This is a genomic window from Rufibacter sp. JT3400010 (assembly GCF_054956755.1).
Genome location: NZ_JBUDXA010000001.1, coordinates 288,358 through 346,028, shown reverse-complemented (window position 1 = coordinate 346,028; position 57,671 = coordinate 288,358). Strand labels below are relative to the sequence as shown.

44 protein-coding genes (1 of these 44 running past the window's edge) are annotated in these 57,671 nt (G+C 48.3%); 14 read left to right on the top strand and 30 right to left on the bottom strand.

Translation table 11 applies throughout. From position 1 onward, the window contains the following. Positions 1-314: 314 nt before the first annotated feature. The 6 genes from ACY0JR_RS01375 to ACY0JR_RS01350 form a co-directional block, all read right to left on the bottom strand. Positions 315-1,076 (bottom strand): hypothetical protein, encoded by a 762-nt coding sequence (locus tag ACY0JR_RS01375; protein WP_462632008.1) that lies wholly within the window; start codon positions 1,074-1,076, stop codon positions 315-317. A 169-nt stretch (positions 1,077-1,245) separates the two neighbouring features. Next, positions 1,246-2,718 carry a glycoside hydrolase family 43 protein gene (locus ACY0JR_RS01370; RefSeq protein WP_462632007.1) on the bottom strand — a complete coding sequence of 491 codons (1,473 nt, stop codon included), beginning with the start codon at positions 2,716-2,718 and terminating at the stop codon, positions 1,246-1,248. A gap of 27 nt (positions 2,719-2,745) precedes the next feature. Beyond that, positions 2,746-3,807: an SDR family NAD(P)-dependent oxidoreductase gene (locus ACY0JR_RS01365; RefSeq protein ID WP_462632005.1), complete on the bottom strand. Its 1,062-nt coding sequence runs from the start codon at positions 3,805-3,807 to the stop codon at positions 2,746-2,748. A gap of 417 nt (positions 3,808-4,224) precedes the next feature. Further along, entirely contained in the window at positions 4,225-6,090 is a 1,866-nt protein-coding gene (locus ACY0JR_RS01360; RefSeq protein WP_462632004.1) for a cellulase family glycosylhydrolase, read from the bottom strand. Positions 6,091-6,332: 242 nt separating this feature from the next. Further along, positions 6,333-9,296, bottom strand: a complete 2,964-nt coding sequence (locus tag ACY0JR_RS01355) for a hybrid sensor histidine kinase/response regulator (RefSeq protein ID WP_462632002.1) — start codon at positions 9,294-9,296, stop codon at positions 6,333-6,335. A gap of 811 nt (positions 9,297-10,107) precedes the next feature. After that, positions 10,108-10,860: a class I SAM-dependent methyltransferase gene (locus tag ACY0JR_RS01350; protein WP_462632001.1), complete on the bottom strand. Its 753-nt coding sequence runs from the start codon at positions 10,858-10,860 to the stop codon at positions 10,108-10,110. Between the two features lie 260 nt (positions 10,861-11,120). Between ACY0JR_RS01350 and ACY0JR_RS01345 the strand changes: the two genes are divergently transcribed. Both ACY0JR_RS01345 and ACY0JR_RS01340 read left to right on the top strand, forming a co-directional pair. Continuing rightward, positions 11,121-11,822: a pseudouridine synthase gene (locus ACY0JR_RS01345; protein WP_462632000.1), complete on the top strand. Its 702-nt coding sequence runs from the start codon at positions 11,121-11,123 to the stop codon at positions 11,820-11,822. 107 nt (positions 11,823-11,929) lie between these two features. Next, on the top strand, positions 11,930-12,496 hold the full coding sequence (locus tag ACY0JR_RS01340; protein ID WP_462631999.1) for a transposase: 567 nt from the start codon (positions 11,930-11,932) through the stop codon (positions 12,494-12,496). A gap of 206 nt (positions 12,497-12,702) precedes the next feature. On the opposite strand, the gene ACY0JR_RS01335 is transcribed toward ACY0JR_RS01340, so the two are convergent. Together ACY0JR_RS01335 and ACY0JR_RS01330 are read right to left on the bottom strand one after the other, a co-directional pair. After that, on the bottom strand, positions 12,703-15,891 hold the full coding sequence (locus ACY0JR_RS01335) for a type I restriction endonuclease subunit R (protein ID WP_462631998.1): 3,189 nt from the start codon (positions 15,889-15,891) through the stop codon (positions 12,703-12,705). Further along, positions 15,872-17,128 (bottom strand): restriction endonuclease subunit S, encoded by a 1,257-nt coding sequence (locus ACY0JR_RS01330; RefSeq protein ID WP_462631997.1) that lies wholly within the window; start codon positions 17,126-17,128, stop codon positions 15,872-15,874. The genes ACY0JR_RS01335 and ACY0JR_RS01330 overlap by 20 nt, the downstream gene beginning before the upstream one ends. Positions 17,129-17,819: 691 nt before the next feature. Here ACY0JR_RS01330 and drt2 point away from each other — a divergent pair. Continuing rightward, positions 17,820-19,385, top strand: a complete 1,566-nt coding sequence (gene drt2, locus ACY0JR_RS01325; protein WP_462631995.1) for an antiviral reverse transcriptase Drt2 — start codon at positions 17,820-17,822, stop codon at positions 19,383-19,385. 36 nt (positions 19,386-19,421) lie between these two features. On the opposite strand, the gene ACY0JR_RS01320 is transcribed toward drt2, so the two are convergent. From ACY0JR_RS01320 to ACY0JR_RS01305, 4 genes are all read right to left on the bottom strand, one after another. Next, entirely contained in the window at positions 19,422-21,029 is a 1,608-nt protein-coding gene (locus ACY0JR_RS01320) for a type I restriction-modification system subunit M (RefSeq protein WP_462631994.1), read from the bottom strand. A 229-nt stretch (positions 21,030-21,258) separates the two neighbouring features. Next, complete coding sequence (locus ACY0JR_RS01315; RefSeq protein WP_462631993.1) at positions 21,259-21,450, bottom strand: cold-shock protein; 192 nt, start codon at positions 21,448-21,450, stop codon at positions 21,259-21,261. Between the two features lie 194 nt (positions 21,451-21,644). Then, entirely contained in the window at positions 21,645-22,757 is a 1,113-nt protein-coding gene (locus ACY0JR_RS01310; RefSeq protein ID WP_462631992.1) for a glycoside hydrolase family 43 protein, read from the bottom strand. Positions 22,758-23,612: 855 nt separating this feature from the next. Further along, positions 23,613-26,003, bottom strand: a complete 2,391-nt coding sequence (locus ACY0JR_RS01305) for a J domain-containing protein (RefSeq protein ID WP_462631991.1) — start codon at positions 26,001-26,003, stop codon at positions 23,613-23,615. 401 nt (positions 26,004-26,404) lie between these two features. Here ACY0JR_RS01305 and ACY0JR_RS01300 point away from each other — a divergent pair, with 401 nt between their 5' ends. From ACY0JR_RS01300 to ACY0JR_RS01290, 3 genes are all read left to right on the top strand, one after another. Further along, a complete protein-coding gene (locus tag ACY0JR_RS01300) occupies positions 26,405-27,514 on the top strand; it encodes a PAS domain-containing sensor histidine kinase (protein ID WP_462631990.1) in 1,110 nt (369 codons plus the stop codon). Positions 27,515-29,244: 1,730 nt separating this feature from the next. Continuing rightward, the gene (locus ACY0JR_RS01295; protein WP_462631989.1) at positions 29,245-30,243 is read left to right on the top strand and encodes an alcohol dehydrogenase catalytic domain-containing protein; all 999 of its coding nucleotides are present in this window, start codon (positions 29,245-29,247) and stop codon (positions 30,241-30,243) included. A 225-nt stretch (positions 30,244-30,468) separates the two neighbouring features. Further along, on the top strand, positions 30,469-31,620 hold the full coding sequence (locus tag ACY0JR_RS01290; protein WP_462631987.1) for a glycosyltransferase family 2 protein: 1,152 nt from the start codon (positions 30,469-30,471) through the stop codon (positions 31,618-31,620). A 255-nt stretch (positions 31,621-31,875) separates the two neighbouring features. Here the strand turns inward: ACY0JR_RS01290 and ACY0JR_RS01285 are convergent, their stop codons facing one another. After that, complete coding sequence (locus ACY0JR_RS01285; RefSeq protein WP_462631986.1) at positions 31,876-32,619, bottom strand: pseudouridine synthase; 744 nt, start codon at positions 32,617-32,619, stop codon at positions 31,876-31,878. Between the two features lie 141 nt (positions 32,620-32,760). Further along, complete coding sequence (locus ACY0JR_RS01280; protein WP_462631985.1) at positions 32,761-34,002, bottom strand: cysteine desulfurase-like protein; 1,242 nt, start codon at positions 34,000-34,002, stop codon at positions 32,761-32,763. Positions 34,003-34,384: 382 nt separating this feature from the next. Here ACY0JR_RS01280 and ACY0JR_RS01275 point away from each other — a divergent pair, with 382 nt between their 5' ends. Continuing rightward, on the top strand, positions 34,385-34,534 hold the full coding sequence (locus tag ACY0JR_RS01275) for a hypothetical protein (protein ID WP_462631984.1): 150 nt from the start codon (positions 34,385-34,387) through the stop codon (positions 34,532-34,534). A gap of 152 nt (positions 34,535-34,686) precedes the next feature. Here ACY0JR_RS01275 and mnmE read toward each other — a convergent pair whose 3' ends face one another. The 10 genes from mnmE to ACY0JR_RS01225 all read right to left on the bottom strand — a co-directional run bounded on the left by mnmE (position 34,687) and on the right by ACY0JR_RS01225 (position 46,644). Further along, positions 34,687-36,066, bottom strand: coding sequence for a tRNA uridine-5-carboxymethylaminomethyl(34) synthesis GTPase MnmE (gene mnmE, locus ACY0JR_RS01270; protein ID WP_462631983.1), 1,380 nt, complete (start codon positions 36,064-36,066; stop codon positions 34,687-34,689). A gap of 34 nt (positions 36,067-36,100) precedes the next feature. Next, entirely contained in the window at positions 36,101-36,604 is a 504-nt protein-coding gene (locus tag ACY0JR_RS01265) for a thioredoxin family protein (RefSeq protein ID WP_462631981.1), read from the bottom strand. A gap of 308 nt (positions 36,605-36,912) precedes the next feature. Next, positions 36,913-39,297: a hypothetical protein gene (locus tag ACY0JR_RS01260; protein WP_462631980.1), complete on the bottom strand. Its 2,385-nt coding sequence runs from the start codon at positions 39,295-39,297 to the stop codon at positions 36,913-36,915. 205 nt (positions 39,298-39,502) lie between these two features. Then, entirely contained in the window at positions 39,503-40,390 is an 888-nt protein-coding gene (locus ACY0JR_RS01255) for a metal ABC transporter permease (RefSeq protein WP_462631979.1), read from the bottom strand. Then, on the bottom strand, positions 40,387-41,679 hold the full coding sequence (locus tag ACY0JR_RS01250; protein WP_462631977.1) for a metal ABC transporter permease: 1,293 nt from the start codon (positions 41,677-41,679) through the stop codon (positions 40,387-40,389). Before ACY0JR_RS01250 ends, ACY0JR_RS01255 begins: the two co-directional genes overlap by 4 nt. Beyond that, positions 41,676-42,479 carry a metal ABC transporter ATP-binding protein gene (locus ACY0JR_RS01245; RefSeq protein ID WP_462631975.1) on the bottom strand — a complete coding sequence of 268 codons (804 nt, stop codon included), beginning with the start codon at positions 42,477-42,479 and terminating at the stop codon, positions 41,676-41,678. Before ACY0JR_RS01245 ends, ACY0JR_RS01250 begins: the two co-directional genes overlap by 4 nt. A gap of 311 nt (positions 42,480-42,790) precedes the next feature. Next, a complete protein-coding gene (locus ACY0JR_RS01240) occupies positions 42,791-43,735 on the bottom strand; it encodes a metal ABC transporter solute-binding protein, Zn/Mn family (RefSeq protein ID WP_462631974.1) in 945 nt (314 codons plus the stop codon). Positions 43,736-43,757: 22 nt separating this feature from the next. Beyond that, positions 43,758-44,417 (bottom strand): metal-dependent transcriptional regulator, encoded by a 660-nt coding sequence (locus ACY0JR_RS01235; protein WP_462631973.1) that lies wholly within the window; start codon positions 44,415-44,417, stop codon positions 43,758-43,760. Positions 44,418-44,423: 6 nt separating this feature from the next. Beyond that, positions 44,424-45,434 (bottom strand): 3-oxoacyl-ACP synthase III family protein, encoded by a 1,011-nt coding sequence (locus ACY0JR_RS01230; RefSeq protein WP_462631972.1) that lies wholly within the window; start codon positions 45,432-45,434, stop codon positions 44,424-44,426. 64 nt (positions 45,435-45,498) lie between these two features. Then, a complete protein-coding gene (locus tag ACY0JR_RS01225) occupies positions 45,499-46,644 on the bottom strand; it encodes a glycosyltransferase family protein (protein ID WP_462631971.1) in 1,146 nt (381 codons plus the stop codon). 47 nt (positions 46,645-46,691) lie between these two features. On the opposite strand from ACY0JR_RS01225, the gene ACY0JR_RS01220 reads away from it, so the two are divergent. Continuing rightward, positions 46,692-47,510 (top strand): 2,3,4,5-tetrahydropyridine-2,6-dicarboxylate N-succinyltransferase, encoded by an 819-nt coding sequence (locus tag ACY0JR_RS01220; protein ID WP_462631970.1) that lies wholly within the window; start codon positions 46,692-46,694, stop codon positions 47,508-47,510. A gap of 564 nt (positions 47,511-48,074) precedes the next feature. On the opposite strand, the gene ACY0JR_RS01215 is transcribed toward ACY0JR_RS01220, so the two are convergent. Beyond that, a complete protein-coding gene (locus ACY0JR_RS01215) occupies positions 48,075-48,965 on the bottom strand; it encodes a 3-hydroxyacyl-CoA dehydrogenase family protein (protein WP_462631969.1) in 891 nt (296 codons plus the stop codon). Between the two features lie 257 nt (positions 48,966-49,222). Here ACY0JR_RS01215 and ACY0JR_RS01210 point away from each other — a divergent pair, with 257 nt between their 5' ends. Both ACY0JR_RS01210 and ACY0JR_RS01205 read left to right on the top strand, forming a co-directional pair. Beyond that, positions 49,223-49,375: a lmo0937 family membrane protein gene (locus ACY0JR_RS01210; protein WP_123127185.1), complete on the top strand. Its 153-nt coding sequence runs from the start codon at positions 49,223-49,225 to the stop codon at positions 49,373-49,375. 50 nt (positions 49,376-49,425) lie between these two features. Further along, positions 49,426-49,575, top strand: a complete 150-nt coding sequence (locus tag ACY0JR_RS01205) for a lmo0937 family membrane protein (RefSeq protein ID WP_462631968.1) — start codon at positions 49,426-49,428, stop codon at positions 49,573-49,575. A 98-nt stretch (positions 49,576-49,673) separates the two neighbouring features. On the opposite strand, the gene ACY0JR_RS01200 is transcribed toward ACY0JR_RS01205, so the two are convergent. Continuing rightward, the gene (locus ACY0JR_RS01200; RefSeq protein WP_462631967.1) at positions 49,674-51,302 is read right to left on the bottom strand and encodes an ABC-F family ATP-binding cassette domain-containing protein; all 1,629 of its coding nucleotides are present in this window, start codon (positions 51,300-51,302) and stop codon (positions 49,674-49,676) included. Between the two features lie 314 nt (positions 51,303-51,616). Between ACY0JR_RS01200 and ACY0JR_RS01195 the strand changes: the two genes are divergently transcribed. Together ACY0JR_RS01195 and ACY0JR_RS01190 are read left to right on the top strand one after the other, a co-directional pair. Further along, positions 51,617-52,081, top strand: a complete 465-nt coding sequence (locus ACY0JR_RS01195) for a DUF4199 domain-containing protein (RefSeq protein ID WP_462631966.1) — start codon at positions 51,617-51,619, stop codon at positions 52,079-52,081. Positions 52,082-52,512: 431 nt separating this feature from the next. Further along, complete coding sequence (locus ACY0JR_RS01190; protein ID WP_462631965.1) at positions 52,513-53,205, top strand: hypothetical protein; 693 nt, start codon at positions 52,513-52,515, stop codon at positions 53,203-53,205. A 74-nt stretch (positions 53,206-53,279) separates the two neighbouring features. Here ACY0JR_RS01190 and ACY0JR_RS01185 read toward each other — a convergent pair whose 3' ends face one another. Continuing rightward, positions 53,280-53,630: a hypothetical protein gene (locus ACY0JR_RS01185; RefSeq protein WP_462631964.1), complete on the bottom strand. Its 351-nt coding sequence runs from the start codon at positions 53,628-53,630 to the stop codon at positions 53,280-53,282. Between the two features lie 195 nt (positions 53,631-53,825). Between ACY0JR_RS01185 and ACY0JR_RS01180 the strand changes: the two genes are divergently transcribed. Continuing rightward, positions 53,826-54,650 (top strand): murein L,D-transpeptidase catalytic domain family protein, encoded by an 825-nt coding sequence (locus ACY0JR_RS01180; RefSeq protein ID WP_462631963.1) that lies wholly within the window; start codon positions 53,826-53,828, stop codon positions 54,648-54,650. Between the two features lie 81 nt (positions 54,651-54,731). Here the strand turns inward: ACY0JR_RS01180 and ACY0JR_RS01175 are convergent, their stop codons facing one another. After that, positions 54,732-54,938 (bottom strand): hypothetical protein, encoded by a 207-nt coding sequence (locus tag ACY0JR_RS01175; protein WP_462631962.1) that lies wholly within the window; start codon positions 54,936-54,938, stop codon positions 54,732-54,734. Between the two features lie 361 nt (positions 54,939-55,299). Here ACY0JR_RS01175 and ACY0JR_RS01170 point away from each other — a divergent pair, with 361 nt between their 5' ends. Next, on the top strand, positions 55,300-56,187 hold the full coding sequence (locus ACY0JR_RS01170; protein ID WP_462631961.1) for a diacylglycerol/lipid kinase family protein: 888 nt from the start codon (positions 55,300-55,302) through the stop codon (positions 56,185-56,187). On the opposite strand, the gene ACY0JR_RS01165 is transcribed toward ACY0JR_RS01170, so the two are convergent. Next, positions 56,171-57,382 carry a metallophosphoesterase gene (locus tag ACY0JR_RS01165; protein ID WP_462631960.1) on the bottom strand — a complete coding sequence of 404 codons (1,212 nt, stop codon included), beginning with the start codon at positions 57,380-57,382 and terminating at the stop codon, positions 56,171-56,173. The two genes, ACY0JR_RS01170 and ACY0JR_RS01165, sit on opposite strands and share 17 nt — an antisense overlap. A 45-nt stretch (positions 57,383-57,427) precedes the next feature. Continuing rightward, positions 57,428-57,671 carry the 3' portion of an LON peptidase substrate-binding domain-containing protein gene (locus ACY0JR_RS01160; RefSeq protein WP_462631959.1) on the bottom strand. The gene runs 392 nt beyond the window's last position, so 244 of the gene's 636 nt are visible here — the last part of the coding sequence; its start codon lies off the right edge, out of view — the gene reads right to left on this strand; the stop codon is at positions 57,428-57,430.

The window sequence follows — 57,671 nt, the reverse complement described above, 5'->3', positions numbered from 1 at the left end:
AAGGGGGAAAGTAGCGGAATGTGATGGTAGCAATGCGTGAGAAGCCCTTTCTAAAACGGAAACTTCCCCTTTGAAGGGTAGGGCCATTAAGTTCTAAAAATTGATATGGTTCAAGTTTTCAACTTGGACCTAAAATGAGCTGAAGTTTGCAACTTCAGTGAGGCGTTAGCCTCAAACTCTGCAAGAAAGGCAATGGACTTTACCGCAGTTTAAGCCTCCAATGTAGAACTTAACGGCCCTGCCCTTCAAAGGAGGCGAAGTGGGGATGTTTACACAAGCAAATCATACGCAATGCTATCTTCTACAAAAGCGTATTAGGTGGGTTCCAGCGCTCCTCCATCTTCTTCCATCCCATCCGATTCTTCTGATCCAATCTCATCGTCGTCTTCCTCCGGCTCCTCAATTAGGTTTTCGGGTAATAGCTCCTCAATAAGAGGTTGGTGGATGGGATCGTAGAGCAGTTCGCCGCGTTGTAGAAACCGGTTGGTGTTCATCATGACCTCGTAGATAGGGGTGTGCACGTGTTTGGGGATTTTGAAGAGGCGCTCGTCCCGTTTGTCAAAGGGCGTGGGAATTTTGGAATCGTACAAATAGGGGAGTAGGGTTTTAGAACAACTCAACGCAATGCGGTGCACCGTATGGTGTTCGAAGTACTCCTGTAACCGTCCGTTGATATTTTCAAAGAATTCTGCAGTTTCGCCCAGGCGCACCCGGGAGCCCGCGCGGGACTTGCCTTTGGTTTTGAGGTACTTGATCTGGCTTTTGCCTTGCTTTTTGCGCACCATGTAAGACCTGAAAACTTTGTGGTTCAAATTCACGCCGTCCTCAAAATAGCCCATGGCACAGTTGCCCGCCTGTATCAACAAAATGACATAATGTACCGGCCGAGTCTCCGTTAAAGTATTGTTTTGCAGGGGAGGCGTGGTGAGCGGTAACCGGAACGCGACCTGTTCGTTTCCCTGCGCATCCAGCAGCAGGAGCCGGTGTTTCTCATGGTCATAGTGCAAAGGTAACTGCAGGTCCAGAATTTTCTGGAGAAGCTGTTCGGCAGTGGCACGCGAGATAGTCCGGTTCATACGGGCAGGTGGAGTAAGGTTTGCCAAAGATACGCAAAGCCACGAAGCAAAAGAGGCACTCAGTACGTTGCCTCTTTTGCGTTAGGGGTATTTGCTTTTAGGGAAGTTTCCAGAAAAACAGGCTGAAATCATCACCCTCCCTCAACCCAAAACGGAACTTACGCTACGTTTACTCAACGGTAACTTGATCTCCTTCAAAGGTAAGGGGCACCGCCAGAACGGCCCTGAACTCCTTATACCCGGCTTTCCCCGGAAAGTAGGCATGAAGCACCAGGAGGGGTTTTCCGTCTGGTCCGGTCACCACCGAAGGATGCCCCGGAGCCCACCAATCTTTGGTGGACTGAAGAATGGGCGTGGCGATTTTCTGGTACGGACCTAACAGGTTATCAGCATACGCAACTCCAATGCCGTACTGTTCCGTGGAGAAATCATTGGCCGCATAAAACAGGTAAAATTTGTCTTTCTGTTTGGTGACCCACATGCCTTCCACCAGGTGCGCTTCCCAGGCTAAGTCGTTTTCCAGCACCTGGGTTCTTTCACCTACCAAAGCGGTGCCGTCCGGCGTCATCTGTTGGGCGAACAGGGGCGTTTTCATGTATTTCTGCACCGCCCGTATCTCCTGTCGCAGCGCCTCGGGCTGTTCTGTTGCCAGGTCGGTCAGTTGCGTGTAGAAATCCAGGTACCGGGCAATGATGGATTCAATGAGCACCTGAATGACCAGAAAGCGCTCCATGGGTTCCAGCTCTTTCGCCCACGGCCAAATGGTTAAGATAAAAGAAGCGGTGATTTGGTCTTCTTTTTCGGGAAACAAAGGCGAAACGTAGGCCGGGTTTTGATAAAGCAGGTCCAAGAGAAGCCGGGGCCAGACATCGTTGTTATCCTCTTTCCAGAACAGGTAAGAGTCTCCGTTTTCCGCCACATACAGGTGAGGGTCAATGACATTTCCGCTTAGAATAGGCTCTTCCTGGGCCAGAAAAGGCCCTTCGGGCGAAGAAGATTTCGCCATGCCGATGCACAACTCACGGGTGGTTTTGTCCCGGGCCACAAAGTAAACCCTGAACTCCTGACCTACCCGGTGCATTTCGGGAGCCCAGTAATCACTGATGCTTTCTCCGTCAATGGCCCACGCTGGTTTCTGCCCCCGGGGAAAAATGAAGTTCACAAATTCCCAATCCTTCAGGTTTTTAGACCGAAGGATGGGGAAAGAATCTGGGGCGTCATTGGAGGTGGCGAGCAGGTAATACTGGGTTTCCGCGCCAGCGGATGCTTCCTCCACCCTGAGAATAGCCGGATCTCCGTAGCCGTATAGAATGTCTGGAGTCAGGTTGTAGATGAGCAGTTCCTGGTACGGAAATTCAGAGGTAGGCCGTTCGGCCGCCCTTTTGTTCTGTGGCTGCCGAAGCCCAAAGTCAGTAGCCAAGGCTCCAAAAAGCGTGAGATAGGCGGTGTGCGCCCTTTCTTCCAGTTCATACTTACGGGTATGTTCTCGCTCTGCGGTGGCAGCAGTACCAGTGACTTCAAAGAGGAAGTTGGTTACCTGTTTATCCTGTATTTCCCGCAAAAGAACCTTAAAACGGCAAGGGGCATCCGGCGGGGTTTCCAACGGGTGTTCGGTTATACGAGATGGTCCCTTCTCCTGCATCTGAATTTCAGTTTCGGCTAGATGAATCTACTGCTGCTTTTTCTGCTTGCGCTTTCTGTTTTCCTCGTGCATGCGCTGGCGCACGCCATCGTCTACGCCTCTGCCGGTCTGCATGGGTTCAAAGGCCGAGCCGGACGTGTTGGGGGCGGGTGCGGCGTTCCGCATCTGCGATTTATGAATCACATTGCCCGACAGCCATTCGGTGAAACGGGGGAAATACCGGTGCGAAACCCAGGCGCCTTTTGCTTTCCAGCCCACGGGTTTTTCGTGACGTCCGCGCAGAGAGGCGCGAATGGTGGCATTCACTACCTTGCTGGGCGGGTCCATGATGGCCATGCGGGCGGTTTTGCCGGAGTAATTAGCCGCATGTCCCCAGAAAGGCGTATCTACCGCCCAAGGCTCAACCGTCACCACCCGTATGTTTTTCTTTAGTCCGCTGAGGCGGAGTTCCTGGTTGATGGCTTGTCCCAGGTTCAGGATTCCGCCTTTGGTGGCAGCGTATGAAGCATGATAAGCCAGCGGATTCACACTCTCTACTGAACCCATGTTGATGAGCGTACCGTAGCCCTGCGCCTTGAATTGATTGATGGCGGCGTGGCTTCCGTAGATAAACCCTTTCAGGTTGATATCTACGATGCGGGCCTGGTCTTCAATGGGAATCTCCCAGAAACGGCCAATGGCACCCACGCCCGCCATATTGATCCAGACGTCAATCTTGCCGAATTGCTGCAACGTGGCCTGGGTTAACCGCTGCACATCTTCGGGTTTGCTGATGTCCATGGGTACCACCAAGGCCGTTCCGCCAGTCGCCCGTATCTTGGTGGCAATTTCCTCCAGTAACTCCCCCCGGCGGGCCGCCAACACCACGTTGGCCTTGTAAGCGCCCAATTGCTCGGCCACGCCGCGTCCGAAACCGCTGGAAGCGCCCACAATCACGAAGGTCTTACCTGCCACTTTTTTCTGTCCGCTGGAACCCAGCTCAGACGTAGCGCAGCCGCCCAGCCAAAAGGCAAGCAGCACCAACAGCAAACCAGTATATCTAGGAAAAGACCGAGCTTTGCTCACCCGTTTACCCGATGTGATTGGCATAATTGCCCGAACCGCCAGAGGCGTTTTCACCGGCTTAGCTGTTTCTTTCCGCAGTGGTGATTGAGGGCTGTTTTTAAGAAGGTACGAGGGTTCTAATAAGGAAAAATGGGGTAAAAGTCTCATGTGCATAGCCAGGTAAAAATTGGTGTAGAAGCCCTAAGAGCCTTTATTACATTCCTTACCTTCACGAAATTATGCGTAAGAAGTTATACGTATTCTATACCGTACATATTCATACACCCTTCTGCCCAGGAAACTATCACAACCGTTTTGCAGCTGTTTTTGGGAAACCGGCTTTGAAACGGCTTCCACCAGTTAGCCACAAATTCCAAAGTAAGACTTGGATTGACTTCCATTTTTATCTTGCTGGATTATTGGCCTCTTTGGAAAAATCAGCCTTAAAAAGGTGCACTCACTCTAATGCCTGATGACTACTTTACGGGTATTGGATCTGCCTTTCACATCTGTGATTTTCAAGAAGTACGTGCCGGAAGTAAGGGAGGCAGTAGGCAGTTTAAGGCTTTTGGAAAAAGTGGCTTTACGCACCATTGTTCCTACGCTGCTGCTCAGTTCCAGAGAAAGCTGGCCGGGCAAAGTGGTTTCCAGCACCAGGTACACGTTGGCCGGATTAGGATAGACGTTCACTTTTCCGGCCTCCAGTTCTCCTTTACTCCCCGTTACTCCGCCGGTGTACACCGAGTTCTCATAGACTTTGGCGGTATCTTGGTTCGAAATAAAGATGTTGTCAAACCAAAGTTTGGTTTGGCCCAGGTTTCCGTGTTCGGCGGTAATTTCCAAGCGGTCAATGCTGGACCAGTCAAATTTCCCTTCTGGGGTATGCCAAGCGTTGTTGTCCCAGGAACCTTGTTCGGTGAAGCTGCTTAAAGGCAACCGCACGTGGTGCCAGCGGCCATCAAACGGTACTTGCTGGGCACTCAAAGTCACCACCGCGCGCCACGGGTGGTCTGTAGGGTCTGTGGTTTTGGTGTCCAGAAAACGGATGTCCACGCTGGTGGCGGGGGCGGTGCCCCTGAACAGGAAATCAAGCGCGTAGCCTTCCTGTTTTAGGAATGATAAATCCTGATCGGGCTGGAAGTCAAACCCGATGCTGCTGTACCGTTCGGCGTTGGCCCAGGCCAGGCTGTAGCGCCCATTGTTCGGCTTCTGATCGGCGTAAAAATCCAGTGGACCGGTGCCGTAGCTGGCGTTCCGGATGTCTTTTCCCAGAAAATCGGTGTAAACGGCGAAGCCACTTTTTCTGGGCTGCTTCACATACGGCGACTGCGGCGGCACGGTAAAGCCTAGCGCCTGCAGCACCGGTACGTTCAAGTCATGCTGGAACAGATCAGAGCCACCCCGGTTAAACAGCCCGAAATCTCCGTGGTAGTCCCAACTAGTCCAGGCAATGCCTTTTTCCTCCAGGTAGCGGCGCACGGTGTCATACCAGAACACGCGGTCAGCGGGGCGGCTGTTGGGCATGAACACCCCGAATTCGCCGCAGAAAACCGGCACATTACGCGACTGCTTAAAAGCGGCGGCCATGTCCAGGAGCTGTTTCACTTTAGCCACGGTGCCTTCCTGCGCGTAGTTGTTATAGGCCCCTTCCATCCAGGAGCCTCGCAAACTGTTGGGCAACGTGGGCATGTCTTGCGCACGGTAAGGAAAAGGCATGTTGGCCAGCGGTGCCAGCGAAGGTTCTACCCAGGTGGCACCCTGGTGGGTGAACAGAAAAGGATCGTAGAAATGGAATGTGTAGATCAGTTTGTTGTCTGAGTAAACCGGCATCTGGGCCAGGTTCTGGTAGCTGTTGAAATTGGTAGCGCCCACAATCAAGGTGTGGCGGGTGTCCTGCCGACGGATAGCCTGAATGATGCGCCCCTGAATGGCATTCCACTGGGTATCAGAAATGCCGTGTGGCTCGTTCAGAAGCTCATAGTACAGGCGGTCTGAACGGTCTTTGTAATGTTGTGCCATTTGCGTCCAGACCTTCTCTAGAATGCCTTCCACCTGTGGCTGGGTATTGGCAATGGGATCAAAGGAGTGGTTATCCAGAATGAGGTGCAGGTTCAGGTCCTCGGCCCAGGTGACGGTTTCATCCAGAAAGGAGAGAAACAGCGGGTCCAGGGTGTAGGCAGGGGCGCCCTTGGTCATGGCATGCAAGTTGATGGGCAACCGGATCACCTCTACGCCCAGGCTCTTGATCTGTTCAAAATCCTGCCGGGTGTAGCGCGAAAACTGAATCTCGCGGGCGCTGTTCGCCTGAAACCAATTGGTTAGATTCACGCCTTTTTGGAAGGGTGCTTCCTGGGCAAAACAGGGAAAAGAGCCAAGAAACGGGAGCAGAAAGCAGAAGGAGAGAAGCCTGTTTATGATATTCCTTAGATTTCCGGATGTTACTTTCATAGCTTGGGTTTTACCTGAGTTTTTACAAAAGTGAACTGAAAACCAGCACTCTTGCTTACGCTTAAATATAAACGTTTTCAGCTGATTAGGAACCATGATGCCTCTTTCTCTGGCAGTCTACTTTATGAAGTAGTCTCAGAAAGCGAGACTAGTTTCTCTTCCAGTTCTTGGGCCGCCAGGGCACAGACAGTTTCAATTTTGGAGAACATAGTGTACAACATGGATAAGGTTTCGTCGCTCGTTTCTTCCTCGTTTTCATTTGAAAGTTGATTTGCAGCCAGGGCTTGAATGGCCTTTGCCATGTCTTCAAATTCTGGATTGATGCCCATGGTGGCGAAAGTGGGGATGATGGAGTGGGTCGCAAGTTTCAAGGTAGCCCATTCTTTTTCGTCTATAGACTTTTTCATGGTCTGCACCAAAGCTGGAATCTCCTGTAGGTAGAGGTGAATCATCTGGGCTAAGCGGGCATCACTCTTGGTGATTCTTTTCAGGTAATCGAAATTGACACAGGTCAGGGGTTTGGTTTGCAGATCTTCTATTTCATGCACCACGGCTTTTTTGTCATAGCCGGTATCTTTTAAAAACTTGATGATTTTACTGTAGAGCAGTTTGTCATCAATGGGTTTAGAAATGTAGTCATTCATGCCCACGGCTTTGCATTTCTCTACGTCTACGGTGGTCACATCAGCGGTGAGGGCAATGATGGGTACGGGCAGCTTTAGTTCGTTCCGGATGTAAGAGGTGGCCTCAAACCCGTTCATAACAGGCATTTGCAGATCCATCAGAATGATGTCATAGGTGGTATTCTTTAGCTTTTCAATGGCGATTTCCCCGTTTCCGGCCACTTCCATCTCAAAGCCGAAGTCCTCCAAAAGGGTTTTCATTAACAGTTGGTTCAAGGCAATGTCTTCCACCACCAGAATCTTCACATCTTTGAAACCAGCTTCCAGTTCTATGTTCAGCCCTAAATCCGTGTCGGCTTTCTCCTGCGTTTTGTCGAAGCTGAGGATAAAACTGAAGGTAGAGCCTTCCCCTAATTTGCTTTTCACTGATACGGTACCGCCTTGCGGTTCTACCAGATTCTTGACAATGGCCAATCCCAAACCTGTTCCCCCGTACAAACGGGACGTGCCGCTGGTGGCTTGCTGAAAATTATCAAACACGGTGTCCAACTTGGAGGCCTCAATCCCGATGCCGGTATCTGTTACGGAGAACTCCAGAATCACTTTTTCAGGGTCTTGCACCAGCATCCGGACGCCTACGGTAATTTTACCTTCGGTAGTGAACTTGACGGCATTGCTGACCAGGTTCAAAATAATTTGATGCAACCGCACGGGGTCACCCATCACTACGTCAGGAATTTTGGAATCGTATTCCATCACCAGCTCCAGATTGCGTTCCTGTATTTTGGCCTCAAACAGATGCACCATGGAAAAAATGGAAGCAGATAATTGAAACGGAATTTTCTCAAATGTCATCTTACCGGCGTCTACCTTCGCCAAATCAAGAATGTCATTGATGAGCACAATGAGGGCATCGCCGCTTAGTTTAATGGCCGTAAGATATTCGCGTTGTTTTTCGGTCAGTTCCGTTTTCAAAACTACCTTGGTAAACCCGATGATAGCGTTCATAGGTGTCCTTATCTCGTGGCTCATGTTGCTCAGGAACTGCTGTTTCGCTTTCATGGCGTCTTCGGCAATCTGAGTGGCACTTTCAGCTTTTGCCTGGGCTTCCTCGGCCTGTACCGTGGCAAGTTCTGCCGCTATTTTGGCTTCGTTCAGTTCGGTGGCAATCCGTTTCTGGTCGGTCACGTCACGGGCCACAATCACCACGCCCAACACGTCGCCCTGATCGTTCTTGTACACAGACCCATTGAAGAGCACATCGGTCAGTTTACCATCTTTGTGCCGAAGGGTGAGCGGAGAATCAGAGACGGCGCCTTTGGCAAACACTTCCTGGTACACTTCGCGGGCCATCTGAGGCTCCGTGAAATAAGTAAAGAAGTCAGAATCCAGAAGTTGCTCCCGTTCCATACCGGTAATCTTCATGGTGGCCTGGTTCATGTCGGTGATTTTCCCTTCAGGGCTGATGGTAACCAAAGGGTCGCGGCTGGCTTCAATGAGACTGCGGGCGTAATTGGCGTTCCGGAGCTCGGCCTCCCGTTTTACTTTCTCATCGTTCTGAAAAGCTAGTTCTTTGTTTGCAATGACTAATTCTGCGGCGCGTTTTTCCTTTTCATCGTTCTGGAAAGCAAGTTCAATATTGGCGATACTGAGTTCGGCAGCCCGCTTTTCTTTCTCGTCGTTCTGAAAAGCCAGTTCCTCATTGGCAACGCTTAACTCCTGCGCCCTTTTCTCTTTTTCATGGTTTTGAAAAGCGAGTTCTTCATTGGCGATGCTCAGTTCCTGCGCCCGTTTTTCCTTTTCGTGGTTCTGGAATGCTAATTCAGTGTTTGCGACGCTGAGTTCCTGAGCCCTTTTCTCTTTTTCGTCGTTTTGGAACGCCAATTCCTTGTTAGCGACACTTAACTCTTGGGCCCGCTTTTCTTTCTCGTCGTTCTGAAAAGCCAATTCTTCATTGGCAACGCTTAACTCCTGCGCCCGTTTTTCTTTCTCGTCGTTCTGGAACGCGAGTTCCTCATTGGCGATGCTCAGTTCATTGGCCCGCTTTTCTTTCTCATTGTGCTGAAAGGCAAGTTCTTTATTAGCGATACCTAATTCAGTCGCCCACTTTTTCTCAGCAATTTCCCGGGCCACTATGACAGCGCCTAAATATTTACTGTGGTCATCTTTATAGATATACCCGTCAAACAACACGTCTGTGTGGGTACCATTGATGTGGAGGAGGGTAAACGGGACATTGGTCACTGATTCGTGTTCCAGTACCTCTTCGAAAACTTCCCGCACCAGATCAGGCTCCGTGAAATAGTTGAAGAAGTCAGATCCAATTAAGGTTTCGCGGTTTACTCCGGTAATTTTCACCGCAGCCTCATTGGTATCTATGATGTTGCCTTGCAGGTTCACCGTCACCAGTAAATCCTGGCTGGCTTCAATTAATCTCCGGTATCTTTTTTCGCTTTCCTTCATGGGTGTTGCTGTGACTAGACTTTATTCCCTTTCAGGAGTAAAGCATTGTTTTCTAGAAACCGGTTATTGATGTTAGTTGAATCGAAGCCTTCTAAACTCACTCATTGCCAAGGGCAAATTATATAGTTAAATATTTGGGATTGATTTTAGCACATCTTACCGGAATGCATGTAAGGTACTCTTTTTACTGTTGTAAGAAAAATTCAATTTCAGTTAAAGGATTGCTTCTTGAGATTGTGGTATATGCTTCAAGCAAGAATACACAAAGAGATTGCCTAAACCCAAAGACAGTAAGTAGAATTCTTAATAATGAGTTCTAAGGCCGTTGCTCTATCTTTAAGCCCTTTCTTGTTTATACACAAATATGTGACCTTGTAGAGGGTTAATGCTTGCTGGATGCTAATTGAATGAAATGAACCTGTTTTGTAAATCCAAAAGTTTAGGGAGACCTGCCTACATTGTAGGTATTCTCAACATAGCCGTCAGACTTAGGATAGGCAAGCCCATTTCCCTTGCACAAGTACCTCGTTATAGTGTAACAAGTCTACATTGCCGGAAAACCGTAGCGATGTTACACAGTAACGAGGTACACACTCCTTTTTAGCCCTTGCTACGTTTTTTCACCAGCAAGTGGAAAGGCGCCTTCGTTTGGAAATTAATGAGGAGGGATAATCAAATCATATCTTGTTTCATCCTGAGCACAGCCGAATGATCTAACGAAGCTTATAGCAAAAGCAGTTACCGTTCTCCATCAAGATCCCTTCAGGACGACAAAATAGATGTTTACATTAAACTTGCTACTTACTACTCCTTATTTCTTTAACTTTTCATATAGCAGAAAATGCTGAATAGGCAGGAAGTTTTCGCGCCGGTACAGGGTAAAGCCATTCGCCCGGAGTTCTTTGTTTACTTGCGCCACACTCATTCTATGCAGCTCTTTGATGGGAACAGAAGGGTCTTCGGCCCGGTATTCTAGCAACAGGAGTTTGCCGGTGGGTTTCAGGGCTTTATGTAGCGCCTGCAGCATTTCGCGCGGATATTCCAGTTCGTGGTACACGTCTACCATCAAGGCCAGATCAATTGAAGCCGCCGGAAGGTTAGGCGATTGGGCACTTCCCTGCACTACGGTTACATTGGTAAAACCCAGTTCCTGCGTACGCTTCTGTAACGCCGAAACGAACGCCTCCTGCACCTCTACGGCATACACCTGCGCCTGCGGAACCTTGGGTGCTATCCGGAAGGTGTAGTATCCCGTTCCGGCCCCAATGTCAGCGACTACACTGGTTGGTTGAAGGTCTAGATGCGCAATGGCTTCATTGACGTTCTCTTCCTGCTGCCGGGTGTCACGCTCCAGCCACTCACCTCCAGATGCCGACATTACGTGCGCTATTTCGCGGCCCAAGTACACCTTGCCGGTGCCGTCTGGGTGCGGAGTTTTGGTCGTATATCCCGAGGCGCCGGTTTGCTGGCTTTTCACCGGCTGTGACTCACAGGCTACCAACAACAACAGGCACCCGAGAAGACGGATGAAGGGAGGAATGCAACGTAGCAAGTTCTTTTTCATGGGAGTTCAGGCAGGTGTAGGTAGTAAACCCTGTATACGTAGGTTTGTTTGCGATGCGCTTTCCAGAGCAATTGACATCGGCCTTCTTTCGCCGCTCTGGCCCTCTTTCAAGTTAGTTACCTGTTGCAAGATCTGCGTTTCGCATCCTTCGCTCCAGACAACACCACCCTGCCAAATGGGTTTAACCGAATCCGAATCCCGTAGCTTACCTTTGCCATCCGTTCACATCAGTTCTTCGGACGCAACCGCTTCAGTCATCCATGAAATCCCTTTTATCTTCTCTCCAGCATTTTGTGGTACAGAAAGCCAGGCTGTCTAACAAAGAAGCAGTGCAGGCCATTGTCTCGGGGCGGGTATTGGTAAACGGACAAAAAGGCCAACTGCAGCAGATGCTCTCCGCTAAAGACGAGGTACAACTAGACGGACAAGTACTCAAAGCACCCCAACTGTTCACCTACCTAGCCTATTATAAACCCCGAGGCGTGGAATCTACCCTCAACCCCGCTGTTGAGAACAACCTGGCGCAGGCGCTCAACCTGAACCTGCGGTTGTTCCCCGTAGGGCGGCTGGACAAAGAATCAGAAGGGCTCCTGCTGCTCACCAACGACGGTGCCCTCTACAACCGCATCAGCCACGCAGAAAACCACCAGGAAAAAGAATACAAGGTCACCGTAGACAAGACCTTAACGCCCGAAGCCTTGGAGCAAATGGCCTCCGGCGTAGTGATCATGGGCCAAAAGACCCGGCCTGCCCAGGTACAGCAGATAGGAGAAAAGACATTTTCCATTGTGCTCACGCAAGGCCTCAACCGCCAGATTCGGCGCATGTGCTATAAATTGGGGTATACCGTGGAGCAGTTGGTACGGGTACGGATGGTGACTATTGAAGTAGGGGATCTACAGCCAGGAGAGTGGCGGGAGCTGAACGATAAAGACATACAGAAAATACTGCAAAACATTTAACACGCTCCAAGCAAAGTACGGACAGGTCGCGACCTGTCCCTTACGCATTCCTGATCCCCACGCATTCCCAATAATCTCCCGTACTCGCTTCCACGTATGAAGCTATCATGCGCCCAGACCGAAAACGGAACCGACTTCTCGGCTTTGACTACAGCCAAGATGCCCTTTACTTTGTCACTTCCTGTGTGAAGGACATGACCTGTGTCTTTGGCGAAGTAGTTCATGGAGAGATGCACCTGAATGTATATGGGCAGATAGCCGAGCGGCAATGGTGCTGGCTGGTAGAACAACATCCGTATCTGAACTCACATGCGTTTGTGGTAATGCCCAATCACATTCATGGGATATTAGAGATTTGTAGAGAGGAGCTGGATTACGTTGATCAGGAAGGCGTGCCGAATCAGGAATACGGAATAGATCAGAAATGCGTGGGGACAGGTCGCGACCTGTCCGTACTACGATATGGGAAGAAGAAAATAAAATTTCTTTCAGAGATCATGGGTGCTTACAAGACTTCTACCTCCAAGCAAATCAGATTGGCAGGTCTTTCTGATTTCGCTTGGCACCGGTCTTTTCATGACCATATCGTCAGAAACGCCAAATCATTTCAAAATATCAAAGACTATATAGAAAATAACCCAGCCAACTGGCAGCAAGACGTTTTCAAAAGATAATACAGTTCCCGTAGGGACAGGTCGCGACCTGTCCTTCCACGCATTCCTGATCAATCCGCATTGCTGTCCCCGCGCATTCCTGATCAATCCGCATTGCTGTCCTTCCGCGCATTCCTGCTTATAAAAAGATCAGCAGAAGAAAAGATCTGCGGAAGAGGGGCATGCGCACTAGGACAGGTCGTGACCTGTCCGTACTTTTTTTCTTTTTACGCCACCCAAATCTTATAGCGTTCCTCTGCCTGCTCCAGAATTTCATCCAGGATTTCCTGCAAGTCTTCTTGGACCTTAAACCGTAAAACTTTTTTCACGGCTAGTTGCAACTGGGCTTTGGTGTCGTCTTTTTTGTACCAGTCTGGTTGGGAGGCGCTTTTCTTGACCTCGGCCAGAATCTTTTTCACCAGCTCTTTGATGAGGTCAACCTCCTGCACGGCATTGGGGTGGTTGGCCAGGATCTGGTAGAAGGCTTCCTCTTCCTCGGTGAGGCCCAGTTGCTGGCGGATCTGGTCTTCTTCCTGCATCTGCTTGGCCACTTTGCGCAGTTTTTCCATGGCCACTAAGCTGTCGAAGAAGTGGGCGTGGTAGTCGGCTATGATCTTTTCTACTTCTTCTTTGAGCTTGCGGTACTTGATCAGGTTCTTGGTGGATCGGACTTTGATCTCATCATTCATGATCTGGCGCAGGAGCTCCAGTTTGAGCTCGTTGCCGGTCTTCTGTGCTTTGGCGGTGGCCAGGAAGGCATCGTTGATGATGGAGATGTCAAAGCGTTCTATGCCGGCCATCTGGAAAACGTCTACCACGTCTTCAGATTCAATGCTGCGGTGGATGAGGTTTTTGATTTGCTCCTGGCTTTTCTTAATGTTAGTGGTAGGGTATTTCACCTTGCGCACCGCCGCGCCCACGTGCTGGAAGAAGAGAATATCTACCGCAATGGAATTGATGGCGGCATGATTCTTCACGATGGAGGCGAGGCTGCTGAGTTTCTTCTCGTTCAGCATGAATCTCTTGCAGCGTTCATCATCAGAGACCAGGTAGTTAGTCGCCAGCGCCACCAGTTTGAATTTCTCCGGCGGGGTTAACGCCAGCCAGTTGTGGTATAGATACCTTTTAGAAGAGGTTCTCTGGTTTTCAGATATGGTAGAACACTCGCTCGCGTCCCGCGAGTGTGGGATACGTTGGGCCTCTGGCCCCTGTAAAGGTGTATCTGATTCTGTAGGCACGTGGCCAGAGGCCGCCCGTACCTCACACTCGCGGGACGCGAGCGAGTGTATTGGTTGGAAGCTTTCGGGCAGTTGCTCCCGCAGCTGTTCAATGATTTCTTGGGTGAGGGAGAAGGCTTCTTCAATGTCAAAAGCCACGGCGCCTGAACCACCGGCACCCGTGTACTTCTTGGTGGCATCGCGAAGGCGGTCACCAATGCCGATGTAGTCTACAATGAGGCCGCTGGGTTTGTCACGGAAGACGGTGGCGACGCGGTTCACGGCCTGGATGAGGTTATGGCCGGTCATCACTTTGTCTACGTAGAGCGTGTGCATGGCCGGGTTATCAAAGCCGGTGAGCCACATGTCCCGCACAATCACCAGTTTTAACTCATCATCCGGGTTTTTGAAGCGGGTCTTAACAGCTTCCATGGCTTCCTTGGTGCGCACGTGCGGGTTCCAGGCAACGGGGTCTTTGGCGATGTTGGTGGTCATGATGACGGCTACCTCGGGGCAGCCGGGCAGCGCGGTGAGGGCGTCATAGAGCTTTACGCAGTTGCGGCGGCTCATGCAGACTATCATGGCCTTGCCGCTCAAACTGGCGTTGCGGCCGGTGTAATGCTGCAGAATGTCTTTGGCAATGGCGGCCACGCGCTCCTGAGAACCGGCGGCGTCTTCCATGGCGGCCCATAGAATCTTGTTCTTGTCGTTTTCTTCCAGCCCGCCGGTGATTTCCTCGGCTTCTTCCTCTAGTTGGGCGTTGCCCAGGTGTAGCTTGGCCAGGCGCGGCTCGTAGTAAATGGGCACCACGGCTTTGTCTTCAGTGGCCTGCTTTATGTCATAGGTATGGATGATGTCACCGAACACGGCCACGGTGTCTGCGTCTTTGCTGTCTACGGGTGTGCCGGTGAAGCCAATGAAACTCGCCTGCGGAAGGGCGCGGCGCAGGTTGTTGGCGTAGCCCTGCACCAGGCCGTATTGGGTGCGGTGGCACTCATCGGCAATCACAATGATGTTGTCTCGGGAACTCAGGACGGGGTGCTCCAGCTCGCGGCCGGTGGCGGTGTCTTTGAGGTTGAACTTCTGCACGGTGCTGAACACCACGCCGCCGCCCTCGCCGCTGAGCAAGGTACGCAGCTCATCGGTGGTGTTAGCGATGCTCACGTCACCGACCAGGTCTTTGGCGGCCACAAAATCCTCGAAAAGCTGGCGGTTCAGGTCAAAGCGGTCTACCTGCACCACAATGGTGGGGTTCCGGAGCTGGGGCAACTGGCGCAGGATGCCGGTGTAAATGGCCATGGTGATGCTCTTGCCCGAGCGGGTGGTGTGCCAGATGACTCCAATGCGGCCATCGCCGAAGGGGCGCACGTGCTGGAGGGTTTCCTGCAGGGCGTACTGTATGCCGTAGAACTGGTGGTACTTGGCGCCTTTCTTAATGAGCTCGCCTTTGTCCAGCTCATGGAAGATGTAGTGGCGCACGTATTGGAGCAGGCGCTGGGGCGCCAGCAGGCCTTTGATGAGGGTTTCCAGCGCGAAGCCGTTGTCTACCACCTCGCGGCCGTCTATGCTTTTCCAGGCGGCGTACCACTCCAGGCCGCTGCTGAACATGCCGTGCAGGGTGGTATGGCCGTCAGAGACCACGGTGAGGGCGTTGTACTCAAAGACCGCCGGAATGTCCAGGGTGTAGTGCTGCACCTGGTTGAAGGCGGCCTCTACGGTGGCATCCTGGTTGAACAGATTCTTGAACTCAAAGAGCACCAGCGGCAGGCCGTTCACAAAAATGATAAGGTCTGGGCGGCGTTTGCCTTTGCCCACAATGGTGAACTGGTTGACTACCCTGAAGTCATTGTTCTTTAGGGTGTCATAGTCAACGGGGTAGAAGTGGCCGAACTGGGGTTTGCCGTGCTCGTCTTTCCAGGTTTTGCTGATGCCTTTGCTGAGCTTGAGGTGGAAGGCGTGGTTGCGCTGGGGCAGGTCTGTGCCTTTATTGAAAAGGAACTCCTGCTTCAGCTCGGCCAGCACCTTGTCTGGCACCTGCGGGTAGCGGCGCTGCAGGTAGGCGGCAAACGCGTCTTCCAGCACCACTTTGCTTTGGTCGCGCTTTATCTCGGCGCCGTGTTGGTAGGTGTAGGGCGCCTGCTCCAGCAGCCAGGCAATGGCCGCCTCCTCTATGTCACTCTCAGCTAAGTACTGGCTCATGCAGGGCTTCCGGTTGGGTTTGCATTACATCAATCTCTCCTGACATGAGTTTGGGAAGGAGGGTGTCGCGGAGGGTGGTAAGCGTTTTTATTTCTGCTGAATTTGCTTTAATCTTGGCAAATAGATTCTTTACATTATTAGTATAGTTTGTCATTATTACCTGATTAGGCAAAAGCATTGGCATTTCTTTGATTGTTTTAGAATTTACAGCCGTAGCGATTGAGGATGTATTACCCAAAGAATCATATTTAAATTCTTTCAAATACATAAATATGAATTCAGGAGGCAAGTAAGTATTGGACTTAGGTATAAAGTGTGCAATAGCTTCATTGGATAACATTCTATCAGTTGTTATCGCAACACGACCAACTGTTAATTTAAAGCTTAATACAACAGTATTCCTAGGAATAATTGGAACGTTAAATTTCTTAACAGCATTTTCTGTTAGATACTCAGATGTATCTGAAATATAAACTCCGCAATTACCTAAGTCTTTAATTGACATCCATTTTACATCAGAAGAATCTGTAGTAAACCATTCTTTTTGACCCCTTGGAGGTGTACGACCAATGGTTATGTTGAATAATTCTTGAACTTGAACTTCTTTCCATCCCTCTGGCAGGTTCTCTTCATCAATACCATTCACGAAATACTGCCGGAATAGCGTTTGGGCCATTTGCTCCAGCGTTTGGTTCATGCGGCGGTTCAGCTCTATTTTGTCATCTAGTGCAGATAAGATTTCGGCTATGCGGTTTTGAACTGTTACGTCCTCAGGTACTGAAATTTCAAATTCCTCCAGCATACCTTTTGTTAAGGCATTTCGTGTCGCACCAGTAGAAGCAAGTGATAAGAGTCTATCTTTATTATACTTCGTTAGCAAACTAAACTTCAGAAATTCAGAAGAAAGTTTTGAATTATCAGCACGAAGTATTGCCACATGTTGGTTTACTCTTGCTGGCAAGTACTCTTTTGGAACTTGGCATACTCTGGCTACAGAGTCACCAGTAATGTTAACTAGAACATCACCTTCCTGTACTTCCACATTAGACAATGCCTTAGCTTGTACTTCATCAATGAAAGCTAAACCTTCTTTAGAAAAAGTAAAGTCAAGTACATTCTGGCTTCTTATTAAAGAAATACCTTTTCCAATGTATGCTGATTTCCCCCCTCTTGGAGTTGCGCCACTGCCTATTTTTTTACAAACATCACTAAGTTTGTATGTTTTCCAACATGTCATGGATTTAATCAAAAATTTTAGAATATGACACTATGTCTAAGAGACTGTGACTCAATTATTAAGACTAAATGTCATGTTCTTCTTCTGAAAAGAAAATTTCACCTATAGATTATCGCAATATAATCTAATAATTAACTAGATACTAGTACACTTTTAGGAAAATGCTAAGATTAAATATGCCTTTATGAAGATTGGCATAGGAATTGAATGGGATTGTTTGCCTTGGGTATTGATCCAAGGGTACAGGATTAAAGGTACGTAATTTATTGCTCATTTCCAAAACCACGCTGAGAGTACTTAGCATGGAAAGGATCGAACCATATATATCTCCTGCCGCCATACAGGTACCCAGGGATATAAGGTTGAGGATTAAGTTTACTGTTGCCATCTTGTTTCTATTAAAAATCCCCAGGATCATGTATTGATCCTAATACCGAAGGTGTATGCCGACGTTCAGAGGTTAAATTCTTTGAAGGGCTGTTGTGTTAGAACTTGTGAGGAGGGTTCAGTTCGTAGTGCGAAACAGTGATGTTTAGCCAAGAGTGGAGATAGGGCTTGTTGGGGTGAAAATCCTCAGCGGACTGGGGAGAATGCATTTGCATTTTCTTTGGGTAGTAGTTTGCAAGCATGGATTAAAACTCGAAGAGTGTCCGTAGCCTAAGCTCCCATTAAAGCACAACAAATTAAGCTAATGCTGTACACTGAAAAGCTATGGGATGAGTGGGAGAAGAAAACTCTAAAAAATTTCAAGAAAAAGACTTACCTACATTTTGACCATCCATTCGATTTTTCAAAATCAAAGGAAAAGATAAAAGAAATTGTAAGTTCAAGTGAAAAGGTTGCAGCCCACTCCTTTAAACCTTTATTAAAAATTGAATTAAAAACTCCTCGATACAAATATCAAGAGGAGATAGCTGGTGGCCCTTATTTGTCTTCCAAAGAAAGAAAGGAAAATTATTGTCTTGAGACTAAAATAAGACCCATTTCTTTTGCTTCCCACTTTGACAGGTATATCTATAGCTTTTACTCCTACGCGTTAACTCTTAGGTATCAAGACTATATTAAAAGTAAGGGATTCGGTGATTGCGTTTTTGCTTACCGTAATGATCTTGACGGTAAATGTAATATACAATTTGCAAAAGAGGTATTTGACTATATAAAGAAAACAGGATCATGCACAGCTATAGCTTTAGATATTAAAGGCTATTTTGACAGTATTGACCATCAAAAATTAAAAGAAAAATGGTGTAAGATAGTTGGGGTTGCGAACAAGTCCCTGCCTATTGATCAATACAATGTTTTTAAATCCCTTACTAGATATAGCTATGTTTACAAAAACACCATCTTAAAACACTTTAATATTGATTTAGAAAGATCAAAGAATAGCACAGGAAAAGTTCCTACCTTGACTGATTTAGTACCAGGTCAGAATTTTAAAAATAAGTTTGCTGAGTTAAGAGAAAAGAATATTATTCTGCAAAATAGCACCCATGATATTGCTGCAGATGGAACAAAACGGTTTTATGGTATACCTCAAGGTTCACCAATAAGTGCACTTCTTTCTAATATTTTTTTAGTAGATTTTGATGAAGAAATCTATAATCTAAGTATAAAAGAAGGCTTCTTATACAGGAGATACTGTGATGATATAATTATAATTGTTCCAAATACCAAGGTTGAACATTACCACGATCTCTTGGAATGTCGTATCGCTGATTATCATCTTAAGATACAAAATAAGAAAACAGAAAAGATTTTATTCGCTAAAGATAAATTAGGTAAGTTAAGAGGATTCAATAGTGAGAAGCTCAAATATATTCTAGGTTTTGACGAAGAGACCAATGAAGAGCTTTTTTATAAGAATCTGCAGTATTTAGGATTTGAATTTAATGGACATAAAACATTTATACGTGGCACAAGTTTGTCTCGGTATTTCCGTAAGATGAATAAACGGATTATCAAAACTGTATATATGTCTTATAGCCCTAGAGCTAGAGGAGTGAAAATTTTTAAGAAGCAATTATTCGAAAGGTACACGCACTTAGGTAATCGCAACTTTCTTTCTTATGCTATAAATTCTTCAAAAGAATATTATTTTAATAAAAAAGGAAAGCGCAAAGAAGGGATGGATTCTCCTGAAATTAGGGGACAAATAGCTAAACACTTTGATATTCTCTATGCCGAGTTATCTAAAAAAACTATGGACAGAATACTTCACAAGTATAAAAGGAACAAGCTTAAGTTAATAAGAAGTTGATGAGTTTTGTATTATCAACTCCTTATTAACTTAAATTTAAGCCATATCTCTAAAGTTTTTTCTAATCCTTTCCTCCAGCTCCGCACCTTCCTCAAACTGCTGCATCAACTCTTCCGTCAACTTCTGCATTTTCTCCTCAAACGGCACACCATCATCTTCCTCGGCTTCGGAGCCTACGTAGCGACCCGGCGAGAGCACATAATTATTGGCGGCTACTTCGTCTAGCGTAGCGGCTTTGCAGAAGCCTTCTATGTCTGCGTAGCTGCCGCCCAGGTTGCGCCATTGGTGGTAGGTGTCAGAGATGCGGGCCACGTCTGCGTCTTCAAACACGCGCAGGCGGCGGCTGGCCATGGTGCCCAGTTTGCGGGCGTCAATGAACAGGATTTCGTTTTTACGTTGGCGGTGCTCGCCGTCGCGGCCGTCGCGGTTCTTGCTCAGGAGAAAGATACAGGCGGGTATGCCGGTGGTCAGGAACAGCTTGTCGGGCATCTGCACAATGCAGTCTACCATGCCTTGGGTAATCATGTGCTCGCGCACGTTCTTTTCGCCGGCGCTACCGGTGGTCATGGCGCCGTTGGCCATCACTACGCCCGCCGTGCCGCGCTCAGAGAGGTGGTGCCATAGCGTCTGGAACCACATGTAATTGGCGTTGCCGGGGGTGGTAAAGGTTTCTTTGGCCCCGAAGAGGCGCGGGTCGTTGTCGGGCAGTAGCTCGGGGTGCCAGTTAGAGATATTGAACGGCGGGTTCATGAGGGCGTAGTCAGCCTTCAGGCCGGGGAAGCGGTCGTGCAGCAGGGAGTCGCCCAGCTTCACGTCAAAGGAGAGGTTGCGCAGCAGCAGGTTCATCTTGCAGAGGCGCAGCGTGCCTTCGTAGCGCTCCTGCCCGTAAATGGAGATGTCGTTTCTGTCGCCGCCGTGCGCCTGCAGGAACTTGAGGCTCTGCACAAACATGCCGCCGCTGCCGCAGGCCAAATCCATGATGCGGCCCTTGAGCGGCTCCAGCATCTCTACCAGCAAACGCACCACGCTGCCCGGCGTAAAGAACTGCCCTGCACCGGAGCCCTCGGCCATCGCGAACTTACCTATGTAGTATTCATACACGCGGCCGTAGATGTCGCTCTCGGGGTTGTTTATCTCAGAGAAAGTCTCTTTGGAGAACAGGTTAATGAGCCCCGCTACCTGCGTAGGCGAGAGCTGGCTCTTCACGAAGATAGGCTCCAACACGCCTTTGTAGTCGGGGTTGCGCTTGGCCAGAATTTCGTCAATGAGCACGAAGGCCTGGTCTACCTTCACCTTGATGTCGTCCTGCTCGGCGTTCTCGCGCAGGTGCGCCCAGGTGGCTTCCTTGGGCAGGCGGTACACGTTCTTTACCTGGTACTCCAGCTCGTCTTCCAGCACCTCGCTCTGCTCATGCGCGGCAATGTTGTAATAGTCAGAGTTGGGCTCCAGAAAGGAAAGCTGTATCTCCTGCTTGCGTATTTCAAAGCGCTCAGAGAGGTGCTTCACAAACAGCAGCGAGAGCACGTAGTCTTTGTACTGGTTCTCGGCCACGGCGCCGCGCAACTCGTTGGCCACGTCCCAGAGTTCTTTCTCAAAATCAATATCGCCTTTGGCAGCGGGTGCCGCCGTATTCTTCTTCGCCATTAGGGGTAATAAAGGGGTATGGTGTGGGTTGGGAAGCCTAAGATATTGAAATTTTAAAAACAAGCCGGTAAAATCATGTAGTTAAAGGAAGTTCTGGGAGAGAGGCTCAGGAACGATTGGACAGGTCGCGACCTGTCCGTACTTTTTTATGCCGTTTTGGGGAAAGGACATAAAAAAAGCCTCTCCTTGCGGGAGAGGCTTTTCAGCGATTTGTCTTTATAGCGAAAGACTAAGCCAGTTTTACGTTGGTGGCGTTTAGTCCTTTTCTTCCTTCTTGAAGATCATAGACTACTTCGTCATTTTCTCTGATTTCGTCAACTAAACCAGATACGTGCACGAAGTACTCCTGATTTGAATTTGAGTCTTTGATGAAGCCGAAGCCTTTATCATCATTGAAGAATTTTACTGTTCCTTGATTCATAATAGTGATTAATATACTGTAATGACACTCCTATACTGGTAATCGTTCAGAAAGTTGGGCCAATCTACCAGATACTTTCAGAATATGCCTTTAAAACGAATCAAGGCAGGTTTTCAGCAAAATTATTATTCTACGGAACCGCGGCCAGGAAGGAGTGACCCTCACAGCCAATGGTTTTTAGAGAAAAGGAGCGGCTACTTTTTACGTAAAGGCATGGGTTTAGGCGTGGTGCTGGGGCCTTCCACTACCAGGCGGCCGTCTTTCTCAATACGCATGGGGTCAATGAACACCACCCGTTCCTCACCTGAGGCTTTAGTGCGGCCGTGGTACACGCAGAACAGCTGCTTGCCGTCTGGCGAGTACGCGATGCTGTTGTGGCCCGTACCGGTGACCTCGCCGCCTTGCTCAGTGTTCTTTTGCAGCACCGGATTATTGCGGGCTTTGGTGTAAGGACCCAGCGGACTCTTGGAAGTAGCGTACCCCACGGCATAATTCTTACCCCCGAAGTAGTTGGCCGAATACATCATGTAATACGTGTCGCCGTGCTTGAAGGTATAGGAGCCCTCGGTCCAGCGACGGTTCACTTCTTTGGACGTCACCGAGCGGCTTTCCCATTCGGCCTGGGCATCATTCATTTTGAGGGGCGGCCGGAGCAACAGCACCGGTTCGCCAATCACCCCGCTGAAGTCGGGTTTCAGTTCTACGCCGTACACCCAACTTTCCTCAATTTCCGGGAATAAGCCGGTTTTCTTCGCCCAGTCGGCCACTTCGCTTTGCACGGGGTGCTTGTAGGCGCAGCGCGAATAGTAGAGGTACAGCTTGCCATTGGGATCAAAGTACACATTGGCGTCAATGATGGGGTAGCCGGGGTCAAAGATGGGTTTGTCGCTGAGGTGTTTGAAAGGGCCGGTGGGTTTATCGGCTACGGCTACGCCGATGCGGAAATTCTCTTCCTCGTTATTCGGGTTCACGCGCCAGTCGGCGGAGTAGAAGAGGTAATATTTATCTTTGACTTTGTACACCTCGGGCGCCCAGAAGTTCTTCACGTCCCAGGAGCCGTTGATATTGCCCCTGAACACCTGCCCCTCGCTTTTCCAGTTTACCAGGTCTTTTGACGAATACGTGCCGAAACCATCTTTGGCCCCGCCGCCCGTACCGTACATGTAATACAGTTTGCTGGGCGCGTCATACAACACGTACGGGTCCCCGAACTCCACCGGCAGCGGATTCTTATACATACCCGTTTTCACAGCCGCCGGAGCCGCAGCCTTGGTCTTCTGGGCTTGCGCCGAAAGTTCAGGACTCATGAATAGAAGGCCCAGGGAAATAGCAAGTACACTTTTTCTGAAGTACATAGGCATGAGGGGTTACTGTCTTCTTAAAAATAGCGAATATTAAGCAGGCCCGTTTGCCTGGACCTCAGGAAAGATAAGGAAACTGTCTACAACTTTCCAGTTTGATTTTGGCTCCGCCCGAATCAATCCTCTGCAATGCGGTTTGGCAAAGCGTATCAAGGAAGTAAGTGAGAAACTCCGCTAGATGTTTACAGGCTAATTTACGAAAACAAGCTTGATACCTATGATGTCTCCAAAACCCCACAGGTTTAGAAATAATTGTATTTAACTGGCGCGAGACTCCAGTCTCGTGACTGAGGATGAAACGAGTCTCCAGACTCGCCGGGAACCACCAGCACAGGTGTATGATTAAGTGAACCCGTGATGAAGCACCGCTAAGCAGGCCAATAACAGAATGTTTCTTTTCTTTAAGGGTCCTATACTCCTCCTCGGTCTGTCCCCTGACAGACGGAAATGGTAGAGCGGAAACCTACCGGTGTTGGGCGCGACACAACATTGTCAGCAATGCGTGATCCGGCAGGTGTAAACACCCCTCTACGCTCCCCTCAAGGGGAGAATCAGCGCTGGAAGAGCTGCCTGTCAGGAGACAGGCCAAGGAGATGTCTTTCGCCTTACGAAAGTTGTAACCTTTCTACCATTTTAGATCTTAGGTCCAATTGTAAAAACTTGAGCCAGGAAGATGACGGAAAGAATCTTCATGGCTCAAGTAAGGCATGTATCAGCACTGCTGAAGCACTTGAGTGGATTACACGCTTGTCTTTAATCTTGCTTCTCCTTATTCATTTTACATGAAAGCTCTAACCACAGTTAAAAGAAGCTTTTGATTTTAGACATGACCTGAATTTTCTCTTTTACCTGGAAATTGGCTTTCGCCAGTTGGCGACCGGTTTCGTCATAGATTTCTACTTTGTGGTCACCTGCCACGAAGGTGGTGTCCCGGTCGCTACCCCAGCCTGAGAGGTAAAGGTATTCCTCTTGGGGACTGTAGTTGAGGGTGGCCGCAAAGGAATAGCCGTTAGGAGAGGACTTCGGGTTGAAATACAGTTGGCCATTGGGTTTCAGGTATTTCACCAGTACATTCAGTTGGCCAGGTTTATCGGCGAGCACCGCAATCTTCATCCGGCTGAAAATGTATTTAATTTCAGTGCGATCAAAGGAGGTCCCGTACACGTTGGGGGCCGCGGAATTGAAGAAGTCGAGGTGCTCTACCAGAAAGGGTTGAAGACGGGCTACCTTGGTGTATTGACTTCGCACAGCCAGCAGTTCCTTCTGTAATTCGCCTATTTTTAATTGCTGGTTCGCTTTCTCTTTCTCCAGTTCCTTCTGTAGTTCGCTTACTTTCAGTTGCTGGGCGGCCTTCTCTTTCTCCAGTGCCTGGATTTTACCCTCTGCCGACCTTGTCTGCACAGTTTCCTGCTCCAGTTCCCGCGTTTTACGCTGCACTTCCTGCTGCGAGGCCGCCGTCGCTTTCTTTTGCTCTTCCAGTTGCTGCTGCACTGCCTGACGCTGCGCATGGCCGGCTTCCAGCGCTTGGACATTCGCTTGTAGTTGAGTCTTGGCTTGGGCTACCTGCTGCTCTACTTTCTGGAGGTTGGCGCGGAGGCTGGCTTCTTCCTGCGTGAGTGCCTTGAGTTTGCCGTTCAGGTCCACCAGTTGCTGTGACGCCTGCGCTTGTTCGGTTTCTTTGGTTTTGAGCAGAATCTGCAAGCGCGCTGTTTCCTGCTCTTGCCGGGAATGCTTTTCCTGAAGGTTTTTTAATTGTACAGAAAGTTGCGCCTGTTCTTCGGTTTTGGTCTGCAGGAGGGCTTGAGAACGGGATGCATCCTGCGCTAATTGCTGGATTCTGGTCTGTAGCGCTTCTTTTGCTTTGACTTCCTCGGCGAGTTCTTTCGTTTGGCGTTCCAGCACGTGCTGCTGTTGGGCTGCTTCCGCTTGCAACGTTTGTAGCTGGGCAGTTAGGGTTTGCATCTGGTCTCTTTCTAGTTGCAGTGCTTCGGCTTGCTGCTCCACCGCGATGGTTTTATCCTGCAGCACCTGCTTTAATTGCGCAAGGGACAGTTCCAGTTGATGAACCTGGTGCTGCAACGCTTGTTTTTGGGCCGTGGCTTCCTTTAACTCTAGCTGTAGTTGCTGTTGCTGGTTTTTTTCGCCTTTAACGGATGGAACAACGGGAGAAGGTAGCAGTGGGCGTTTTTCAAGTTCCAGTAACTGGCTTTGCAAGGTTTTTTGTTGCTGTAGCGCTAGTTCCAGTTCTCTGGTTTTGCCTTGCAGTTCACTTCTGGTTTGTTGTAATTCGTTTTTGGCTTTTTGTAATTCGCCTTTGGCTTTTCGTAATTCAGTTTCGGATTGCTGTAATTCACTTTTGACCTGATCAGAATGCGTTGCCAGATCCGTAAGACGGGTTTTCTGCTGGGCGTTTTCTTGGGTTAGGGTTTGGATCTGTTTTTCGCGGTGCTGCTGTTGGCCAGCCTCTAAGAGGAGCCCCTGTATTCGTTTTTCCAGCGCCTGTTTCAGTTGCTGTTCGCGGACAAGTTCTGCTGTTTTGTCTTCAATGGTTCGGTTAGATTTCTGCAGGTCCAGCTCTACCGTTTTGAGTTGTTGGCTAGTTTTTTGCAAGTCTAGCTCTACTGACTGGGTCTTCTGGTTGGCATGCAGTAATGCCTGCTCCAAAGCCTGAATTTTGCGCCGTAGTTCATGCTGTTGTTCCTGGTGTTCTGCGGTTCTATCGGCTGATTGATGGGCTTTTCTCTGGGATTCGCTTTCCTGCTCCAGTTCCTTTATCTTTTTCTGCAGTGCGCCGCGCTCGTTCTTCACCTCAAAAAGGGCTTTCACAAAGTGCTCTAACTCCTGGTGCAAAGATTTTTTCTCTTCCAGCAGGGAATCCATTTGTTCGGTTTGGTCGCGCAGTTTCAGCTCCAGGCGCGCCACCTGGTACTCCATGTTCTTGATGCTGCTGGGCAGAACTGGTCCGGCGGGCGCCACCGGTCTGAACCGCCGGTTGTCATAGCCCCGTTTCTTTTCCAGGTCAGATAAAATCTCGTAGGCCTCTTTTACTTCCTTGAAATATTCCTCGAAAAACGGTTCGCCTTGGTTTAGGTCTGGATGTACTTTTTTGGACAGTTTACGGTAAGCTTCTTTTATTTCAGGTTGCGATGCGTTTTCTTTTATTCCTAGAAGTTGGTAGTAGTTCTTATTCATATTCAATATGCACCAAAGGCAATGATATACTTCGTTTCGGCTCTGTTTTCCAATTTCAGGGCAGAAACAATACTTTCATTTGATTCAATAATACTCAACCTCTAAAGTAGCTATAATTATAGAGGCTTCCTGCATCTTTGGAGTAATTCTGGCGTTAGGGCTTTCTAAATTCTAAAAACCATCCTTGCAAAAACAATGATCTGGTGAACAGGTGCTTTTACAGCAATATTCTGAGAGAGGGGCTGGTTTTTAGCCTGTTTTCTTTAAAAAGCGTTCAAACAGGAATACATGTAAGGCTCACGACCATTCAAAACATAGTTCCTGGTTTAAAGGCCGTTTTTACAATCATTTAAGTAAATTGGCCCTAAACTGCTTTTTTTCAATAACTCCTCACTTGCCATATGTCTTCTGCAGATGCATTTCCAGACTTACCAATAGCCTTATTAGAACAAACCGGTCAGGCGTTTTTTGCTTATGAACTGGGTTCTACTGCGTGTGTATACAAGAGTCCGGCTTTTGAAGCCAGATTTAAGTTTCTGGCAGAACGCGCCGCTCCCGCTGAACTGTTGGCGCTGGTTCACCCCGAGGATAAGTCTTTTGTAGAGGAAAAAATTGCGGGTTTGCTCCAGCAAGGCACTTCTTCTGCCATGGAGTTCCGCATCCAGCTTCCGGAACATCCGGAACAATGGGTCTGCCTGTCGCCGGCGCTTCTGGAGAAACCCGCCGGTAAATTGCTGATTGGCCACGTGGAAGAAATTACTATCCAACGGAAATACAACGACCATCTTAAGAGATTCTCCAACAAAAAGGATTCCGTGCTTAACATTCTGGCCCATGATCTGGCGGGCCCCTTAGGCATGATCCAGAACCTTTCTGGCCATCTGTCTGAACAATTGAATGCTTCTAAGGATGAGGAGACCTTGAACGTCCTGCATTTGATTGAAAAGATCAGTAAACAAGGCTCTGAGTTGTTGCGGGAGTTTATGGCCCAGGAGTTTCTAGAATCTACCAACACAGATTTGGTCACCAGACGGGTGAATCTGGTGAAGAAAATGCGCGAAGCTCTAAACGAGTACAAAAAAGTAGGAGGTGAGCTGTTGCCGAAGGAGGTCCATTTTGTCTGCGCCCAGGAAGAGATCTTTGTGGAGATTGACGACCTTAAATTCCTGCAAGTCATAACCAACCTCATTTCCAATTCCCTAAAATTCACCCCAGACGGAGGAACCATCACCGTCACGTTGCGGGAGGAAGACACCAACATCTTAGTAACGGTAGCCGATACCGGCATTGGCATTCCTCAAAAATACAGAGACACCCTCTTCGATAAATTCACGAACGCCAGAAGGCCCGGCTTAAAAGGCGAAAAATCAATAGGTCTGGGCATGTCCATTGTGAAAACCATTGTGGAATGGCATAAAGGGGTGATCTGGTTTGAGAGCGAGGAGGGAAAAGGCACTACTTTCTACATTCGTCTACCCAAGGGTACAACCAAGGCTACCGTATATAAATAAAGTAGGCAGAAGTGTAGAAGGTATGGTACAGCACGGTAGAGGCGCAATACCTTGCGTTTGGGCTTTATGGAACGCTCGTGCACGCCAGATGCAAGGTATTTAGTCCCTACAAAAAAAACTAATTCTTTAAAACGGGCGATGACACTGAAGTTACCTCCCTGCTTGTTGGAGTATTTTCTTAAATGAAACTTAAATTACACCAGAAAAGCCCTCAGAAGATGAACGTTTTAGAAGTAGATGATTTACTTTATAGAACTTATATTCAGTTTTAGATAACTAGATAAGTTTGTTTATATTTTCTTTTGGCGTTGGCTAAACCAGTTTTTTCTAAGATAAAGTTTTTTGCAAGAGAATATTGGTCTCCATTGCTATTTTAAATAAAAGAAGTAAATGGTTATTGGGCTCTAAATATTCCTTGTATGTAGAAATAAAGCCGAAAGAACTACGTTCCCTTCTGCGGATGCTAATTTAAAAGTAGCAGCGCCACTTTACCGTATTTTGTTTACAGGACCGAAATTTAATAAATCACCATTCATTAAAGCATTAAAATGCTTTAACGGACTCTTTATTTAATTAAGCGCGTATTATTACCTGCTTCTGCAAAAGCTATTGTTTTAGGCCAGTTTTCACGAATGTAACTTAATACAGAGTGAAAACGAAAAGAAGTAAATAGGGGAGGTATTTTCAAACAGACCAAAGAAGCAACGTGCCACTTGGTAGCTTAGGAAAGCAGATGCACTAAGGCATTGCTCTTTTAGCGGGTAACATCCGTTTCTTGGCAGGCTAAAATGTAATAAGTCTCAGCCGAGTTTTCCCTTACGGAGAAGGCCACGGTGTTAAATTCATTCCCTCTTCTGTCTTCCAGCGGGAAAAAATAGGTTATAGTGAAACCTAAGAGGTTAAATGCCTCAGAGGTAAGTTTTGGGGTGTAGTGTTCCAGAATAATTTCTAGTACTTCCTTTGAAACCTGTTCCTTCGCGAATCTTTCCATGCACATTGTACTACAAAAGGCGTGCTAATTTTTAAAGCGCGGCAATATTGTATTTTATACAGTATTAAACAAGAAAAAGTGAACTCGGGTGTCTACTTCTTTGTTTAGCGAAACTATATATGACAGATTGAATATATTGCCTGATGTAAGAATTATTTAACAAAATTTAAGAAGTAGTTGAAAAACGTCATCAAAACATTCAATATTTTCTATATCAGATACGAAAATACAACCTACCTCAGATTTTTTCAGATCTAAAATATAATCTGGAAAAGATTAGTAATCTACTCATAAGCCTAGAGTTGTAGTAAAGGCTTTGCTGTTCATTGGTTCCTACTTGTCTAAATACGTGATCTAAAAGTAAATAAAGGCTAAGCTTCAGGTAACATGTCCTGACACTTAAATTAATTACTTCTTCAGATTTCATCTACTTTCATTTGTTTATACGTTTACAGATCACAAGAATTTTTATGTCTATGAATGAGGTGATTTCCTTTACACATAGATGTAATTTTTGATGGTTATTATCTGTTGTCTTATATTATCTGTTTACTTTTACTATATACCGTGAGGATGTTGTTGATTGAATTTAGCAATAGATAGTGATGCTTATCTAATATTAATGAGCTGAAATTCAAAATAGATTAAACAGAATAAATGCCGCACCCTTGGTTACAGAAAAGGTCATGTGTTACATCTTTAAGTAAGATAGTTTATGTTAGAACGGCTGGTTTATAGAATGCAGAAAGCAGGTTCTATTAAAAATTTGCGCCTACTCAGGGAAATCTTAGAGGAACCCCAGCCAAATGAAGTCAGCGTGCAGGTAAAGGCAATCGGGCTGAACTTTGCAGACATTTTCGCCATGCAGGGCTTGTACAGCGCCACTCCCGAAGGGTCGTTTATTCCCGGTTTGGAATTTTCAGGGGAGATTATGGCGGTAGGGGATGATGTAACGGCATGGCAAGTGGGCGACAAAGTAATGGGGGTAACCAAATTTGGAGGGTATGTCTCGCACATCAACCTTCATCATAGATATGTGATTCCTCTTCCCAACACTTGGAGCTTTGAAGAAGGAGCGGGGTTTCTGGTGCAGGGGCTTACCGCATATTATGCCCTCACTCAGTTAGGTAACCTGCAAAAAGGGATGACCGTTCTGATTCACAGCGCGGCTGGTGGCGTAGGTATTCTGGCAAACCGAATCTGTAAAAAACTAGGAGCCTTTACCATTGGCAGCGTGGGCAGACCAAACAAAGTGAAGTTTCTCTTAAAGGAGGAAAACTACGATGAAGTCATTCTGCGCGGCAATGATTTTCCTGCTAAGTTGAAAGATGCCCTCCAAACCCGATCCTTGAATTTGATACTGGAATGTGTGGGCGGCAAAATTCTGGAGCAAGGTTGGAAGGCCTTGGCGCCCATGGGCCGCATGGTGGTGTATGGGAATGCCAGTTTTTCCAGCCACGGCTCTAAGCCCAATTATCCCAAACTCATCTGGAAATTTCTCCGTCGGCCCAAAATTGATCCCCTGCGTTTGCCCACTGAGAACAAGTCGCTGATGGGGTTCAATCTCATCTATCTTTATGAGCAAACAGATATGATGCTGCACTTGCTCAGCCATCTGCAAGCCCTTGACTTAAAACCCCAGTATGTGGGCCACATCTACAAATTTGAGGAAATGCACACGGCTATTCGCCTGTTTCAGCAAGGGAAAACCGTTGGCAAAGTGGTTGTGACACTATAATTGCTGGTGCTTTGTAAATCTTGCATTCCGGATTTTTCTCTTTGGTTTCCCCTGGAATCTTCTGGAAGTCACATGTTTGTTTATCCAGTGCTGGCATCTTTAATTTCCATTTTTGAACTGGCTTCACCTCAAAGCAAATAGTAAGAAACAGACCATAACCTTTCAGAAGGTGGCAGGTTTTAGAATAATATAGAATAAACCGCTCCATCAGTATTCCGGTATTAAATGACTAGCATGTTTCTAACGGCTTATGTAGGACTGATGACTCTTGCCTGGGTTTTAGGGACCATTTACCTGTTGGTCAATTGCCGGAAGGTTGCCTATTTAAAGGACGTCTCTACGGTTGCAGGTTTTCCGGAATCGAATGTCGTCATTATAATTGCGGTGAAGGACGAGGAAGTTAATCTGGAACAAGCCCTTTCCAGCGTCTGCCATCTGGAATATTCCAATTCCCGGGTACTGGTGGTCAATGATCGTTCTACTGACCGTACACCGCAGATTCTGGCGGAAATGGCCCAGGAAAATCCTAGGCTGGCAGTGATGACCATCAAGGAACTTCCGCACGGCTGGCTGGGGAAAAGCAACGCCTTGTATCAGGGGTATCTTGCTTCAAGGGAGGAATGGATGCTGTTCACAGACGCCGATGTCCTCTTTCATCCGCAAGCATTAAACAAAGCCATGCATTATGTGGCGACTCATCAGTTAGACCACTTGGCGGTGCTACCGGAGATTACCTCCCGTTCTGTTCTGTTCCAAAGTGTGATGAATACCTTTTCTGTCATGCTGGAAATGCGCCAACGCCCCTGGGAGATCAGAAATCCAAATTCCAATGCCTCCATCGGGATTGGAGCCTTCAATCTGGTGAAACGCACCGCTTACGAAAAAGCCGGAACCCACGCGGCCTTCTCCCTTCGTCCCGATGATGATTTGAAATTGGGCGAACGAATCAAAGCCGCCGGTCTGCGGCAAGATGTGGTTTACGGCGAAAAAGTAGTGTCGCTGGAATGGTATACCAGCCTGCAGGAGTTCGTGAACGGACTCATGAAAAACACGTTTTCCATTTCAAACTACCACTTGCCCACGGCCATTGGAATGGCTCTGGCCACGTTACTGGTCTTTGTACTCCCATTGCCCTTGATGCTGCTGTCAGGTAGTGCCGGGCTGGTCATGGTTTGTATACTGGTAACGTCCCAGGTTCTGCTGATACTTTTCAAAAGTGGTATTCATGGCAAGTGGTGGCACGCCTTTATGGTGCCCGTAGCAGGTTCCATCATGGTGTACATTCTGTTGAAATCTGCTTTCAAGACCATCAGGCAAGGAGGCATCTACTGGCGAGACAGTTTCTATCCTTTGGCAGAACTGAAGAAGCAGCGGTAAGGGAAATGACAGGAGTAAACCAATGATTTTCCTGGTAGAGATCTCGGCTGGTTCTGAACTGTTTTTGCCAAAATAGCCACAAAACACAAAGGCGAACCCAAGATACCCAAACAGATTCTGGCGCAAGCGTCCGCGTGTGTCCCCGTTTTGCAGATCAGCTATGCGTGCGGACGCTTGCGCCAGAAAGCTTTTGGAAGAAAGTAAATATTAGAGGGTATAGGTCCTAAGTTTCTAAGGAAAAAGGAAGTACCTGTTTTACAAGTTTAGAGAAATAGGTGGCGGAAGTTCTTCCTGCTGAGCTAGTTCATTTTGCCAGGAGAAATCAATGCAAAGCCGATGCATGTTCTCCGGCATAGATGCTTTTATTTGCACTAACTCAGACGTAAACGGATGCTCAAACGTAAGTGCGGCCGCATGGAGCAGCATGCTAGAACTCTCCAAGTTCACCAAAAACATAAGGTTGTGTCGCCAGTCTCCGTGTTTTTTGTCCCCGATGATGTAGTGCCGGATGTGCGCAAAATGTTTGCGAATCTGGTGCATGCGTCCGGTTTCGGGCTTGATTTTCACTAAACTGTAGCGGGCCGTCTGATAACGCCCCACAGCAATAGGAAGCTCTACCGTGGCAAGGCGCGTGAAGTGGGTAACCGCCGGTTGCGCTTCTTTGTGCTGGTGGTCTTTGTCCGGACGGATGGGGCTGTCTATGGTGCCTGCCTCGGGAGCATAACCCCGCACAATGGCGTAATACGTTTTATCTGGTAGCTGTTCAGCGAAGGCTTTGACCATGGGAGCCGTGGCCTCCGGAGATTTCGCGAACAGCAGCACCCCAGACGTTCCCCGGTCCAGCCGATGCACTGCGTGTACCTTGTAGCCTAACTGGTCACGGAGCAACTGCAACGCGAACTCCTTTTTCTCTTCGGCTATGCGCGTGCGGTGTACCAGCAATCCGTTTGGCTTGTTGATGGCCACATAATGCTCATCTTCAAATAGTATCTCCAGCACTTTTATCTTTCTTAATCTGGCTGCAAAATACAGAAAAATAACCTGCCCTGAACAAAGGCTTCTTCATCGGTTTTTCAAACGAGACGTGATTAGTGGAATCAGTTTAGGGCCTTTTTTCAGGAAAGAGGCCCTAAACGGAGGCTATCGGTTTGCCTGTAAAGAAAGGAACTCCTTCAATCCTTGCTCAAATAGCTCTACTTCCTGCAAGGTATTATAAGGCGTTAAGCCGATCCTGATCCACCCACCCATAGGGTTCACGTTCAACTTTTCGGCCAGGGTAGAGGCGTAGAAGTGGCCATCGGCGATGCACATGTTATAGTTTTGGGCAAACCAGGTGGTGGCTTCACGCGCATTTACTCCTTGAATGGTGAAAGCAAACGTGGGCGTTTTGGGGGTATCGGCCGGAGCTCGGTATAGACGTACCTGCGGTAATGCCCTCAGGAAGCGTTCCAGCCGCTCGGTCAGTTCCTGCTCGTGGGTTGCAATGCGCTGCATCCCAGATTTCAGGCGCTCTTTTCGGGTTGGTCCTTCTCCCAAACCTTCTATGAACGTAATGGCACCAATCAAGCCGGCAATGGCTTCGTGGTTCTGGGTGCCTGTTTCCAGTTTATCGGGTATTTCCTGGGGAGCAGGTGCTAACTTGTAGACCGGTAATTTCTCGAAAAGCGAAGTAGCTATCACCGCTATTCCTACGTGCGGCCCGAAAAACTTGTACGCCGAGCAGAGCAGCACATCGCAGTCCAACTGCTGGAAGTCAATGGAAAGATGCGGGACCGCGTGTACGGCATCAATCACCACCAACGCATTCACTTCTTTGGCCCGGGCAATGATTTTCTGGATGTTGGTGACCGTGCCCGTCACGTTGGAGGACATGCCCACCGCTACCAGTTTGGTCTTCTCGGTGATCAACTCATTTAAATTCTCCAGTTCCAGGGTGTAGGTGGCAGGGTTTACGGGAATAAATTTCACGGCGGCACCCATGTCTTTGGCGAGCGTTACCCAAGGGTCTACATTGGCCCGGTGATCCAACTCTGTTACCACCACCTCCGCGTCAGCGGAAAGAAAAGGAGCCAGGCTTCTGCCTATGGCAAACGCCAGCGAAGTCATGTTTTGCCCGAAGGCGACCTCGGTTGGGGCGCAGTTTAACAGATCTGCCATAGCTTTTCTTCCATCCAGTAAAAGAGCGTCTGTGTTGATGCTGGTTTGAAACGCCCCGTGCAGGTTTGCCATTCCGGCAGTGATGTAGTGCACCATCCCATCTACCGCCTGCTGCGCCATCTGCGTACCCCCCGGTCCGTCAAAAAATATAAACGGTTTCTTTCCTTCCACTTCTCTTAAAGCAGGAAATGACGCGCGTAGCTGGTCTACTGAAAACTGGCTCATCTGGGGTCTGGTTTTGTTAGTGGTTTATGGGTTAAGCTTTTTCTTACCCAATATAAGGGACGTACTCCTAGAAGTAGCATAAATAATAGGCGCTCAGAAAAGTAATTTGGGGTGGAGTGAGTGGGAGTAAATCAATACCTACGTTCAGATGGTCTGTTTCCACACAGAAGGGGAGTACTTTTTGTCTAAGTTGCTGAAAACATGCTATAAACCTTGAAAGAAGGCAAATGCTAATCTGGTTCTATTTTAAAGGCCATGTGTCTTAGCGGCTGGAGAAGGTATTCAAAAACAAAAAATGTACATCCAAGGCATTCAAAATGCCGAAGAAGCAGTATATTAAATACACTTGTACCTAATAGAAAGAACAACAACCCGGTAGACAATGAGTACCAGATCAGCAGACCAACAAAAGAAGCAGCGCCAAAAGGAATTTAAGGAACGAAAAGAAAACCAGGAGCGCCTTAAAGCTGCCGCCAAAAACGCAAAAAAAGAGACGGCCGATAATGACGAGGAGAATGACAGCGTGAAATAATAGTTTGATCTTTGCCCTTAGCTCTACACCGTACATTTTACCAAGCAAATGTTGCGGAGGCTGTTTCTTGCTTAAAGAAGTTTGGGGAACAGACTTACTTTAGTATTTGCTAAAAGGCATGCTCAGCTTATGCAACCAAAGGAAACGTTGGCTCACTTTCCAATACAGAACTTTGTAAAGATGTTATCCAGCAAATCATCGGTGGTAATCTCACCGGTAATCTGCCCCAGATAAAACAAGCAACGTCGGATGTCAGCGGCGAGCCAGTCGCTGGCTAGGCCGGAGTTGAGGCCTTGGAGTACTTCCAGCAAGGTATCTGACGTTTGCTGCAGGCTTTGGTAGTGGCGGAGGTTGGTGACAATGGTGCGGTCTCCGGCCATTGCTTCATGGGCGTTCACCTGATCCAGGAGCATCTGTTTCAGTTCGTCTAACCCTTCCTTTGTTCCAGCTGACATAAATACCAGATTTTCTACATGTGAGAAGGCGGCCAACTGATCAGGGGAGGCTAAATCTTTTTTATTGGCGAGCAGAAGGTAAGGAACATCCGGCAACTCCAAAGCTGCTACTTCTTCCCCAAGTTGAGCAGGAGTGATGGTAGAAACATCAAAAAGGTAGAGTACCAATGCTGCCTTTTTCAGCTGCTCTTTCGTGCGGGATACGCCAATCGCTTCAACGGTATCCTGGGTTTCCCGTAGACCTGCCGTGTCAATAAATCTGAAACGGATACCGCCAATGAGAGCTTCGTCTTCAATTACATCTCTGGTGGTGCCTGGGATGTCAGAGACAATGGCTTTTTCCTCGTTGAGCAGCGCGTTGAGCAAAGTGGATTTACCGGCATTGGGTTTTCCGGCAATGACCGTGGGCACGCCGTTCTTCAGTACATTGCCCATTTCAAACGATTGTAAAAGATCGCTGATGAGTCGCTGCAAGGTAGAGATCAAACGGCGAAGTGCTTCCCGATCGGCAAATTCCACGTCTTCTTCGCTGAAATCCAGTTCCAGTTCAATCATGGAGGCGAAGTGGATGAGCTGCGCGCGCAGGGCTTTGATTTCCTGCGAGAATCCGCCGCGCATCTGCTTCATGGCCACCTGATGCGTTAAGGCAGAATCTGAAGCAATTAAATCAGCGACCGCTTCGGCCTGGGCCAAATCAAACTGGCCATTCAGGAAGGCACGTTTCGTGAATTCGCCGGGCTCCGCTAGACGGGCACCTTTGCGCAGGAACAACTTCAATAGTTGCTCTGTGATGTACGGCGACCCGTGGCAGGAAACTTCCACCACGTCTTCCTTGGTGTAGGAGGAAGGAGCTTTAAACAGAGAAACCACAACCTCGTCCAGAATCTTTTCGCCGTCTCTGATGGTGCCAAAATGCAGCGTGTGCGAAGGCTGTTGCGTCAGGTTCTTGCCTTTGAAAACATCCTGTACAATGGAAATCGCCTCGGGACCCGAAAGCCGGATGATGGCAATGGCGCCGTGACCGGCGGCGGTGGCCAGCGCCACAATGGTATCTTTGGAGAGGAGAGAAGGTATCAACGTCGTAATTGCTGAGTGAGCGGCCGTTTACCGGCTAATTTTCCGAAAGATACGCCAAAGCGCGCAGAAAATCTTTGGGCGGTATATAGCCAGGTACCCGTTCCATGACTTGTTGTTTCTCGTTCAGGAAAACGGTGGAGGGATAGCTCATCTGCCCTTGCAGGAGGGACAGCGCCAGTTCATGCGCCCGGTACTTCTCCAGGTACTTGTAGGTCTTGCCTTGGATAGTAATGGGCTGCCGCTGTTCGGCGTTCAGTTTCACCACATAAAAGTCCTGGTTCAGTTTTTTGACAACATCGGGGTTCAGGTACACTTGTTTGTCCATTTTCTTGCACCAGCCGCACCAGTCGGTGTACACATCTACCAGTATTTTCTTGGGCTTGGTTTTGCTTTTTTGCAGCGCTTGTTCTAGCGTAAGCCATTCCAGTTTTTCAGCGGGCGCAGAGGCCGTTTTGATTGTAGGAGATGACTTAACCAACCTCGGCTGCGCGATAGCTGTGTTGAGGAGGGAAGTGAAAACTAGTATAAGAAGGTACATGTATTGGTCAGAAGAAAGCCTTCCTGCTGAAAGTCTGTTGGAGTAAATTCGGGAAGATGTCCTATATACGTTTGACAAGGAAAACTATTGTGCGAACCTGATTGAAAAGCAGCAGATTCCAGTCTATTTTGGGCTGATTTTACCAAATCAGCCCAAAATAGAAGGTTTTTCTCTTCAATGAAGGATTAGAAAATAATCCTAAATCAGAAAGGGAATTAAATACCATCGACCCTGATTATCGGCTTAAATCTGGAAAATAGCCTGTATTCAGAAACACTCTTAGGTTCTGTCAATGATAAACATACTCGCTAGTTGACCTTCACAAAAATGGGTGTTTCTGAAATCTTTGCAGTATAGGAGCCATTAACGGGTACCACCTGGCTTTTGAGGGAGGTAACGTTGTCTACCAAGGAATACAGGGTGATGGATTTTACTCCCGGTAATGCCAATGTATAGGTGTCCATGGCGCCTGTCATGGAAGGAAGCCACAGCGCATACATCACGTTTTTCTGACGAGTAGACTTCAGGACCATGGGTGACGCACTCAGGAGTTGTTGCGGGGTGTAGTCTCCAAACTCTTTCTGGAACTGAGCAGAATACCAGGCCGCGGTTCTTTTCTCTTTGGGGTACTTTCCGAAATTCCGGGCGAAAAATCCGGAGGTGGCGTAAATGGAGCTGGACGTATAGGGATCTTCCAGGTAAACGGGGTCTTCCAAAATGTAGAACTGCAGCCCGTCTACTCCGTGAAAAGCATAGGTGAGTTGGTCCCTTAAAACCCAGACGCCTTGCGTGTGTTTCCTTGAACTGACATACCCGGTGGCGGAATTTTTGATATCTGCCGCTCCTTGCTCTGACGGGCCTACATCATACCCTAATTCTCCTATGTGAACAGGTACCGTTCTGCCCACCAACTGTTGATGCAGGTTTTTCATTTCCTGTACTTTCGCAACAGCAGATTTGTGCATGTCGGCCGGAACGGCAAACCTGGGGCCATTCTTGTGCTGTTCTAAGCCCGAGGAGGTGGTGTATTGGTGGTACTTCACTACATCCCAGCAAATATCTACGGTTCCGTCTTTGCGGTAGCCCCGGTTCTCACGGCACCAATCAATCATGGCCCGGTAAAATCTGGGATTGGCAGACACAATGCCGCCTACGTACGCCTTCAGGTTAGGGTCTCCTTTTTTAACCCCAGCCCGAGGGCCAAGCGTCCCTTTATGCCCATCATAGAACGCCGAGAGAAAAGCGGCGTGCTCGTAAGGGTTCAGGTATCTTTTTCGTCCGTGCCAATGCGCGTTCATCTCATTGCCGGCCTCTACACCATCCAGCAAGTCCAGCCCCACTAATTTGTCTGGGGTAAGCACCAGCTTTGGGTCCACGGATTTGTTGGTTCCGTAACGGGCCGCCGACTGAAAAGCCATTTGCGCGAAGGCTTTGTAAGTAGCGGGCGTTACCCGGTCGCGGTCCAGGTTTTTGTTGAAGACGTTCTTGAGCTTGCCCACAGGGTTCTTGTCTGAGGCATTGGCTTTGGTGAACACATCCAGGTAGGTGGTGTTGTCATTGGTGGTTCTCAGCACATACTCTTTGCCGTTCCAAGTGTAGCACAGTTTGGTATCATTGGCTACATAGGTAGTAGGCTCGTTTGAGGTAAACGGAAAATCCTTCGGGCTGGTAGCACCATCTGCCGGAAAAGCAGCCAAGCTGTTGTAAAAGGCCACGTTCCCTTTGTAGGGATGGTACGCATTCTCCCCATTCCGGTAGCTCACGTTGTCTACATGTGATTTGGGGTAAGTATCTGTAATCCAGGCTGGAATCGTTTTGATGGCCTGGATGTTTTTGACGCCCTTTGCTTTCAAGCGGGCGAAACCACGGTCCTGGTTCCATTCGCCACTGTGGGCCGGGGCGTACCGGTAATCATCTTTCACCGCCTCAAACAGGTGCCAGTCGTCATAAGCCCGGTTCCAGCCCATCTGATCGAATCTAGACAGTTGGGAAACCGTACCCGGAGCATTCTGGTTGGCCTCTTTGCCGGTGTTGTCCCACGGGAAGGAGTTGACGCCGTACATATTCCGGAAGTTCACCCGCGTAACCGGAATAGCCTTAGGGGCCACATAAGGGGTGTATTTCCCTACAAACTGAATCTCACTGGGGTAGATACCTTCATCTGTGTTATGCGTCATGTTTTTAGGCATCAGAAAGATGACCGCTTTCACTTTCTGGTATTGCGCCGGAATGGGGTGGTTCAGCCAGGCTAAATACTGGTTGCCATGAAAATCTGGCACCACGCCCTCAATTCGTTTCCCATTGGTTAATAACAAATCAATCTTCAGCGGATTGGAAGAACTGCCTTTGCCATCATAGAAGTTGATCTGGGTTAATTCAACCCCCATTTCCGCGGGAAAAGTGAACATGGTTTCGGTGGTCTCCATGACGCCTTTCAGGTTGTAAGAAGTAGGTGTGTCTGGATTGTCGCCTAGTACGCCATCAAACCATAGATCAAAGTTGTTCTCTGACACATCTAACTGGTACGCCCAATCTGATTTGTAAGGAATGATCCCGGTTTTTCTACCGTCTGCCGCTTCCTCAGAAGTTAAGTGGATGGGAGTGGGGGGAGGCGGAGCGGCTTGGGAGCAGCCCTTTACTTGCGCAATGATTCCTAGTAAACTGAGATGAAAGACAAAGAAAAGGTAGTGCATAGCGTACGCCTGAACGGGTTATATTTTAGCTCCCGTACCTGTGTCACACAATCGGGATTGGCATCAAAAAGATACAACCTTTTTCTTCAACCGTAAAAATCTTTCGGTTTTAGGCCGATTTCCTGAAAATACCTTTAAAACGTCAACCTGTTGCTGCGGCTTCCCTGTGTCAATTTCAGTTTATGTCTGGTTTTCTTAAAACAGCTTAGAAAGGAGACACGGCGGTAGATTTCCGGTGACGAGACACCAGGCCATGCGTGGGAGAGAAGATAAACACGAGCAGGAACTGCAAACCGATGATTGCTGAGATAGCACCTGCCACCGAACCATTCAACCATAAGGCCAGATAGAAGCCAGCCGCAGAGGCAATGATTCCGGCCCCAGCCGAAATAAGCAGCATTTTCTTCAGATCATCGGTGAGGAGGTAGGCAGTGGCGGGCGGGCCCACCATCAAGGCAACTACTAAAATGGCGCCTACAGATTCAAAGGACGCCACGGTAGTTAAAGAAACGGCTCCCATTAAAAGGTAGTACCAGAGCGTGGTGGAAATGCCAATGGCCGCAGCGAAAGCAGGGTCAAAGGAGGTGAGGTATAATTGTTTGTAAAACAAGCTGATAAACAGTAGGAGCACCACCAGAACACCACCGATAATCCAGACGGTACGCGGCCCTAAATTCAGGCCGGTTTCGGTGAGCCAGATGTCTAAGGGCACGTACGCAATCTCGCCGTAGAGCACGCAATCCTGGTCCAGGTCTACCTTACCGGCATACACCGAGATCAGAATAATACCCAAAGCGAACAACCAGGTGAAGGTGACGCCAATGGAGGCATCGGCTTGGACATTGGCTTTCTTGTGGAAGAATTCGATCAGAAACGTGCAGGCTACCCCTAGCAACGCGGCCCCTATGAGCATGGTCCAGACTTCGCGGGAACCGCTGAACAGGAAGGCGAGCACAATGCCTGGCAGTACCGCGTGGGAGATGGCGTCTCCTACCATGGCCATGCGGCGCAGAATCAGGAAGCAGCCCAGCAGACTGCAGCAAATGGCCACTAAGGCACCCGTGAGTATAATCCAGAAGGCATCTATGTTCATGGCTGTTGCGGAATTGAGGTATGGTGCGGATCGGCGGTAGGGAAGTCCAGGAGTTCTTCCAGGCGTTTCTCCAACTCTGGCGTGAGCACGTGCTCAATGGATTCGGCGTCTTCGTGCACGTGGTCAGAGGCCAGTTGCAAGTATTTGGTCAGGTAAAGTTCCCAAAGGCGGTGCAGGCGCACAATGCGTTGGGCTTCTTTTTTACCGTTCTGAGTCAGGGCCCAGCCGTTCGTGCTTTCCTTGACCAAGCCTTGCCGGCTGAGGGTTTGCAGGGCGTTTTTCATCCGGAGCAACGGTTGTTGCCTCCGTTCCAGAATCTGAGTTTTGGTGTAACTGTTTTCGTACTCACCTTTCACTTCACCCAGGTGGAACAGGGTTTTCAGGATGTTCTCGCGCGTCATCTGTCGGCGGAGTCTGCGCTGAAGCAGGTAGCGGGCCAGCAATCCTTTTTTAGGGGCTAAAAAGAACGAGAAAATGGCCAGCAAAGACAACAGCATCACAATCCAGGGGCCGGTGGGCATGGCAGGAGCGGTAAACGAGACAAAAGCACCAGCGGCGCCGCAGATGGCGCTCATGGCGGCCGCCAGTAAAATCATAATGCCCAGCCTATCGGTCCAGAAACGGGCAGCAGCGGCCGGCGTGATGAGCATCGCTGACATCAGCACCACGCCCACAGACTGAATGCCTACCACCACCGCCAGAACGGTGAGGGTGGTGAGCAAAAGTTCCAGCCCGCGCAGGGGCAACCCAATGGTGCGGGCGTACGCCATATCAAAACTGAGCAGCTTAAATTCCTTGTACAGCAGCAGCACGCTTAACAGCAGCAACACGGCCACCGCTCCGAAGGTAATGAGGTCTTGCCCCACCAAGGCCGCCGCACTCCCGAACAGGAATTTATCCAGCCCACTCTGGTTTTCGTTTCCGGAGTGCTGGATGGAAGTCAGGAATAAAATACCAACTCCGAAAAAAACGGAAAGCACCAGTCCAATGGCCGTGTCTTCTTTGATGCGGCTGTGGGCGGTGATCACATCAATGATAAGCAGGGAAAGCCAGCCGGTCAGGAAAGAGCCTAGCAACAGAATAAGGGGATTTTTCTCCCCGGTGAGCATAAAGGCCAGACAAACTCCAGGCAACACGGCATGGGCTACGGCATCGCCCACCAAGGCTCTTTTCCGAAGCACCGTAAAGCAACCCACCACCGCCGAGGAAGCCGCCAGCAGCACCGAGCCGATGGTCACAAACCGCACGTTGGCATCTGACATGCTCAGGAAATCCCATAGCGTGTTCATTTGCGGGCCGGTTTGGTTTCTCTGATAGGGAAATTCTTCTTGTGCAGCAGTTCACTCACGCGGCTAAGTTCGGTTAACCGGCCGCCGTACGTATTCTCCAGCAACGCAGGCGTGAGCGTTTCATCCGTCGGACCAGAGGCTACCAGCCGCATGTTGAGCAAGAGAATCCAGTCAAAATAATCTTGCGCAGATTGCAAGTCATGGTGTACTACCACCACCGTTTTTCCGGTTTCCCGCATCTGCCGCAGCAGTTCAATAATGGCGGTCTCTGTGGCAATGTCTACCCCCGCGAAAGGTTCATCCATGAGGTACAAATCGGCGTCTTGCGCCAGGGCCCGGGAAAGGAACACCCGTTGCTGCTGCCCCCCAGATAACTGGGAAATCTGCCGGTTGGCGAAATCCTGCATACCCACTTTCTCCAGCGCCTCCATGGCTAACTGCCGTTGCTTCGCCCCCGGACGGCGGAATAGGCCCAGTGAACCGTAGGTCCCCATCATGGCCACATCCAGCGCCGAGGCCGGAAAATCCCAGTCCACCGATTCGCGCTGCGGCACGTAGCTCACCTTTTTGCGCACTTCGTCCAGGGATTTACCGAACAGCTCCACATAGCCGCTGCTAAGCGGAAGCAAGCCCATAATGGCTTTGATTAACGTGGATTTACCGGCCCCATTAGGGCCAATGATTCCCACCAACGCCTGCTTGGGCACTGTTAAATCTATATCCCACAGCACCGGCTTCCGCTGATAACTCACCGTCAAATCATGCACCTCCAAAACCGGGTCCGTCACGTGTTGTATCATGGGTTTGTCCTTCCTTTTAATGAGAATTCTGTATAGCTGCCGTTTGCTATGCTTTTATTTTTGCTTGTTAAAAGAACTGAGCATCAAAGGCTATCCTCTCTTTTGTCATCCTGAAAGGACCTTGTGGGCGGACTAGCCAGCCTTGTAGTAAACGCTACTACCGTTCGCCCATAAGGTCCTTTCAGGATGACGGAGAAAGGGTAATCATGCTGCTTTTTCGCCAGTTTTCAGGAAAACACCCTTAAAGCAGAATTCCAGTACTCACTCATTCTCTCAATCACTCAATCACTCAATCATTCAATCTCTCAATCTCACTTCAGCGCCTTCACAATTTTGCCCACATTCACCCGCACCATTCCGGCGTAGGTGCCTGCCGGGCCGTTTTCTTCTCCCAACGCATCAGAGTATAAGGTGCCGCCCAACTTGATATTATGTCCTTTCTGCCGACAGCCTTCCAACACGGCTTCAATGGCTTTCTGGGAAACAGAGCTTTCCACAAATACAGCTTTCACATTTCGTGTCACAATGAAGTTCACCAGAGAAGAAACATCCTGTAAGCCAAACTCAGACACCGTGGAAATGCCCTGCAAACCCTGCACCTGAATGTTATAGGCACGGCCGAAATACCCGAAGGCATCGTGGGCGGTAATCAAAATTCGCTGCTGGGCAGGAATGGTGGCAATCTCCGTTTTGGTCCACTGGTGCAGGCTGTCCAGCCTAGCCCGGTACCGTAAGGTGTTTTCTTTGTAGTAGGTGGCATTTGGCTGGTCTTGCTTCTGCAACTTGAGAGATAGATTCTCCACCACCAGACTCCAGAGGCTTACATCAAACCAAATGTGCGGGTCGTAGCTGTTCTGGAACTCAGGCGTTTTGTAGACCCGGTTAGCAGGAAGTCCTTCGGCGGCCGCCCACACCACTTTCTGACGCGCCAGTTTTTGCAGCACTTCGCCCATTTTACCCTCTAAATGGAGGCCGTTGTAAATGATGATGTCTGCTTCGCGCAAGGTCTGCAAGTCTCCCAGCGCGGCTTTGTACAAATGCGGGTCTACGCCCGGCCCCATCAAGGCGCTCACCACCGCGCGGTCACCTACTACATTGGCAACCGCATCGCGCAAGATACCGGTGGTGGTTACAATGTACAGTTTGCCTTGCTGGTGAGCTTTGGCGCCGGGTGTATTCACCGGCTCGCAGGCTGCGCAAAGCAGAAGCAGGAAAAACAGGAGGCAGAGCGGCCAGCGTTTAGAGGCTAGTTTCATAAAATAGGCGTGAAAACGCACCTCACGGATGGATAACGAAAATCTTCTCCAGTACATCTGAAGACAATATCACGGACTTGCTTTTATCTATACATATCTCCAAAGAGTTATCATAGGGTATCTTATCTACTACTTGCAACTGAGAGCCAATCTGAATGCCTACCCGGTTAAGGTATTGTAGAAAGGCGGGCTGCGAATCTTTAACCCGGCATACCACGCCTTTCTGCTCAATGTTCAAAGAAGCCAGTACCCGTTGCTCTACCTCGCGCAGTTCGCCCGCCTCTGTAGGGATAGGGTCGCCGTGCGGATCAATGCGGGGGTGGCCCAGAAACTCGTCTAAGCGCTGAATGAGCAATTCAGATTTGACGTGTTCCATCTGTTCGGCCACCTCGTGCACCTCGTCCCAGGTGAAGCGAAGTTTCTGCACCAGAAACACCTCCCAAAGGCGGTGTTTCCGGATGATCTTCAAAGCGACCCGTTGGCCTTCTTCGGTTAATTGCACGCCGTGGTATTTCACGTAATGCACCAGGTCTTTGGCGCTCAGCTTGCGCAGCATGTCACTCACCGAGGCAGGCTTGGTTTGCAGCGTTTCGGAAAGTGCGGTGGTGCTTACCGCGTTGGCTCCGCCGCCAGCCAGTTTATAAATGGCCTTGATGTAGTTTTCTTCTGCGGTGCTGTGCATGAGACTTTACCAGCGTATTAAGGCCGAGGCCCAGGTGAATCCACTTCCAAACGCCGCCAGGCAGATTAGATCGCCTTCTTTCACGCGTCCTTCTTCAAAGGCTTCAGAAAAGGCGATGGGCACGGAGGCGGCGGTGGTGTTCCCGTATTTCTGGATGTTGCTGAAGATCTTACCTTCTGGCAACTTCATTTTTTGTTGAATAAACTGCGTGATGCGCAAGTTGGCTTGGTGCGGTACCACTAAGTCTAGATCTTCAGCGGTGACGCCGTTGTGAGCCAGTGCTTCATTGATCACTTCCGGGAACCGGGTAACGGCATGTTTGAACACGGTGCTTCCGTTCATGATCGGGAAGATGTCGCCGCTGTCAATGGTCTGGTACGTGAGGCGCTCCGCATCATTGCTGGAGGGTCCTTTGGTCATCAGTTCCTCGGCAAATTCGCCCTGGGCATGTAAGTGCGTGGACAGAATGCCGCGTTCTAAGCTATCAGAAGGCGTCAAAACCGCAGCCCCGGCGCCATCCCCAAAAATCACGGAAACTGACCGGCCTTTGTCTGAGAAATCCAGCCCTGAGGAATGAATCTCGGAACCTACTACCAACACGTTGTTGTACATGCCGGTTTTAATGAACTGATCTGCCAGAGAAAGGGCATAGATAAAACCCGAGCACTGGTTTCTAACGTCGTAGCACGGGATGTCTGAGATACCCAATTCGCGCTGCAACAACACACCAGAACCGGGGAAGAAATAGTCTGGGCTTAACGTGGCGAACACAATCATGTCCAGGTCTTTGGCTTCCAGACCGGCTTTTTCCAAGGCTTTGCGGGCGGCGTTGGCGGCCATGTTGGCGGTAGTGTCTTTGCCCGGTTCAAAATAACGACGCTCATGAATACCAGTCCTTTCTACAATCCAGGCATCTGAGGTGTCCATCAGCTTCTCTAAATCTGCATTCTTCACTACCTTTTCAGGTACATAATGGCCGAGACCGGCAATGCGTGAGTTTCTAAGTTCTTTCGTCATAGTTCGTCAAATATACGTGTAAGAATATAAAAGTTTAGGTTTGTCTAAATTATTTTTTAGAAGACTAAAGGCTTGCTGCCTCTTTGATGATTCTCTGCACTTTTTGCTCTTCCTCTCGCCAGAAAACTTCCTCCGGAATACCGTTCAGGTAGTACGTTCGGCTTAAGAGAAGCTCTACTTTCTGGGCGGTTAAATTCTTGGAAAAAGAATGACAGATGCCCGCAGAGGTTCTTTCCAGAATATCGGCCCACAAGGGATTCTCCTCCGTTATTACCACTAAACCGTTGCCTATGTACTCATACAGTTTGGTGGGAATACAAGTAAAGGTGCTGGGGTGCGGGTGATACGGCAAAAGCCCGATATGGTGTTGCTGTTCCTGCGCTAAAATCTCCTGGTGCGGCACCAAGGCATCGCCGCCTAGTAGCTGTACGAAGGGCAGCGGCTGAATGTGGTGTTTCAGTTCCTGCAGAAAATTTGGGTCGGCGCAGTAGCCAGTGATGGTGAGCTCGGCCTCGGGTACCCAGGCACGGAGTTGCTGAGTGAACTTCACCGCTTCCAGAACCCCGTACAGTTTAGAGATGGTGCCGGAATACAGTAACCGCAGTTGCTTGACTCCCTTTAAAGAAACAGGCTTCTTGCGTGGAGTGACTGAAGCATCCGCCACCGGCGGAAGGTACTTGTTTTGAATAATGGTAAACCTACTACTCAGAAAAGGCAATTCCTGCGCATACGCTTGCTCCGCCAGAAAGAAATGGCTGACAGAAGGAGCCACTGCTTTTTCAATTCCCCGCACCAGATAGCCCATTGCCTTGCCCAGTAAACCTGGGTACACCTGTTGGGTAGAAAGGTTGAGATAATAGTTCTCCTGCACGTCATAGATCAAGCGGCAATCATTCTTTTTGCAGTAAAGCCAACCTACGGGCAACAACTCATGCGTGGCTACCACCAACACCACTGGCCTGATTTCCTGCAGTAATCTCCAGAATCTTAGCTGGGCCGAAATTCGGATTACCGATAAGCGTTTGAATAAAAAGATAGGATGGAAAAAGATCCCGTTGGCGTCTGAAGAGGAGGGAAGCGCACTTGCAAACCCTGCTAGGTGTACCTCGGCCTGGGAGATTTTCGCCAGACTTTTACCAATCTTCTCATACAAACGGGTGTCAGAAACCGGCTTTAAAAGAGAAGCCAGCAGAATTCGTTTTCGAATCATCGCCACAATTTAATAATTTTGGGCTCTTATTCTTTCAAGAAGACCAAATGAACGATTTACGAGTAGCAATAGAAAGCGCCTGGGATGACCGGTCGTTGTTGGGCAATACCCATACCCAGGAAGCCATCAGAACCGTTATCCAGCACCTGGACCGTGGAGAACTGCGTGTGGCTGAGCCCACCAGTTCTGAGAAATGGCAGGTAAATGAGTGGGTGAAGAAAGCCGTGCTCATGTATTTTCCTATCCAGAAAATGGAAACCATTGAGGCGGGTCCTTTCGAGTTCCATGACAAAATTCCGCTGAAAAAAGGCTTCGCCGAATTGGGTATTCGCGTGGTACCGCATGCTTTGGCCCGTTACGGTGCCTATATTTCCAAAGGCGTGATCCTGATGCCTTCTTACACCAACATTGGTGCTTACGTAGACGAGGGAACCATGGTAGACACCTGGGCCACCGTTGGTTCTTGCGCGCAAGTAGGCAAGCACGTCCACTTAAGCGGTGGGGTTGGCTTAGGCGGCGTGCTGGAGCCTGTGCAAGCAGCCCCGGTGATTGTGGAGGATGGTGCCTTCATTGGCTCGCGTAGTATTCTGGTGGAAGGTTGCCACATTGGCAAAGAAGCCGTGATTGGCGCGAATGTCTGCATTACGGGCAGCACCAAAATCATTGACGTCACCGGTTCTGAGCCTAAAGAATACAGAGGCTATGTGCCGCCCCGCTCTGTAGTTATTCCTGGTTCTTATACCAAAGAATTCGCCGCCGGTTCTTACCAGGTTCCTTGCGCTTTGATTATTGGCCAACGTAAAGAAAGTACAGATTTGAAGACTTCTTTGAATGATGCGCTTCGGGAAAACGAGGTGGCTGTTTAAGGGTTGGTTTTTGTAAAACTTAGGTAAAACGGAAGAGGTCTGCAGATTGTCGGCCTTTTCTGTTTCTTGTGGTAGTAGGTGCATGCAGTTTGTTTTTCCCTTGGCTTGGCTGCTTTTTTCGTGGATGCAGGTGCTGAGTTGTTTCATCTTTGACGCTAAGCGCTCACGGCCGCGAGGCCCCGTCTTCCCCTCTCGCACTGCCCTTTCGGCCTGAGAAGCCTTTTGCGCTTAGTTTTGCCATTCCAGGGCCAAAAGCGAGGCGCGCTCGGGAAAGACTGGAAAGGGGAAAGTAGCAAATGGGCTTTTACCTCTTGAAGCGGATACTCCCCCTTTGAAGGGGGCGAAGGGGGGATGTTGACACAAGCAGATTTAACGCATTCCTTTCTTCAGAGTATTCCCCAAAACATGGTTCAAGTCTGTGACTTGGACCCATCATGTACGGAAGTTTGTAACTTCCGTGAGGCGAGAGTCTCAAAATAGTAGCTGTAGAAAACAAAAGCGCTTCTGGTCTGTATTTAGAAAAACAGACGGGAAGCGCTTTTTGCTGATGGGGAATGCAGGGGTTTACCGTTTCTTGAAGGTATCTGCCACTACCAGGTCTTTGGTGCCGTGCGAGTAGCTGTAGAAGCCTTGTCCGCTTTTCACGCCTTTGTGTCCGGCCTGTACCATGTTCACCAATAACGGACACGGCGCATATTTGGGATTGCCGAAGCCGTCGTGCAGCACGCGCAGAATGGAGAGGCACACATCTAGCCCAATGAAATCGGCGAGTTGGAGCGGACCCATGGGGTGCGCCATGCCTAGTTTCATAATGGTGTCAATCTCTTCTACGCCCGCCACGCCTTCAAATAAAGAATAAATAGCTTCATTGATCATAGGCATCAAAATTCTGTTGGCCACAAACCCCGGGTAATCATTGGCCTCGGCCGGAATTTTTCCTAACTGCTTTGAAAGATCCAGAATCTTGGTGGTCACTTCATCGCTGGTAGAATAGCCTCTGATCACTTCCACTAATTTCATGACCGGTACGGGGTTCATGAAGTGCATGCCAATTACTTTGTCGGGGCGTTGGGTGACCGAGGCTATTTTGGTGATGGAGATGGAAGAAGTATTACTGGCCAGAATGCAGGACGGCTTAGTGAATTGCTCCAACTGCCGGAACAGGTCCAGTTTGATCTCCACGTTTTCTGTGGCCGCTTCTATCACTAAATCAGCGTCCTTCACGCCTTCCTGTAGTTGGGTGAAAGTGGTGATACGTTCCAGGGTTTCAGTTTTCTGGGCTTCGGTCACGGTTCCCTTGGCTACCATGCGGTCCAGGTTTTTGGAGATGGTGCCTAACGCTTTGGTTAGGGACTCCTGGGAAATATCAATGAGGGAAACAGAGAATGAATTCTGCGCGAAAACGTGGGCGATGCCGTTGCCCATGGTACCAGACCCAATGACGGCTATGTTCATAGAATGAGCGTTAGTTAGTGAGATGAAGCTGCAAAGCTAGAATATTTTGAAAGGGCTGCAATTTGAAAGAACGGCATGAATAGAAAATAATCAGACACAAGACATTTTAACGAACAGGTATAGAAGTAATTGTATCTCGCTAGAAAACTATATAAATCTTTTCAAATACTCTTGCGTACAAGCAGAAAAATCAGTAATGGTTCTACTTAAAAAAGTAGCGTCTAAACAACTAACCAAAACCAAACACAACTAAAACTATGGGAAATCTATTGTACATCATCGCGGTAGTGCTGGTAATTATCTGGCTAATCGGATTCTTAGGGTTCGGAGATCAAGTAGGGGGTATCATCCACGTATTGTTAGTGATTGCGGTCATCGCCGTACTGTTGCGCTTGATACGTAGGGCATAGCTCGTCTGCTAGCAGAGCACTATCTCTTCACCTAAAGCATAAATAAGATTATGGGAAATTTACTGTATATCATTGCGGTAGTGCTTGTGATTTTATGGCTCATCGGGTTTTTGGGCTTTCCAAGCCAGACCGGCGGCATCATTCACGTTTTACTGGTGATTGCTATTGTAGCCGTTTTACTGAGATTGATACGCGGGTAGAGCAGTGCTTTGCCTCTAAAACAGAAAAGGCGACCTAGTTAGGTCGCCTTTTCTGTTTTAGAGGTATTTTTAAGAAAACTGCTTAAAAGCGCATTTCCTTACACCAACGTACTCACGCCATACATCTGGGCCCGTAGAGCTTTGATGTCTTCGTTTCTGAGGTATTCATCATAGCTCATGCGCTTGTCAATGATGCCTTTGGGCGTTAACTCAATGATGCGGTTCGCGATGGTATCTACGAACTGTAAGTCATGGGAGCTGAACAGCAAAGAACCCTGGAAGTCTTTCAAACCATTGTTGAGCGCCGTAATGGACTCCAGGTCTAAGTGGTTGGTTGGTTCATCAAGTACCAGCATGTTGCCACTCTGTAGCATCATACGGGACAGCATGCAACGCACTTTCTCGCCTCCAGACAACACCCTGGCTTTCTTTAATGATTCCTCGCCAGAGAACAACATACGGCCCAGGAAACCCCTGATAAAGCTTTCGTCTTTCTCCACGGAGAACTGGCGCAGCCAGTCTACCAGGTTCAGGTCTACGTCAAAGAACTCGGTGTTGTCCTTAGGGAAGTAAGCCGTGCTGATGGTGGTACCCCACTTGTATTCGCCGCTATCTGGGGTGGCCTCACCCATGATAATCTTGAAGAAGGTAGTAGCCGCCAAGTCGTTCCGGCTAATCACGGCAATCTTATCTTTCTTGTCTACCGTGAAGGTGACATCTTTGAACAGAATCTCACCTTCGTTGCTTTTGGTCAGGTTGTCTACCTGCAGCAACTGGTTCCCGGCTTCACGCTCTTGCTTGAACTGAATGTAAGGATACTTACGGCTGGAAGGTTTGATGTCCTCCAAGGTCAGTTTTTCCAACAGTTTAGCCCGGGAAGTAGCTTGCTTTGATTTAGAGGCGTTTGCGCTAAAACGAGCAATAAACGCTTGTAATTCTTTCCGCTTGTCTTCGGTTTTGCGGTTGGCATCGGTGCGCTGCTTGGTGGCCAATTGGCTAGACTCATACCAGAACGAGTAATTACCGGCATACAGCTGTATTTTACCATAGTCAATGTCGGCCACATGCGTACACACGGCATCTAGGAAGTGGCGGTCGTGGCTTACTACAATTACCGTGTTCTGGAAGTTGTCCAGGAAGTTCTCCAGCCACATGATAGATTCCGCATCCAGGTGGTTGGTAGGCTCATCCAGCAGGAGAATGTCTGGGTTGCCGAACAGTGCCTGCGCCAATAATACCCTGATTTTCTCATTACCGCCCAGGTCTTTCATGAGCGTATAATGCATGTCTGGCTGAATGCCCAAACCGCTGAGCAGTTCTCCGGCCTCGTACTCGGCGTTCCAGCCTTCCATGTCCGCGAATTCGGCTTCCAGTTCAGAGGCGCGCATGCCGTCCTCCTCGGTGAAATCTTCCTTGGCGTAAATGGCGTCTTTCTCGTTCATGATGTCCCACAGGCGTTTGTGGCCCATGATCACCGTCTGAAGCACCGGATACTCATCATACTCATAGTGGTTCTGTTTCAGAATCGCTAAGCGCATTTTGGCGGGAATGTCAACCGTACCGGTATTAGGGTCTATTTCGCCAGATAATATTTTAAGGAAAGTTGACTTGCCCGCACCGTTCGCCCCAATAAGGCCATAACAGTTACCGGGAGAAAACTTGATGGTCACGTCTTCAAAAAGGGTGCGTTTGCCGTAGCCAAGACTAACGTTGCTAGTACTGATCATGCTGCTCTTTTAATATGTAATAGGGTTTGCAGGGGCGAAGTTACCAAAAGAACTGAAAAGCATTTTGCTATTCACTTAAATCCAGCTTTTTGGCAGACTGCCTTATTTACAGACAATCAAAGCCTTAATTCAGTTCAGCAAAAACAAGAATGCCTTTATGGGGTTATAGCTAGGACATTAACTGCAAAAAATACAGGATTTGCACAACACCGCTGGAATGAAATAAGTATATCATAAACCATATCTAGCGTGTGTAGCAGAGAAGGGGAGACCTAATCTCTGTTTAATAAGATCTTAAACAAACTAAAACTACAATGGAACAACGTAGAGCAACGGTACAGAAAACAGGTACCTATTTTGGAATAATGACGGGTATAGCCGCTATCATTTATATAGTCTTGGTGAAACTGCTGGGACTTATTGAGAATGTCTCCTTACACTTCCTGACCGGTATCATTCTAGTCATTGGCATTTGCCTGGCCATTAGGCGGCATAAAATAAACAAAGGCGGCGAGTTGGGTTATTTGGAAGGTATTGGCGTAGGTTTCTTTGTGGGCCTGATCTCCTCGGTATTGTACACCATTTTCCAGGTGTTGGCAGATAAAATTTTCAATCTGGCTATATCTTATCCTTACATGGCAGACGAGACCTACGGCAATGAGCAAGCCGTTTGGGTGGTGGGCATTATCTGGATCTTGCTGGGCGTGGTCATTGGTGCCTTTGTAGGTTACATTGCCATGCAGTTCTTTAAACGCCCAGACCATAAACTTACCTCTTAAGCTTAACTACTTTTGAATCTGGCGGGCCTGACTAACAAAGTCAGGCCTTTTTTTGGCCGGTTTGGAAAAATTTTCAGCTTCTGAGAAGAATATTTAAGTAGACTATTTGAAGAAGGGCAAGGGGTAAAGCTTTTCATAAGAAAAATTCCATAGTAGCTAAAACCACATTTAAGCTAGATGCATTATATGGCATAACATTGGTGAAATACGCTTTTAACCGTTAGGAATGTAATTATATTGTTAATTTACTATATATAATTAGTTTATTTCTTTAAGGCGAAAAATGCAAAATTTTGGAGGGGGTGTTTGGGTACAAGTGAAAAAATATCAAAATTCTTATAACCTTCCTGAATTGCTTACGTTAAAGGATGTATAGAAAAAGAATAACCCATTTGACTAGAACTATACTACCTAAAGCGTCAATCAATACCATGAAAAAGTTAATCTTATCCGCCTTCTTGCTTGGAGCCGTTTACACTGCTCAAGCCCAAACCAATCTTACAGGGGCTGCCGCAACTTCCCGCGCCGTGCTTTCCATGAGCGCTCAGGAAATGAGCCGTCAGATGTACAATGAGCTGGAGCTGAATGAAGGCCAGTACATTAAATTGAAAGCGCTGAATCAAGCCAGATTTGACAAGTTCAGCGAAATTGAAAAAATGTATGGCAATGACCCGCAGATGCGCGATGCCAAAATCAAAGAAGTGAACCAGCAATTAGATCAGGAGTTCGCGCAGGTGCTTACTCCAAAGCAATTCACCTCTTACCTTGAAATGGATGGCCGTGCCATGGCAGCGGCGCCATCTACTTCCTCAACTGAAATGGGGGCTTCCAGCACCAATGCTTCCGGCGGATCTACTTCTGCTGAACTGAAAGTAAAGGACGACAAAGTGAAACTGGAAAGCGGTAGCGCGAAGGTGAAGCTGGAAGACAACAAGATGAAAGCCGAATCTGCCAGTGGCGAAATGAAAGTGAAAGGCAATACGGAGAAACTGAAAACAGATAATGTGAAGTATAAGTCTTCTCCTTCTGAAACCAAGATTATCACTCCAGATGGAAAATCTAAAGTGGAGAGTGATAAGATGAAGATTAAAACCGAGACTACTAAAAAGAAAGTGAAAAACTAAGAGTTGACGCTTGCCCAAGAAAGCCGTTCTTCCCTAGAGGAGAATGGCTTTCTTTTTTTAGGGGCTTTCCTACATTACTCCGCGAAAATACTTGCTTCCCGTACGGTGCCCAGGGCGTCTAGGCGTATGGTGAGTGCCTCCTGGTTATCCTCCTCTTTGCCGGCTTGGGAAGCGGTGCATTTAGGCCCCGGCGTTATATAATAGATGTAGATTTTCTGGCTCTTTTCCAGTAATTCCTCCGCATCTGGTTTCCCCAACAGCCTTCTGATATCCCATTCTTTCAAGCCTTCCAACTGTAGCCTGATCTCCTCTACCTGTGCCTTCAGTTTCTGGCGCTCGCCCGTGCAGCCGTTTAAATCGTTCTTCCAGGCTTTAGAATCCAGTTTGAGTTCGTTTTCTGAATTTGAGCAGGAAATGGAAGCCATAAAAAAAAAGCAACCTAATAACGTATTGAACGTGTTTTGTTTGGATAATAACAGTAACTTCATAGGACAGAAAAAATGATCAGAAAACACCTTCTTTGTTTCCTTTTTAGTAAGTTTAAGTAGGCATTTCAGAAAACTTGGAACAAAAGTAGACAGGAATGGGGTTATAATAGTGCCACACGTAAAGAAATAAGGATGAACAAGGTAATTTCAGCATTCTCTTTCCTAACCATACTCTCCTTCGTATCTCCTGCCAACAGTGCAACTACTGTAGATACGTCGGCCGAGGTGACCACCACCAAAGTAATTGCAGTTCCATCTACCATATCTAATGAGGTAACCTCGGCGAAAGCTTCTTTTGATGATTACCTGGAAAACCTGTATGACGAGGCTGATCTTAGAAAAGCTGGCTTAAGTTTTGACGTTTTCAAGAGAGCCGCCACCGGGTTCTATAATCTAAAAGAAAAGAACAAGCTTAACAGTGCTAAGAACTTACTTACCGTTATAGATTTCAGCAAACATAGCAGTGAGAAACGGTTATGGATTGTAGATATGAACAAAAAGAAAGTGTTATACCACAGTCTGGTAGCGCACGGAATGGGTTCTGGCAATGAAAAAGCTGTGAAGTTCTCCAACACTGTAAATTCCCACATGAGCAGCCTGGGTTTCTATGTAACGGAGAACACCTACGTAGGTAAGCACGGCTTGTCTTTGAAGCTGAACGGATTAGACAAAGGTTTTAACACTAACGCGAAACAACGGGCCGTAGTAGTTCACGGTGCAGATTACGTGAGCGAAGCATTTGTAAAGCAACACGGCCGTTTAGGCCGCAGCCACGGCTGCCCAGCCTTGCCTAAGGAAATCACTACTCAGGTTGTGCAATTGATCAAAGGAGGCACATTGCTTTACATTGATGGCCCATCTGCTAATTATGCATCGGCTTACCTTGAAACAGACTCTGCCATCAAACGTTTTGAAACCGAGATTCTAGCGAAGCAGAAAGTACTCTTAAGTAAATAATTCTGAAAATATAGATCCTCTAAAGCAGCAGAAGCCGACCTTAATGGGTCGGCTTCTGCTGCTTTAGAGGATTTGATTTGCTTAAGCAGTGTCTTTGGTTCTTTTGATGAGGCTAATGCCGGTGAAGAAAAAGATTAAGCCCAAGATAAAAGGGACTGCTGCAGAAATTTGGTTCACAGACACATCGCCTACTGAACCACCGCCGTTCAGAAAGGCATACGATCCCCACAGGAGGCACACAATCCCCAGGATTGTTAAAATAGCCCCGAAAGTTCTTTTTAGATTCATGTTCTAGTTTTGCTTAGTGAAAGAAAACGCCTGCTGGCGCTACAGGCATTCTTACGTATATCCAATCAAAAATGATATAGTCATTTGGCTATATCCAGGAAGATTTGGTCACAAAGACCTCCGTATTTCGCGCAACCAAGTAAGAGCAAAGCCGTTCTTCTAGGCATAATGTTTTTTAACCCGTTTTCCTGAAAGGATTTCAAAAACAAACCACAATAAGAAAATTACAACTGTTGGCTGCTGAAGCGTGAAAGAGGAGGCGTAGCATAAAGATTGCTTCATCAACAGCTCCTCTCTTTTAGGCATGTTTTTTGAAAATCGGCTTAAAAAGGCTAAGTAGCATCACTCAAAACAACATAATATGGCTAAGGTACTTTTCATCATCAACCCAATCTCCGGCGACATTGACAAAGAAGCTTTGATGGAAGATCTGAATGATTTTTGCGGGCAGCACGGCATACAGGCAGATCTTTATAAAACCACCGGTGAGCAGGATGAAGAAAAGTTAAGAGAGAAGATCAAGGCCACACATCCAGAAATTGCCTGTGCAGTAGGAGGGGACGGAACGGTAAGTTTAGTGGCGAAAGCCATCATGAACACCCAAGTAGCGTTGGCCATCATTCCGCAAGGCTCCGGCAACGGGCTTTCCAAAGATCTGGGCATTCCGCAGAATTATGACGATGCGGTGCATTTGCTGGTTGACCATGAAACCGTAGCCATTGACACGTTAGATGTGAACGGATTGCTTTCCATTCACCTGTGCGACGTGGGTTTCAATGCGCTGGTGGTGAACCGTTTTTGCAACGGCGATACGCGGGGCCCGGGTGCGTACGCCTGGATTGCCATGCAGGAGTTTATGGGCTACGAACCCAAGAAGTACACCATCAGCACCGAAGGTAAAACCATCTTTGACGGCGAGGCTTTCATGATCACCATCACCAATGCCAAGGCATTCGGGAGCAATGCGGCCATTAACCCAACTGGGATCATTGACGATGGTATGTTCGAGATCTGCATTCTGGAGCCTTTCCCCAAATCTTCCAGCCTGGGAATTCTGTACCAATTGTACACCGACAGCATAGATAACTCGGTGTACACCCACCGTTTCAGTTGTAAATCGGCTACCATCATCAATCATTCAGAGGAGGTTTCCCAGATAGACGGCGAGCCCGAGAATCTGGGCCGTGAAATCAATTGTAAGATTCAGCACAAAAGCTTAAAGGTAATTCTGCCTAGGCAGGAGGAGTAAGAGGAGCCTGGTAGATGTTCTTCTGAAAAGCCAGAATCGGTTCTTCGCCCGCCCCTAAGGCTGGTTCTAAAACGCGCAACCAGATGGAACCGTCCTGGTACTGGTCCAACACCATAAAGCCTTTATTCTCGTGCGCAAAAGAAGCCTTTCCGCCCTTGGCTACGAAGTTGGTTTTACTTCCCGAACCGCTTACCGCATAGTGGTTTCCTTTCACCTGAAAGTACTGCAGATTGTGGTCGTGCCCGGCCACGTAGAAAATGGAATTGTACTGGTGCAGGATGCGCAATAATCTCCGTCTGAACTTCCGGTACGGCGGGTAGGACATGTCTTCGTGCATGCCCAGGTACTTGCGGTACAGCCGGAACATGGAACCCACTAATGGCAGCGGAATCAAAGCCCTTTTATTGAGGAAGGTAAGCGGAAACAGGTGTTGTTTAACGGTGAACTTACCCCCGTGTAATGCATTGCTGTACAAAGGATGATGCGCGGCCAAAACAATGAACCGGTGCTTGTTTTGCTCCAGCAGTTCTTTCAGGGCGGGGTAAAAATCTCTGGAGATTTTATAAGGCTTACCAGGGCTCTGCTCCAGCGGTTTAAAGCCCGCCTGTACCCACCATTGGGTATTGATGACAATGATGAGTAGTTGCCCATTGATCTCCCAGGTAACAGGGCCTAAACTACCACCCTGGGGCAGGTAAGCCATTTTATCCTGTAGCTTTTCTGTGATGTAATTTTCCTGGCGTTGCACAAAGGAAAAGCCATCTTTGCGACCCTTGTTCCAGTCATGGTTTCCACTGAGGTAGATGACTTTGCCTTGGTAGTTTTTGAAAAGCGCTAATTGGTTCTCTAGCCGTTGTTCGGCCTGGGCATACCTGAAACTCCCCACCGGCGGCAACCCGACTGGGTAGATATTATCTCCCAGAAGAAGAATGGTGCTGTTTTCACCCGCTTCCAGGGTCCAGGACTGGATGGCTTGCAGGAGCAGATCGTCCTGTAGAGAACCGTTGCTGCCAACGTCTCCTACCATGGCAATGGAGTGGATTCTTTCCTGGACTGACGGAGGTGTATTGGTGCGCCACCCAATTTCGGTTAAGGAATAAAAAGGTTTTTTCCGGTATTTCCGCTCTCGCAAATACGCCCAGGTAAACCAGGCGGTAAGGACAAGGAGAACTGAGAGGGCAATGATATAGAGCATTTATAGGAGTGCTGAATCAGTAGTAACACTTACTCTTCTTACCGGTTAAAAGTTTGGCGGAATAAGGTGTTTGAAATGGCCGTTGAGTTTCACCCGTTCCTTAAGGCGTTCGGTCTCTAACACCACCGGTAGAATCTTGGTCAGGTGATCTAAGATAATCTCTAGCCGTTCGCTTTCTTTGGTTAACTGCAACAACCCATATTCCTGTTGGGTTGAGAAACCCAGATGGTGCGCCACGTCATACGACTGGAAATTGTCTGGCAAGTTGAGCATGAGCGTCTGAATACCC

Excerpts from the sequence above, each read along its gene's own strand:
- ACY0JR_RS01170 (WP_462631961.1), top strand. The coding sequence starts at position 55,300 with ATGGCTAAGGTACTTTTCATCATCAACCCAATCTCCGGCGACATTGAC.
- ACY0JR_RS01205 (WP_462631968.1), top strand. The coding sequence starts at position 49,426 with ATGGGAAATTTACTGTATATCATTGCGGTAGTGCTTGTGATTTTATGG.
- ACY0JR_RS01345 (WP_462632000.1), top strand. The coding sequence starts at position 11,121 with ATGAAATCCCTTTTATCTTCTCTCCAGCATTTTGTGGTACAGAAAGCC.
- ACY0JR_RS01275 (WP_462631984.1), top strand. The coding sequence starts at position 34,385 with ATGAGTACCAGATCAGCAGACCAACAAAAGAAGCAGCGCCAAAAGGAA.
- ACY0JR_RS01290 (WP_462631987.1), top strand. The coding sequence starts at position 30,469 with ATGACTAGCATGTTTCTAACGGCTTATGTAGGACTGATGACTCTTGCC.
- ACY0JR_RS01200 (WP_462631967.1), bottom strand. The coding sequence starts at position 51,302 with ATGATCAGTACTAGCAACGTTAGTCTTGGCTACGGCAAACGCACCCTT.
- ACY0JR_RS01335 (WP_462631998.1), bottom strand. The coding sequence starts at position 15,891 with ATGAGCCAGTACTTAGCTGAGAGTGACATAGAGGAGGCGGCCATTGCC.
- ACY0JR_RS01190 (WP_462631965.1), top strand. The coding sequence starts at position 52,513 with ATGAAAAAGTTAATCTTATCCGCCTTCTTGCTTGGAGCCGTTTACACT.
- ACY0JR_RS01235 (WP_462631973.1), bottom strand. The coding sequence starts at position 44,417 with ATGCACAGCACCGCAGAAGAAAACTACATCAAGGCCATTTATAAACTG.
- ACY0JR_RS01230 (WP_462631972.1), bottom strand. The coding sequence starts at position 45,434 with ATGACGAAAGAACTTAGAAACTCACGCATTGCCGGTCTCGGCCATTAT.
- ACY0JR_RS01280 (WP_462631985.1), bottom strand. The coding sequence starts at position 34,002 with ATGAGCCAGTTTTCAGTAGACCAGCTACGCGCGTCATTTCCTGCTTTA.
- ACY0JR_RS01310 (WP_462631992.1), bottom strand. The coding sequence starts at position 22,757 with ATGAGTCCTGAACTTTCGGCGCAAGCCCAGAAGACCAAGGCTGCGGCT.
- ACY0JR_RS01255 (WP_462631979.1), bottom strand. The coding sequence starts at position 40,390 with ATGAACATAGATGCCTTCTGGATTATACTCACGGGTGCCTTAGTGGCC.
- ACY0JR_RS01355 (WP_462632002.1), bottom strand. The coding sequence starts at position 9,296 with ATGAAGGAAAGCGAAAAAAGATACCGGAGATTAATTGAAGCCAGCCAG.
- ACY0JR_RS01180 (WP_462631963.1), top strand. The coding sequence starts at position 53,826 with ATGAACAAGGTAATTTCAGCATTCTCTTTCCTAACCATACTCTCCTTC.
- ACY0JR_RS01175 (WP_462631962.1), bottom strand. The coding sequence starts at position 54,938 with ATGAATCTAAAAAGAACTTTCGGGGCTATTTTAACAATCCTGGGGATT.
- ACY0JR_RS01260 (WP_462631980.1), bottom strand. The coding sequence starts at position 39,297 with ATGCACTACCTTTTCTTTGTCTTTCATCTCAGTTTACTAGGAATCATT.
- ACY0JR_RS01250 (WP_462631977.1), bottom strand. The coding sequence starts at position 41,679 with ATGAACACGCTATGGGATTTCCTGAGCATGTCAGATGCCAACGTGCGG.
- ACY0JR_RS01315 (WP_462631993.1), bottom strand. The coding sequence starts at position 21,450 with ATGAATCAAGGAACAGTAAAATTCTTCAATGATGATAAAGGCTTCGGC.
- ACY0JR_RS01215 (WP_462631969.1), bottom strand. The coding sequence starts at position 48,965 with ATGAACATAGCCGTCATTGGGTCTGGTACCATGGGCAACGGCATCGCC.
- ACY0JR_RS01305 (WP_462631991.1), bottom strand. The coding sequence starts at position 26,003 with ATGAATAAGAACTACTACCAACTTCTAGGAATAAAAGAAAACGCATCG.
- ACY0JR_RS01245 (WP_462631975.1), bottom strand. The coding sequence starts at position 42,479 with ATGATACAACACGTGACGGACCCGGTTTTGGAGGTGCATGATTTGACG.
- ACY0JR_RS01220 (WP_462631970.1), top strand. The coding sequence starts at position 46,692 with ATGAACGATTTACGAGTAGCAATAGAAAGCGCCTGGGATGACCGGTCG.
- ACY0JR_RS01195 (WP_462631966.1), top strand. The coding sequence starts at position 51,617 with ATGGAACAACGTAGAGCAACGGTACAGAAAACAGGTACCTATTTTGGA.
- ACY0JR_RS01225 (WP_462631971.1), bottom strand. The coding sequence starts at position 46,644 with ATGATTCGAAAACGAATTCTGCTGGCTTCTCTTTTAAAGCCGGTTTCT.
- ACY0JR_RS01295 (WP_462631989.1), top strand. The coding sequence starts at position 29,245 with ATGCAGAAAGCAGGTTCTATTAAAAATTTGCGCCTACTCAGGGAAATC.
- ACY0JR_RS01350 (WP_462632001.1), bottom strand. The coding sequence starts at position 10,860 with ATGAAAAAGAACTTGCTACGTTGCATTCCTCCCTTCATCCGTCTTCTC.
- ACY0JR_RS01370 (WP_462632007.1), bottom strand. The coding sequence starts at position 2,718 with ATGCAGGAGAAGGGACCATCTCGTATAACCGAACACCCGTTGGAAACC.
- ACY0JR_RS01265 (WP_462631981.1), bottom strand. The coding sequence starts at position 36,604 with ATGTACCTTCTTATACTAGTTTTCACTTCCCTCCTCAACACAGCTATC.
- ACY0JR_RS01330 (WP_462631997.1), bottom strand. The coding sequence starts at position 17,128 with ATGACATGTTGGAAAACATACAAACTTAGTGATGTTTGTAAAAAAATA.
- ACY0JR_RS01320 (WP_462631994.1), bottom strand. The coding sequence starts at position 21,029 with ATGGCGAAGAAGAATACGGCGGCACCCGCTGCCAAAGGCGATATTGAT.
- ACY0JR_RS01340 (WP_462631999.1), top strand. The coding sequence starts at position 11,930 with ATGCGCCCAGACCGAAAACGGAACCGACTTCTCGGCTTTGACTACAGC.
- ACY0JR_RS01185 (WP_462631964.1), bottom strand. The coding sequence starts at position 53,630 with ATGGCTTCCATTTCCTGCTCAAATTCAGAAAACGAACTCAAACTGGAT.
- ACY0JR_RS01240 (WP_462631974.1), bottom strand. The coding sequence starts at position 43,735 with ATGAAACTAGCCTCTAAACGCTGGCCGCTCTGCCTCCTGTTTTTCCTG.
- ACY0JR_RS01300 (WP_462631990.1), top strand. The coding sequence starts at position 26,405 with ATGTCTTCTGCAGATGCATTTCCAGACTTACCAATAGCCTTATTAGAA.
- ACY0JR_RS01375 (WP_462632008.1), bottom strand. The coding sequence starts at position 1,076 with ATGAACCGGACTATCTCGCGTGCCACTGCCGAACAGCTTCTCCAGAAA.
- drt2 (WP_462631995.1), top strand. The coding sequence starts at position 17,820 with ATGCTGTACACTGAAAAGCTATGGGATGAGTGGGAGAAGAAAACTCTA.
- ACY0JR_RS01165 (WP_462631960.1), bottom strand. The coding sequence starts at position 57,382 with ATGCTCTATATCATTGCCCTCTCAGTTCTCCTTGTCCTTACCGCCTGG.
- ACY0JR_RS01365 (WP_462632005.1), bottom strand. The coding sequence starts at position 3,807 with ATGCCAATCACATCGGGTAAACGGGTGAGCAAAGCTCGGTCTTTTCCT.
- ACY0JR_RS01210 (WP_123127185.1), top strand. The coding sequence starts at position 49,223 with ATGGGAAATCTATTGTACATCATCGCGGTAGTGCTGGTAATTATCTGG.